Origin of the sequence: Halomonas citrativorans (assembly GCF_014898005.1) — a bacterium.
In the GTDB taxonomy this organism is placed as follows: Bacteria; Pseudomonadota; Gammaproteobacteria; order Pseudomonadales; family Halomonadaceae; genus Vreelandella; species Vreelandella citrativorans.
In genome coordinates this window covers 57,142-114,008 of the sequence record NZ_JABUYX010000002.1, presented here as the reverse complement: position 1 = coordinate 114,008, position 56,867 = coordinate 57,142, and the positions used below count along the sequence as shown (strand labels likewise).

Annotated in this window: 58 protein-coding genes (2 of these 58 only partly in view); 18 read left to right on the top strand and 40 right to left on the bottom strand. The window is 55.2% G+C overall.

Annotated elements, in window-relative coordinates; genetic code table 11:
- Positions 1–131, bottom strand: partial view of a hypothetical protein gene (locus INT20_RS03645; protein ID WP_172118479.1) — the 5' portion only. The gene continues 25 nt to the left of window position 1, outside the view; 131 of the gene's 156 nt are visible here — the first part of the coding sequence; its start codon is at positions 129–131; the stop codon falls past the left edge of the window.
- Positions 132–156: 25 nt separating this feature from the next.
- On the opposite strand from INT20_RS03645, the gene INT20_RS03640 reads away from it, so the two are divergent.
- Positions 157–519, top strand: coding sequence for a hypothetical protein (locus INT20_RS03640; RefSeq protein WP_193056450.1), 363 nt, complete (start codon positions 157–159; stop codon positions 517–519).
- Between the two features lie 13 nt (positions 520–532).
- Here the strand turns inward: INT20_RS03640 and INT20_RS03635 are convergent, their stop codons facing one another.
- From INT20_RS03635 to rho, 3 genes are read right to left on the bottom strand one after another with little or no spacing between them, the layout of a single operon-like run.
- Positions 533–1,270 (bottom strand): NAD(P)H-flavin reductase, encoded by a 738-nt coding sequence (locus tag INT20_RS03635; RefSeq protein WP_193056449.1) that lies wholly within the window; start codon positions 1,268–1,270, stop codon positions 533–535.
- Between the two features lie 55 nt (positions 1,271–1,325).
- The gene (gene ubiD / locus INT20_RS03630) at positions 1,326–2,822 is read right to left on the bottom strand and encodes a 4-hydroxy-3-polyprenylbenzoate decarboxylase (RefSeq protein ID WP_193056448.1); all 1,497 of its coding nucleotides are present in this window, start codon (positions 2,820–2,822) and stop codon (positions 1,326–1,328) included.
- Between the two features lie 48 nt (positions 2,823–2,870).
- Positions 2,871–4,130: a transcription termination factor Rho gene (gene rho / locus INT20_RS03625; protein WP_172118483.1), complete on the bottom strand. Its 1,260-nt coding sequence runs from the start codon at positions 4,128–4,130 to the stop codon at positions 2,871–2,873.
- Between the two features lie 701 nt (positions 4,131–4,831).
- Between rho and ppx the strand changes: the two genes are divergently transcribed.
- Positions 4,832–6,376, top strand: coding sequence for an exopolyphosphatase (ppx, locus tag INT20_RS03620; RefSeq protein WP_193056447.1), 1,545 nt, complete (start codon positions 4,832–4,834; stop codon positions 6,374–6,376).
- 20 nt (positions 6,377–6,396) lie between these two features.
- Here the strand turns inward: ppx and tilS are convergent, their stop codons facing one another.
- From tilS to rpsB, 18 genes are all read right to left on the bottom strand, one after another.
- On the bottom strand, positions 6,397–7,680 hold the full coding sequence (gene tilS / locus INT20_RS03615; protein ID WP_193056446.1) for a tRNA lysidine(34) synthetase TilS: 1,284 nt from the start codon (positions 7,678–7,680) through the stop codon (positions 6,397–6,399).
- Positions 7,661–8,614, bottom strand: a complete 954-nt coding sequence (accA, locus tag INT20_RS03610) for an acetyl-CoA carboxylase carboxyl transferase subunit alpha (RefSeq protein WP_193056445.1) — start codon at positions 8,612–8,614, stop codon at positions 7,661–7,663. The genes tilS and accA overlap by 20 nt, the downstream gene beginning before the upstream one ends.
- 134 nt (positions 8,615–8,748) lie before the next feature.
- On the bottom strand, positions 8,749–12,255 hold the full coding sequence (gene dnaE / locus INT20_RS03605; RefSeq protein WP_193056444.1) for a DNA polymerase III subunit alpha: 3,507 nt from the start codon (positions 12,253–12,255) through the stop codon (positions 8,749–8,751).
- Positions 12,256–12,320: 65 nt separating this feature from the next.
- Positions 12,321–12,938: a ribonuclease HII gene (rnhB, locus tag INT20_RS03600; RefSeq protein ID WP_193056443.1), complete on the bottom strand. Its 618-nt coding sequence runs from the start codon at positions 12,936–12,938 to the stop codon at positions 12,321–12,323.
- On the bottom strand, positions 12,928–14,100 hold the full coding sequence (gene lpxB, locus INT20_RS03595; RefSeq protein WP_193056442.1) for a lipid-A-disaccharide synthase: 1,173 nt from the start codon (positions 14,098–14,100) through the stop codon (positions 12,928–12,930). The genes rnhB and lpxB overlap by 11 nt, the downstream gene beginning before the upstream one ends.
- A 16-nt stretch (positions 14,101–14,116) precedes the next feature.
- Positions 14,117–14,884, bottom strand: coding sequence for an acyl-ACP--UDP-N-acetylglucosamine O-acyltransferase (lpxA, locus tag INT20_RS03590; RefSeq protein ID WP_193055211.1), 768 nt, complete (start codon positions 14,882–14,884; stop codon positions 14,117–14,119).
- Positions 14,881–15,324, bottom strand: coding sequence for a 3-hydroxyacyl-ACP dehydratase FabZ (gene fabZ, locus INT20_RS03585; protein WP_087109982.1), 444 nt, complete (start codon positions 15,322–15,324; stop codon positions 14,881–14,883). The genes lpxA and fabZ overlap by 4 nt, the downstream gene beginning before the upstream one ends.
- Positions 15,325–15,457: 133 nt before the next feature.
- A complete protein-coding gene (gene lpxD, locus INT20_RS03580) occupies positions 15,458–16,495 on the bottom strand; it encodes a UDP-3-O-(3-hydroxymyristoyl)glucosamine N-acyltransferase (protein ID WP_193056441.1) in 1,038 nt (345 codons plus the stop codon).
- 58 nt (positions 16,496–16,553) lie between these two features.
- Complete coding sequence (locus tag INT20_RS03575) at positions 16,554–17,060, bottom strand: OmpH family outer membrane protein (RefSeq protein ID WP_087109986.1); 507 nt, start codon at positions 17,058–17,060, stop codon at positions 16,554–16,556.
- Between the two features lie 59 nt (positions 17,061–17,119).
- Positions 17,120–19,471 (bottom strand): outer membrane protein assembly factor BamA, encoded by a 2,352-nt coding sequence (bamA, locus tag INT20_RS03570; RefSeq protein WP_407647871.1) that lies wholly within the window; start codon positions 19,469–19,471, stop codon positions 17,120–17,122.
- Between the two features lie 100 nt (positions 19,472–19,571).
- Complete coding sequence (rseP, locus tag INT20_RS03565; RefSeq protein WP_193056440.1) at positions 19,572–20,930, bottom strand: RIP metalloprotease RseP; 1,359 nt, start codon at positions 20,928–20,930, stop codon at positions 19,572–19,574.
- Between the two features lie 97 nt (positions 20,931–21,027).
- Entirely contained in the window at positions 21,028–22,224 is a 1,197-nt protein-coding gene (gene ispC / locus INT20_RS03560) for a 1-deoxy-D-xylulose-5-phosphate reductoisomerase (protein ID WP_193056439.1), read from the bottom strand.
- Positions 22,221–23,042: a phosphatidate cytidylyltransferase gene (locus INT20_RS03555; RefSeq protein WP_193056438.1), complete on the bottom strand. Its 822-nt coding sequence runs from the start codon at positions 23,040–23,042 to the stop codon at positions 22,221–22,223. Before INT20_RS03555 ends, ispC begins: the two co-directional genes overlap by 4 nt.
- On the bottom strand, positions 23,035–23,826 hold the full coding sequence (uppS, locus tag INT20_RS03550) for a polyprenyl diphosphate synthase (RefSeq protein ID WP_193056437.1): 792 nt from the start codon (positions 23,824–23,826) through the stop codon (positions 23,035–23,037). The genes INT20_RS03555 and uppS overlap by 8 nt, the downstream gene beginning before the upstream one ends.
- A gap of 86 nt (positions 23,827–23,912) precedes the next feature.
- Positions 23,913–24,470 (bottom strand): ribosome recycling factor, encoded by a 558-nt coding sequence (frr, locus tag INT20_RS03545; protein WP_193056436.1) that lies wholly within the window; start codon positions 24,468–24,470, stop codon positions 23,913–23,915.
- Positions 24,471–24,474: 4 nt separating this feature from the next.
- A complete protein-coding gene (gene pyrH / locus INT20_RS03540; RefSeq protein WP_193056435.1) occupies positions 24,475–25,248 on the bottom strand; it encodes a UMP kinase in 774 nt (257 codons plus the stop codon).
- A 121-nt stretch (positions 25,249–25,369) separates the two neighbouring features.
- Positions 25,370–26,239 (bottom strand): translation elongation factor Ts, encoded by an 870-nt coding sequence (gene tsf, locus INT20_RS03535; RefSeq protein ID WP_193055205.1) that lies wholly within the window; start codon positions 26,237–26,239, stop codon positions 25,370–25,372.
- 217 nt (positions 26,240–26,456) lie between these two features.
- Positions 26,457–27,206, bottom strand: coding sequence for a 30S ribosomal protein S2 (rpsB, locus tag INT20_RS03530; RefSeq protein ID WP_193055204.1), 750 nt, complete (start codon positions 27,204–27,206; stop codon positions 26,457–26,459).
- Between the two features lie 368 nt (positions 27,207–27,574).
- On the opposite strand from rpsB, the gene map reads away from it, so the two are divergent.
- From map to INT20_RS03495, 7 genes are all read left to right on the top strand, one after another.
- Positions 27,575–28,366 carry a type I methionyl aminopeptidase gene (gene map, locus INT20_RS03525; protein WP_172118499.1) on the top strand — a complete coding sequence of 264 codons (792 nt, stop codon included), beginning with the start codon at positions 27,575–27,577 and terminating at the stop codon, positions 28,364–28,366.
- Entirely contained in the window at positions 28,366–31,041 is a 2,676-nt protein-coding gene (locus tag INT20_RS03520; protein ID WP_193055203.1) for a [protein-PII] uridylyltransferase, read from the top strand. Before map ends, INT20_RS03520 begins: the two co-directional genes overlap by 1 nt.
- Positions 31,042–31,173: 132 nt before the next feature.
- Complete coding sequence (gene dapC / locus INT20_RS03515; RefSeq protein ID WP_193055202.1) at positions 31,174–32,370, top strand: succinyldiaminopimelate transaminase; 1,197 nt, start codon at positions 31,174–31,176, stop codon at positions 32,368–32,370.
- A 39-nt stretch (positions 32,371–32,409) separates the two neighbouring features.
- A complete protein-coding gene (locus INT20_RS03510; RefSeq protein ID WP_193055201.1) occupies positions 32,410–32,757 on the top strand; it encodes a Spx/MgsR family RNA polymerase-binding regulatory protein in 348 nt (115 codons plus the stop codon).
- Positions 32,758–32,866: 109 nt separating this feature from the next.
- Positions 32,867–33,892 carry a 2,3,4,5-tetrahydropyridine-2,6-dicarboxylate N-succinyltransferase gene (gene dapD, locus INT20_RS03505; protein ID WP_172118502.1) on the top strand — a complete coding sequence of 342 codons (1,026 nt, stop codon included), beginning with the start codon at positions 32,867–32,869 and terminating at the stop codon, positions 33,890–33,892.
- Positions 33,879–35,051 (top strand): succinyl-diaminopimelate desuccinylase, encoded by a 1,173-nt coding sequence (gene dapE / locus INT20_RS03500; protein ID WP_193055200.1) that lies wholly within the window; start codon positions 33,879–33,881, stop codon positions 35,049–35,051. The genes dapD and dapE overlap by 14 nt, the downstream gene beginning before the upstream one ends.
- Positions 35,048–35,437 (top strand): hypothetical protein, encoded by a 390-nt coding sequence (locus INT20_RS03495; protein ID WP_087110018.1) that lies wholly within the window; start codon positions 35,048–35,050, stop codon positions 35,435–35,437. Before dapE ends, INT20_RS03495 begins: the two co-directional genes overlap by 4 nt.
- A gap of 131 nt (positions 35,438–35,568) precedes the next feature.
- Here the strand turns inward: INT20_RS03495 and INT20_RS18035 are convergent, their stop codons facing one another.
- Entirely contained in the window at positions 35,569–36,123 is a 555-nt protein-coding gene (locus INT20_RS18035; RefSeq protein ID WP_226912032.1) for a cold-shock protein, read from the bottom strand.
- 110 nt (positions 36,124–36,233) lie between these two features.
- On the opposite strand from INT20_RS18035, the gene INT20_RS03485 reads away from it, so the two are divergent.
- Complete coding sequence (locus INT20_RS03485) at positions 36,234–36,482, top strand: SlyX family protein (protein ID WP_193055199.1); 249 nt, start codon at positions 36,234–36,236, stop codon at positions 36,480–36,482.
- A 67-nt stretch (positions 36,483–36,549) separates the two neighbouring features.
- Here INT20_RS03485 and ald read toward each other — a convergent pair whose 3' ends face one another.
- The 7 genes from ald to radC all read right to left on the bottom strand — a co-directional run bounded on the left by ald (position 36,550) and on the right by radC (position 41,931).
- The gene (ald, locus tag INT20_RS03480; RefSeq protein ID WP_193055198.1) at positions 36,550–37,668 is read right to left on the bottom strand and encodes an alanine dehydrogenase; all 1,119 of its coding nucleotides are present in this window, start codon (positions 37,666–37,668) and stop codon (positions 36,550–36,552) included.
- Positions 37,669–37,832: 164 nt separating this feature from the next.
- A complete protein-coding gene (locus tag INT20_RS03475) occupies positions 37,833–38,267 on the bottom strand; it encodes an acyl-CoA thioesterase (protein ID WP_193055197.1) in 435 nt (144 codons plus the stop codon).
- A 66-nt stretch (positions 38,268–38,333) separates the two neighbouring features.
- Entirely contained in the window at positions 38,334–39,524 is a 1,191-nt protein-coding gene (locus INT20_RS03470) for a class I SAM-dependent rRNA methyltransferase (protein WP_172118506.1), read from the bottom strand.
- A 49-nt stretch (positions 39,525–39,573) separates the two neighbouring features.
- Positions 39,574–40,401 carry a bifunctional DNA-formamidopyrimidine glycosylase/DNA-(apurinic or apyrimidinic site) lyase gene (gene mutM / locus INT20_RS03465; RefSeq protein ID WP_172118507.1) on the bottom strand — a complete coding sequence of 276 codons (828 nt, stop codon included), beginning with the start codon at positions 40,399–40,401 and terminating at the stop codon, positions 39,574–39,576.
- 180 nt (positions 40,402–40,581) lie between these two features.
- Entirely contained in the window at positions 40,582–40,737 is a 156-nt protein-coding gene (rpmG, locus tag INT20_RS03460) for a 50S ribosomal protein L33 (RefSeq protein WP_009098622.1), read from the bottom strand.
- A 26-nt stretch (positions 40,738–40,763) separates the two neighbouring features.
- On the bottom strand, positions 40,764–41,000 hold the full coding sequence (rpmB, locus tag INT20_RS03455) for a 50S ribosomal protein L28 (protein ID WP_172118508.1): 237 nt from the start codon (positions 40,998–41,000) through the stop codon (positions 40,764–40,766).
- Positions 41,001–41,256: 256 nt separating this feature from the next.
- Positions 41,257–41,931, bottom strand: a complete 675-nt coding sequence (radC, locus tag INT20_RS03450; protein WP_172118509.1) for a RadC family protein — start codon at positions 41,929–41,931, stop codon at positions 41,257–41,259.
- A 141-nt stretch (positions 41,932–42,072) separates the two neighbouring features.
- Between radC and coaBC the strand changes: the two genes are divergently transcribed.
- The 6 genes from coaBC (at position 42,073) to INT20_RS03420 (ending at position 47,313) form a co-directional block, all read left to right on the top strand.
- The gene (coaBC, locus tag INT20_RS03445) at positions 42,073–43,329 is read left to right on the top strand and encodes a bifunctional phosphopantothenoylcysteine decarboxylase/phosphopantothenate--cysteine ligase CoaBC (RefSeq protein WP_193055196.1); all 1,257 of its coding nucleotides are present in this window, start codon (positions 42,073–42,075) and stop codon (positions 43,327–43,329) included.
- Positions 43,330–43,400: 71 nt separating this feature from the next.
- On the top strand, positions 43,401–43,859 hold the full coding sequence (gene dut, locus INT20_RS03440) for a dUTP diphosphatase (RefSeq protein WP_087110037.1): 459 nt from the start codon (positions 43,401–43,403) through the stop codon (positions 43,857–43,859).
- A gap of 72 nt (positions 43,860–43,931) precedes the next feature.
- The gene (locus INT20_RS03435) at positions 43,932–45,317 is read left to right on the top strand and encodes a phosphomannomutase/phosphoglucomutase (RefSeq protein WP_193055195.1); all 1,386 of its coding nucleotides are present in this window, start codon (positions 43,932–43,934) and stop codon (positions 45,315–45,317) included.
- Between the two features lie 89 nt (positions 45,318–45,406).
- On the top strand, positions 45,407–46,306 hold the full coding sequence (argB, locus tag INT20_RS03430) for an acetylglutamate kinase (protein WP_193055420.1): 900 nt from the start codon (positions 45,407–45,409) through the stop codon (positions 46,304–46,306).
- Positions 46,307–46,327: 21 nt separating this feature from the next.
- A complete protein-coding gene (gene slmA / locus INT20_RS03425; RefSeq protein ID WP_087110043.1) occupies positions 46,328–46,936 on the top strand; it encodes a nucleoid occlusion factor SlmA in 609 nt (202 codons plus the stop codon).
- A 77-nt stretch (positions 46,937–47,013) separates the two neighbouring features.
- Positions 47,014–47,313 carry a hypothetical protein gene (locus tag INT20_RS03420; RefSeq protein WP_193055194.1) on the top strand — a complete coding sequence of 100 codons (300 nt, stop codon included), beginning with the start codon at positions 47,014–47,016 and terminating at the stop codon, positions 47,311–47,313.
- Positions 47,314–47,407: 94 nt separating this feature from the next.
- Here INT20_RS03420 and rpoH read toward each other — a convergent pair whose 3' ends face one another.
- The 4 genes from rpoH to ftsY all read right to left on the bottom strand — a co-directional run bounded on the left by rpoH (position 47,408) and on the right by ftsY (position 51,817).
- Positions 47,408–48,274: an RNA polymerase sigma factor RpoH gene (gene rpoH / locus INT20_RS03415; RefSeq protein WP_087110047.1), complete on the bottom strand. Its 867-nt coding sequence runs from the start codon at positions 48,272–48,274 to the stop codon at positions 47,408–47,410.
- A gap of 233 nt (positions 48,275–48,507) precedes the next feature.
- Positions 48,508–49,554, bottom strand: a complete 1,047-nt coding sequence (ftsX, locus tag INT20_RS03410; protein ID WP_193055193.1) for a permease-like cell division protein FtsX — start codon at positions 49,552–49,554, stop codon at positions 48,508–48,510.
- Complete coding sequence (gene ftsE, locus INT20_RS03405) at positions 49,551–50,219, bottom strand: cell division ATP-binding protein FtsE (protein WP_087110053.1); 669 nt, start codon at positions 50,217–50,219, stop codon at positions 49,551–49,553. The genes ftsX and ftsE overlap by 4 nt, the downstream gene beginning before the upstream one ends.
- Positions 50,216–51,817 carry a signal recognition particle-docking protein FtsY gene (gene ftsY / locus INT20_RS03400; RefSeq protein ID WP_193055192.1) on the bottom strand — a complete coding sequence of 534 codons (1,602 nt, stop codon included), beginning with the start codon at positions 51,815–51,817 and terminating at the stop codon, positions 50,216–50,218. Before ftsY ends, ftsE begins: the two co-directional genes overlap by 4 nt.
- 90 nt (positions 51,818–51,907) lie before the next feature.
- On the opposite strand from ftsY, the gene rsmD reads away from it, so the two are divergent.
- Together rsmD and zapB are read left to right on the top strand one after the other, a co-directional pair.
- Positions 51,908–52,516, top strand: coding sequence for a 16S rRNA (guanine(966)-N(2))-methyltransferase RsmD (rsmD, locus tag INT20_RS03395; protein ID WP_172118517.1), 609 nt, complete (start codon positions 51,908–51,910; stop codon positions 52,514–52,516).
- Positions 52,517–52,609: 93 nt separating this feature from the next.
- Positions 52,610–52,792 carry a cell division protein ZapB gene (gene zapB / locus INT20_RS03390; protein WP_172118518.1) on the top strand — a complete coding sequence of 61 codons (183 nt, stop codon included), beginning with the start codon at positions 52,610–52,612 and terminating at the stop codon, positions 52,790–52,792.
- On the opposite strand, the gene INT20_RS03385 is transcribed toward zapB, so the two are convergent.
- The 6 genes from INT20_RS03385 to lysS all read right to left on the bottom strand — a co-directional run.
- Positions 52,785–53,231 (bottom strand): GNAT family N-acetyltransferase, encoded by a 447-nt coding sequence (locus INT20_RS03385; protein WP_193055191.1) that lies wholly within the window; start codon positions 53,229–53,231, stop codon positions 52,785–52,787. The two genes, zapB and INT20_RS03385, sit on opposite strands and share 8 nt — an antisense overlap.
- On the bottom strand, positions 53,221–54,060 hold the full coding sequence (locus INT20_RS03380; RefSeq protein ID WP_193055190.1) for a hypothetical protein: 840 nt from the start codon (positions 54,058–54,060) through the stop codon (positions 53,221–53,223). The genes INT20_RS03385 and INT20_RS03380 overlap by 11 nt, the downstream gene beginning before the upstream one ends.
- Positions 54,057–54,365 (bottom strand): BolA family protein, encoded by a 309-nt coding sequence (locus INT20_RS03375; RefSeq protein ID WP_172118521.1) that lies wholly within the window; start codon positions 54,363–54,365, stop codon positions 54,057–54,059. The genes INT20_RS03380 and INT20_RS03375 overlap by 4 nt, the downstream gene beginning before the upstream one ends.
- A 43-nt stretch (positions 54,366–54,408) precedes the next feature.
- Positions 54,409–55,809 carry an MFS transporter gene (locus INT20_RS03370; protein ID WP_193055189.1) on the bottom strand — a complete coding sequence of 467 codons (1,401 nt, stop codon included), beginning with the start codon at positions 55,807–55,809 and terminating at the stop codon, positions 54,409–54,411.
- Between the two features lie 143 nt (positions 55,810–55,952).
- Entirely contained in the window at positions 55,953–56,339 is a 387-nt protein-coding gene (locus tag INT20_RS03365) for a hypothetical protein (protein WP_172118523.1), read from the bottom strand.
- A 90-nt stretch (positions 56,340–56,429) separates the two neighbouring features.
- A protein-coding gene (gene lysS, locus INT20_RS03360; RefSeq protein WP_193055188.1) for a lysine--tRNA ligase crosses the window boundary here: on the bottom strand, positions 56,430–56,867 show its final stretch. 1,074 nt of this gene lie beyond the right edge of the window; only the last 438 of its 1,512 coding nucleotides appear in the window; its start codon lies beyond the right edge, outside the window — the gene reads right to left on this strand; it ends in the stop codon at positions 56,430–56,432.

Here is a 56,867-nt window from a genome sequence, read left to right as displayed (position 1 = left end):
CGTTGATTGGCGTTACCACCCAAACGGGCACGGTCGGAGGTGGCAGCTTGCACCGACCGCGCGTCGCTAAATCGCCAGCCATAGCCCACATAGCCGGTAGCGATAGTGACGTTATAAGCGCGATACATCATGGTGAAGCTCCTTAATGAAATTCCTATGGCAAAAGCCGTTAAACGCAAAAAGCCCCGGCGGGGTTACCAACCGGGGCTTGAAGATTCGGCAGGCAACCTGGAAGGTGTGCCTGGTAGCGCGACGTTAACCGTCGGCCGCGGGCACACCGTGGCTAAACCAATATCCAAAATAGGCCACAACGCTCATGCACACACTAACCGCCATAAAAGGCAGGCGGTTAGCAGTGTGGAAAGGCGCTTGTGTGTGCATATTTTTCCTGATGATTGGCAAGCCCAAGGGCCGCGAAAAATCGTTTTAAAAAAGGTACATCTTTATCCTGCCCTTAAGCTTGGCAAATGGCAACTGTTGATTAACAAACAGCGCCATAGCCAAAAAGTGACAGACTAACGCTGTGGGTCAATCACCCACGCGGCGCATAAGCAAATACGTCGGAAAAAACCCGCTCACTCACCACGCCTTTGGTTTCCAACACATCCAGGCAGGCGTATACCATGCCGGGCGAGCCGGAGAGATACACGTCATAATCGCTGAACGTCAGCGCCGCTTTCTCCAGTACAAGATCAACCCGGCCCTGATGGTGATGAATACGCTCGCCGCTTGCCAAAGGCTCAGTTAGCGGAAATTCGGTGACCGCTTTAAACGTTACATTGGGATAGCGCTGCGCCCACTCAGTCGCCAGGCTTTCAGCGTAAAGGTCGCGATGCTCACGGGCAGCCCACCAGAGTGAGATTGGCCGCTCAGGCTGGTCACGCAGGGTGGCCTCAACAATCGCTTTCATTTGTGAAAACCCTGTACCAGCAGCAATCAGCAGCAGCGGACGCTCGCTTCGCGCGTCAACCACACATTCACCGCCGGGCAAGCGCAGCGTTAGCTGATTGGCCACCTGGAGCAGATTTCGAAGTCGTACTGAATTATCGCGCTCAGGCCAGTGCTGAATATGCAGTTCAATGACGCCATCGCCCTGCTCGGCACTGGCAATTGAAAAAGGCACCCACGTGTTGTCATCCAATTTAAGTTCTAGATACTGCCCAGGCGCATGCTGCATTGATTCTGCACGCCCTTTTAGCGTCACGCCAAATACGTCAGGATTTAAATCCTCAACAGCCGTTACCTGGCAGGTTAACGTCCTTGCGCTCATGAAAACCTCTATATGAAAAATCGATCAACGTGCGCCGCTAAACTTAACTGCCTTCTTAACCGCCATGCCGCGGTGCTGGCAGAGGGATACCGATTCCCAGCTCTTCCCACCGCTCGTCAACGCGATTTTTGACTGTCTCGTCCATCACGATGGGCGTGCCCCACTCGCGGTCTGTTTCGCCTGGCCATTTGTTGGTCGCATCGAGCCCCATTTTGGAACCCAAGCCAGAGACAGGCGAGGCGAAATCCAGATAATCGATAGGCGTATTCTCAACCATCACGGTATCTCGCGCCGGATCCATACGCGTGGTAATCGCCCAGATCACGTCTTCCCAGTTGCGCGCATCAACGTCGTCATCCAGTACAATCACGAACTTGGTGTACATGAACTGACGTAAAAAGCTCCATACCCCCATCATCACGCGCTTGGCGTGGCCTGGGTACTGCTTTTTCATGGTGACAACCGCCATGCGATACGAACAGCCTTCAGGCGGCAGGTAAAAGTCGACAATTTCAGGAAACTGCTTGCAGAGTATCGGCACAAACACTTCGTTAAGCGCCAACCCGAGAACGGCAGGCTCATCCGGCGGCCGCCCGGTATAGGTGGAGTGATAAATGGCATCACGGCGCATGGTCATGCGCGTTACCGTAAAGACCGGGAAGTGATCCACCTCGTTGTAATAGCCGGTGTGATCACCGTACGGGCCTTCAGGTGCCATATCATCAGGATAGATAACCCCTTCCAGAATAATCTCACTGGAGGCAGGCACCTCAAGGTCATAATGGCCGCACTTAACAAGCTCGGTACGCGAGCCGCGCAGAAGCCCGGCAAACGCATATTCGGAGAGTGAGTCAGGGACGGGGGTCACGGCCGCCAGGATCGTGGCCGGATCAGCACCCAACGCTACGGCAACCGGGAAAGGCTCGCCAGGGTGCGCTTGCTGAAACTCCTGGAAATCCAGTGCCCCGCCACGGTGGGAGAGCCAGCGCATGATCAGGCGGTTCTTGCCAATCTTCTGCTGCCGGTAAATCCCCAGATTCTGACGCTTTTTATGCGGGCCACGGGTAATGACCAACGGCCAAGTGACTAAAGGCGCCGCATCGCCCGGCCAGCAGTGCTGGATAGGCAGGCGATCAAGATCAACCTCGTCACCTTCAAAAACGACTTCCTGCACTGGCGCCCGCTTAACAGTTTTAGGCCCCATGCTAAGCACTTGCTTGAAGATAGGCAGCTTATCCCAGGCGTCTTTCAACCCCTTGGGCGGATCAGGCTCTTTTAAAAAGGCCAACAGCTTACCCACTTCGCGCAGCGCTTCGACCGACTCCTGCCCCATTCCTAGCGCCACGCGCTTTGGTGTACCGAAAAGATTGCCCAGCAGCGGCATATCATGGCCCTTCACATTCTCAAACAAGAGTGCCGGGCCACCGGCACGCAGCGTGCGGTCGCAAATCTCGGTGATTTCCAGGTAAGGATCGACTTCGGCTTGGATACGCTTGAGCTCACCGCGCGCTTCCAGCGCCGCGATGAAGTCGCGCAAGTCGTTATACTTCAAGACACACTCCCCGCTAGGCTTGCGCCGCTATAGTGATTCGCATCAATCCTAGCGGCGTTTCATCGCTTCAAAGAACTCAAGATTCGTCTTGGTATCCTTCAGACGATCAATCAGGAATTCCGTGGCAGCCGTGTCTTCCATCGGGTTGAGCAGCTTGCGCAAAATCCACATGCGCTGCATCTCTTCCTCAGACGCCAGCAGATCTTCACGCCGCGTGCCGCTGCGACGAATGTTGATTGCCGGGAAGACGCGCCTTTCCGCCAGCTTGCGATCAAGGTGCGCTTCCATATTACCGGTACCCTTGAACTCTTCGAAGATGACTTCATCCATCTTCGAACCGGTATCCACCAGAGCCGTGGCGATAATGGTCAAGCTGCCGCCCTCTTCGATATTACGCGCCGCACCGAAGAAACGCTTAGGCTTCTCAAGCGCATGCGCATCGACACCACCGGTAAGCACTTTACCGGAGCTCGGCACGACGGTGTTGTAGGCACGCGCTAAGCGGGTAATCGAGTCCAGCAGGATAACCACGTCTTTTTTGTGCTCAACCAAACGCTTGGCTTTTTCGATGACCATTTCAGCGACCTGAACATGGCGCGCCGGCGGTTCATCAAAGGTGGAAGCCACCACTTCACCGCGTACGGTACGCGACATTTCGGTTACTTCCTCCGGGCGCTCATCGATCAGCAGTACGATCAGATGGCACTCAGGGTTGTTGCGCGTAATCGAGGTGGCGATGTTCTGCAGCATCAGTGTCTTACCCGCTTTAGGCGGAGACACCAGTAGGCCACGCTGACCTTTACCAATCGGCGCAGTCAGGTCGATGATACGGGCCGTTAGATCTTCGGTAGAACCGTTACCGATTTCCATCCGCAAACGGTCATTCGGGAATAGCGGCGTTAAGTTCTCGAAGAGAATCTTGTGCTTGGCATTTTCCGGACGGTCAAAGTTGATCTGGCTAACCTTGAGCAGAGCAAAGTAGCGCTCGCCTTCTTTGGGCGGGCGAATTTTGCCGGAAATGGAGTCGCCTTTACGCAGGTTAAAACGGCGAATCTGCGAGGGCGATACGTAGATATCGTCCGGTCCGGCAAGATAGGAGCTGTCGGCGCTGCGCAGGAAGCCAAAGCCATCCTGAAGAATTTCCAGTACACCGTCGCCGTAAATGTCCTCACCGCTTTTAGCGTGTCGTTTGAGGATGGCGAAAATGATGTCCTGCTTGCGCGAACGGGCCAGGTTATCGATACCCATTTCGCGGGCGATATCGAGCAGCTCGGGAACGGTTTTTTGCTTGAGTTCAGTGAGATTCATCGGCGTGTTAGAAAGTTGCTCTGGAAGCTAGGCGCAAGGCGCCAGAATAAGACAGGAGGCGTAGCACGTACTGATATGGCTAGGCGCCGTGTGATGCGTTCAGGTCCCGATAAAGCACGTACTCGATGGTAAGCCGCTGGGCATGTGAAAACTCATGGCATTGGTGCAATGAGGCAATGAGTTATTGCTCAGTTCGAGGGTACATGCAGTTGTTTGTTCTGATTGGCATAAGGAAAGAACCAATCAGCGGGTCATCTGACGACTTGGAAATATGGCTGATGCTATCTGGATAAGCAGTATCTTGTTAACATGCTGGATAAGCGTTAGTTAGTCAATATACGTAGCACAATCATCGCGTGCTTAGCCAAGGTAAGTACAGCATTAAATAAATACGACGTTCAATAAGTCCCGATAATACCAAGAAAGCCTAGTACCAGGAAAGCTTAACTAGGAAAGCCTAGCACCAGAAAGGCTTGGCAACCAAGACAACTGAATCGACACGCTATCAACGATCTCTTGTCAGCAGAGCTATTACTAGTAATTTTTTGGGTAATTTCTAGCAATCAGCCTTGTAGCAGGCAAGGTCGAGTCAGACCTGTCGTTCGATGGTAGTCAAGGCCCGCGATAAACGCAAGTCTTTGCCAATTGACAATAGCCCAAGCGCACCGCAACCTTGGCAAAGCCAATACGAAGGATAGCTCATGCCCAAGGACATTTCACCCCCCGTTAGCGCTCCTGTTAGCGACCTGGAAAACGCAGCACCACAGCGGCTAGCCGCCATTGACCTCGGCTCCAACAGTTTTCATCTTCTGGTAGCCAACTATCAAAATGAGCGTCTTCAAGTCGTTGCACGATTGGGTGAAAAAGTCCAACTGGCGGCTGGCCTGGATGAAGAGGGCAAGCTTAACGAAGCAGCCATTCAGCGCGCCCTGGACTGCCTGGGCCGCTTCGCGCCGTTTTTAAGTGATATTGAGAGCGCAAACCTGCGCATCGTGGGCACCAACGCCCTGCGTGACGCCCATAATAGCCAGGCGTTTATTGAACGGGCTGAAACACAACTTGGTCACCCCATCGAAATTATTGCGGGCCGTGAAGAGGCCCGGCTTATCTATCTAGGGGCGGCTCATGCCTTGGCCGAAAACGGGCGCCGCTTGATTGTCGATATTGGTGGCGGCTCAACCGAATTTATCATTGGTGAAGAGTTTGAACCCAAGGCGCTGGAAAGCCTGCGCATGGGCTGTGTGACCTTTACCAGCCGCTACTTTCCTGACGGCGAGATGAGTGAAAAGCGCATGCGCCGCGCCGAACTGGCCGCGTTATCAGAACTTGCCCATATCCAACGCCCCTACCTGCGCCTTGGCTGGGAAGACCCAGTAGGCTCCAGTGGCACTATTAAAGCAGTGGCTAGCGTTCTTCTCGCCTATGGTGACACACCCACTGAAGGTGTGATTACGCGCAGCGGGCTCAAAAAACTGCGTGAGCGCCTGCTCAAGTGCAAACAGCTGTGCAAAGTCGAGCTCGACGGGCTAAAGCCTGACCGCGCACGAGTTTTCCCTGCTGGGGTGGCCATTTTAAGCGCTATCTTCGAGGCATTTGACCTGAACCAAATGCGTTTTGCCGACGGCGCCCTACGCGAGGGTGTGCTCTATGATATGGCTGGACGCAATAGCGCAGAAGACACGCGCTCCAAAAGCCTTGACGTACTCCAGCGCATTTACGACGTGGATACCCGACAAGCCGATAACGTGGCCGAGACCGCACTATGTCTGTTTAAGCAGGTGCAAGGCGCCTGGTCGCTCACCCATGAGCACCGTTACTACCTTCAGTGGGCCAGCCATGTACACGAAATTGGCTTGGCTATTTCCCATAGCCAGTTTCATCGCCATGGCGCTTACCTGCTGGAAAACTCTGACCTGGCGGGCTTTTCACGCCCGGAGCAGCATCAGTTGGCCTTTCTAGTGCGTGCCCATCGGCGTAAATTCCCGCTCAAGGAGTGGCAGGCGCTCCCTAAGGCGCAGCACGCGCACAGCATACGGCTTGCCCTACTGCTACGCCTGGCGGTGCTGATTAACCACTCACGCCCCGAAAACGCCCCACCCTTACCAAATATTAGTGTTGATGCTGACAGCTTAACGCTGGCACTGCCCGCCAGCGATGAGCCAACGCTACTCAGCACCGATATTGAGCAGGAACAGGCGTATATGGACGCCGCAGGCTTCACGCTAAACGTCATACAGGAAGACTAAGAGACAGACGGGCACACCGCCTACGAGACAAACCTTACGTTAGCCGCTTTCCAGAGCACTCTGGCTGGCGGCCGAACCACGCCAAGGCAAGTGTCTTCCTCCATGACCATCACCAGCCGCTCGCGCTCCCATGGGGGAATTTGGGCCTCCTGAAACAGCCTTTTAACGTCTCGGCGCCCTCGCTCGGCAAGCGAAATCACTTCTCCCCCCTGGCGCCAGCGCAATGTTAGCGGCGTATCGGACTTCAACGAGAGTTCCAGCGCACCTAACGGTGTTGCCTGCCCAGCCCTGCCATCCCAGGCACACTGCCAGGCCGGTAGCGGCTCAAGCGGCGCCATTAGATAAAGCCGCTGTTGCCACACCCGAGCCTCCGCTCCTGGCCACGTGACGTGCACACTCGCGTCCGGTGCGGCCGTTAATTGATCAAGTAGCGTCTCCAGACGACGCTGAGGCGGGGTCGGCAATAATCGCTGCTGGCACCAGGAGCGTATCAGCAATCGCTGGCGAGGCCGTGAGCGCGTGGCCAACGCGAGGGCATCAATACACTCCAAGTCGGCGCTGTTAGCATCTGTGCGAAGCGCCTCCAACTCCGCTTGGGCATACTCACTAAGCAGCGCATCCGCTTCCCCGGCATGCTTAGCGCTATGGGAAAACGCGCCAGCCATGTCGGGCCAGCGCGCTTTGAGAAGAGGCAACACGTCATGACGCAGGCGGTTGCGATCAAGCGTGACATCACTATTAGTGGGGTCTTCGCGCCATTCAAGGCCGATTTGGCAGGCTCGCCCCTCCAGGCAGCGCCGGGCAATCGAGAGCCAGGGCCGAACGAAGGTAAGGCCGTGTGCATGACGGCAGTGTGGCATTCCCGCTAACCCACGAATACCGCTTCCCCGCAGTGCCGCCAGCAGAAAGGTTTCCGCTTGATCATCCTGATGCTGGGCCAGCCAAACGGTGTCTCCCGTGGGAACATGCTCATGAAACGCAGCATAGCGCGCCTGACGCGCTGCCGCTTCAATACCGCCAGCAGCGTCGACCGTTACGCGCACCACACTAAGCGGCACGCCAAGCTGCTTGCAAAGCACTTGGCAGTGCTGCTCAAAGTCATCGGCGGCGGCTTGCAAGCCATGATGAATATGGATGGCGTGCAGCGGGTGATTGGCCTGGCGGCAAACAGAAGCTGCCAGCGTCAGCAGCAATGCGGAATCAAGCCCCCCGGAGAGCGCGACCCAAATAGAGCGCCCCGGTGGGGTTTCCACCAGGGCGTCGTTTAACAGGCGTTCAAGCTGATTAGGCAGTTGGGGCGCCATAGCTCATTAAGCGCTTATAACGGCGCTCCAGCAGGGCATCGGTATCCAGTGCCTGAAGGCGCTCAAGGCCCTCGGTGACGGTCTCTTTCACACGCTCCGCCGTCGTCATCGGATGACGATGCGCACCGCCTAGCGGCTCTTTAATCAGCCCATCTACAAAGCCAAGCTCTTTTAAGCGCTCTGCGGTGATCCCCATTGCCTGGGCCGCATCAGAGGCTCTTTCGGCACTTTTCCAGAGAATAGACGCACAGCCTTCTGGTGAAATAACCGAGTAGGTGGAGTACTGAAGCATGTACAGCTCATCGCATACGCCGATCGCCAATGCCCCACCGGAGCCGCCTTCGCCAACAACCGTTGATATAATCGGTGTTTTCAGGCGCGACATGACCGCCAGGTTGTAGGCAATCGCTTCACTCTGGCCACGCTCTTCCGCGTCAATGCCTGGGTAAGCACCGGGGGTATCAATAAAGGTTAAAATCGGCATTTTGAAGCGTTCGGCCATTTCCATCAGACGACACGCTTTACGATAACCTTCCGGGCGAGGCATACCGAAGTTACGGCGCACCTTCTCTTTAACATCGCGCCCTTTCTGGTGGCCGATCACCATTACCGGCTTATCATTCAAGCGCGCAACGCCGCCTACCAAGGCAGCGTCATCAGCGAAGTTACGGTCACCATGTAGCTCGTCAAAGTCGCTAAACATGTGCTCAAGATAGTCGAGCGTATAAGGGCGCTGAGGATGACGCGATAGCTGAGAGACCTGCCAGGGCGTCAAGTCCTTGAAGATCGATTCGGTCAGCTTACGACTTTTCTCCTCCAGCCGGGATATCTCATCGGAGAGATTAACGCTGTCGGAGCTAACCAAACGTAGCTCCTCAATTTTTGCCTGAAGCTCGGCAATGGGCTGTTCAAAATCGAGATAATTGGGATTCATCGGCTCTGCCTGTAAGCTGCCTATAAAAAGGCCTTGTCGAAACGAGTATCTAATAGACGTATTATCGCATCCTGACCCTGCCACGCAAGGCAGGGTCTGCTCAACGACACTACCCAACCGTCTTACGGTCAGGTTTAGCGGTAACGTAGCTGAACCCCCGCTTGCCCTTCCACATCGCGCAACGCAAGCAGCAAGTCATCACTGGGCGCGACTTTCCATTCACCGGCAAGCTCCAGCCAGCCGACGGCTTGGGCATGGCGATACTGCAACCGCACCGGCAAACCGCCATTATCCCGGTAGGGCGCTAAACTATCGCGCAGACTCTCGACCAAGCGGCCATTGATACGCTCGGCGTCCAGTGCAAGCTCAACGGCATCGCCATAGCGAATACGGGCAGTGACCATAGGCGTTACATCTTTTCCACGCAGTCTCAGCCCGCCAGAGAAATCGTCGCTGGAAACTTCGCCTTCAACAATCAATACCTGATCAGCTTCTATCTGACCACGTAACTGGTCGAATAGCTCACCAAACAACGACGCTTCAATACGCCCGGTGCGATCATCCAGGGTGATAAACGCCATGGTATCGCCACGTTTGGACTTCATGGTACGCATCGCAACCACCAGCCCGGCCACCCGCTGAGGTTCGCGGGAGGGTTTTAAATCGCTAATACGCGTTGATACAAAGCGTTTTAATTCACGCTCATATTCATCAATCGGATGCCCGGTAAGATAAAGCCCGAGGGTATCTTTTTCACCTGAAAGGCGCTCGCGGTCGGTCCATTCTCGCGCACCGAGGTACTCAGTATAGACGTCGAGCGCTTCGTCTTCGGCATCAGCAAAAGCCTCGCCGAACATATCCAGCATGCCCAAGCTCTGGTTGGTGTGGTTCTGGGCGGCGGCCTTCAGGGCATCTTCCATAGAGGCCGCCAGCACGGCCCGGTTAGGACCAAGATTATCCAGCGCCCCTGAGCGAATCAGCGCTTCCAGGGTGCGTTTGTTCATACGCTTAGGGTCAAGCCGACGACAGAAATCGAACAGGTCGGTGAACGGCCCACCCGTCTGGCGCGCCTCGACAATTGCCCCGATGGGCCCCTCGCCCACCCCGCGAATCGCCCCCAGGCCGTAAACCACGCGCCCTTCGGTATCCACGGTAAATTTGTAGCCGCCTACGTTAACGTCCGGCGGAGTAACGGTCAGTTTGAGGTTGCGGCACTCCTCGATTAGCGGCACTACCTTATCCAGGTTGTCCATCTCGGTGGACATAACCGCGGCCATAAATGGCCCTGGATAATGGGCCTTCAGCCACGCGGTCTGGTAAGACACCAGCGCGTAGGCGGCAGAGTGCGACTTGTTAAACCCGTAACCGGCGAACTTTTCCACCAGGTCGAAGATATTACCGGCAAGATCCTTATCGATACCATTGGCCGCGCAGCCTTCCATAAAGCCTGAGCGCTGCTTGGCCATCTCTTCAGGCTTTTTCTTACCCATCGCTCGGCGCAGCATATCGGCCTGGCCCAGCGAATAGCCCGCCATTACCTGAGCGATCTGCATGACCTGCTCTTGGTAAAGGATAATACCGTAGGTAGGCGACAGCACCGGTTTTAACAGCTCGTGCTGGTAATCCGGGTGTGGATAAGATACTTCGGCACGGCCATGCTTACGGTTGATAAAGTCATCGACCATGCCTGACTGCAGCGGGCCGGGGCGGAACAGTGCCACCAGAGCGATCATGTCGTCCAGCGAGTCCGGTAGCAGGCGCTTGATCAGCTCCTTCATGCCGCGGGATTCAAGCTGGAAAACGGCGGTAGTTTCAGCACGCTTGAGCATTTCAAACGTTTTGCCATCATTCAACGGAATCGCATCGATGTTCAGCGGTTCCTGGCCGTTCACGCCGCGAACCTTATCGACCATCTCAAGCGCCCAGTCGATAATGGTCAGCGTACGCAACCCCAAAAAGTCGAACTTGACCAGCCCGGCGTCTTCGATATCGTTTTTATCGAACTGAACCACCAGCCCATTGCCGCTTTCATCGCATAATAAAGGCGAGAAATCGGTCAGCTTGGTGGGCGCGATGACCACGCCGCCCGCGTGCTTGCCGGTGCCCCGGGTCGTGCCCTCAAGCTTGAGGGCCATTTCCCAGATCTCTTCCGCTTCTTCGTCGTTAGCAATGAACTCTTTAAGCGCAGGCTCCTGCTCGATCGCCTTGCCAAGCGTCATGCCCACTTCAAACGGGATCAGCTTGGAGAGTTTGTCACCCAGTGAGTACGGTCGCCCCTGAGCACGTGCCACATCGCGTACCACGGCTTTGGCCGCCATGGTGCCGAAGGTAACAATCTGCGATACCGCGTCACGCCCGTAGCGCTCGGCCACGTACTCGATCACCTTGTCGCGTTTTTCCATGCAGAAATCGACGTCAAAGTCGGGCATGGAAACACGTTCAGGGTTCAAAAAGCGCTCAAACAGCAGGTCGTAGCCGATGGGGTCAAGGTCGGTGATCTTTTGCGCGTAGGCAACCAGAGAGCCCGCACCGGAACCTCGCCCGGGCCCGACCGGTACGTTGTTATCCTTGGCCCACTGGATAAAGTCCATGACGATCAGAAAGTAGCCGGGGAAGCCCATCTGAATAATAACGTTGAGTTCAAACTCCAGCCGGTCGCGGTAACGCTGGTCAATTTCCTTGTATTCGTCACTATCGCGCGGGTAGCGCTCGACAGGAAACAGGAAGTTCAGACGATCCGTCAGGCCGTCGTGGGAGACCTTGCGGAAAAACTCATCCAGGGTCATTCCCTCGGGGATTTCGAACTCAGGCAAAAATATCTCACCCAGACGTACATCCACGCTGCAGCGCTCGGCAATCATCACGCTGTTTTCCAGCGCCTCGGGGATATCCGAGAACAGTGCTGCCATCTCGTCCGGGCTTTTTAAATACTGCTCTTCAGTGTAGCGGCGTTCACGGCGCGGGTCGTCCAGCGCCTTGCCTTCACCAATGGCGACACGCGTTTCATGCGCCCAGAAATCCTCCCGCTCAAGAAAGCGTACGTCATTGGTAGCCACCACTGGCGTGCCGGTATCGATGGCAAGCTTGACGCTGGCATGCACGCACGCCTCTTCAAGCGGACGCCCGGTACGAATCAGCTCCAGATAGAAACGATCCGGAAAGGCAACCTGCCACTCTTCAAGCAACTGGCGCGCTTCACGTTCATGATCGGAAAGCAGGTGACGGCCAATTTCGCCCTCCCGCGCGCCGGAAAGCGCAATCAGGCCTTCACTTTGTTCAAGCACCCAGCGCTTATCCAAAATAGCCCGCCCCTGACGCTGGCCGTGGGTCCAGCCCTTGGAGATCAGCTCGGTCAGGTTGCGGTAGCCGACATCGTTCATCGCCAGCAGCGTTATACGGTAAGGATGTGACTCATCGTGGGGATTAAAGAGCCATAAGTCGCTGCCAATAATGGGCTTGAGTGCGGCCCCTTGAGCGGCCTTGTAAAACTTCACCAGGCCGAACAGATTTGTTTCGTCGGTTAGCGCCAATGCCGGCATACCGCGATCAAAGGTAGTACTGACCAACGACTTAAGTTTTACCAAGCCGTCGACCAGGGAGTATTCACTGTGCAAACGTAGATGAACAAACGGTACCGTCATGACACTCTCGGTAGAATCTCGGTAAAAAGAAATGAAATAACGTTAATTTAACGTAGCGACAGCACTTAAATGAGGGCTAATTGGCGCTGAACGGGGGCGAAGCTTCGGCGGTGCTCTTCAAGCGGCCCGTGAGCGGATAGCGCCTCAAGATGCTCTTTCGTTGGGTAGCCTTTGTGACGTGCAAAGCCGTACTCAGGATAGCGCATATCCAGCGTAACCATCTGGGCATCGCGCGCGACCTTGGCAAGAATCGACGCCGCAGCAATGGCGGGATGGCGCGCATCGCCTTTGACCACGGCTTGCCCCGGCAAACTATGTCCCGGCAAACGGTTACCGTCCACCAGCAAGTACTCGGCCGCAGGGGCTAAACCATCAATCGCACGACGCATTGCCAAGTGCGTGGCGTGGTAAATATTGAACTGATCAACTTCGGCAGCGCTTGCCTCAGCGACCACAAAGGCTAACGCCTGTTCGCGTATCAGCACGTCTAACGCTTCACGCTTACGGGCGGTGAGCTTTTTAGAGTCAGTCAGACCGTCAATAGGGCGTGCAGGGTCCAGGATCACCGCTGCGGCCACGACGCTACCGATTAACGGCCCACGCCCAACCTCGTCGACCCCCGCCAAGCGCTCGCCCACATAAGCAATCTCAAGCAGCGGAAAATCGCCTGGTTTAGCGGGCATTGTACTGCTCCAGTGACTGGCCTAAGGCGATAGCGGTGATTGCCTCAGCGGCGCGTCGACTGGCGTTGCGCTGCAAGTCGGCGTGCATCGTTGCAAAGCGTGCCTCTAACGCCAATCGTGCTTCGTGATCGCTAAGCAACTCATAAAGCTGGTCTGCGATAGCTTCAGGTGTCGCCGCGTCCTGAATAAGCTCAGGTACCACGCTTTGCTGCGCGATCAGATTGGGTAGCGATATCCACTGGGTTTTCACCATACGCTTGGCGAGCCAATGCGTGGCCGGTGCCATCTTGTACGCAACCAGCATCGCCCGGTGACACAGCATGGCTTCAAGCGCGGCGGTCCCGGATGCCAGGAGCACGACATCGCTGGCGACCATTGCCTCTCGCGCTTGGCCATTTAACAGCTGCACACGCTCGGCAAGCGTTGGATAGTGAGACAAGAGCGCCTGAATTTCGTCATGACGCAGTGCTGAGGCAGCCGGAATCAAAACCCTTAGCGTGGCATGGCGCTGGCACAGCAGCTCAGCAGCGGCTAAAAACGTATGGCCCAGGAAACGTATTTCGCTGCTGCGCGAGCCTGGCAACAAAGCAAGCACCGGCGCATCTTCATCAAGACCTAGTGCCTGTCGCGTTGCGATGCGGTCATTTTCAAGCGGCAGCTCATCGGCAAGCGGATGACCCACGAACACAACAGGAACACTGTGGTGCCGGTAAAAATCGGCCTCAAAGGGCAGCAGAGTGAGCATTCCATCAACGGATTTGGCAATGCCTTTCACACGCCCCTGCCGCCACGCCCAAACAGAAGGGCTGACGTAGTGGGCCGTTTTGATTCCGGCATTACGCAGTTGCTTTTCCAGGCCGAGCGTAAAATCAGGCGCGTCGATACCCACCATGATATCCGGCTGCCAGGCGAGCGCTTCGCGACGCAGCGTGCGGCGCACACCTACCAGCTCAGGCAGGTGTTTGATGACCTCAACCAGCCCCATCACAGAAAGCGTTTCCAACGGAAAGCGGCTTTGCATCCCCTCAGCGATCATGCGAGGCCCGCCAATCCCACGAAACTCAACCTCTGGATGGCGCGACTTAAGCGCACGCATCAGACCAGCCCCAAGGATATCCCCCGAAAGCTCGCCAGCCACCAGATAAACACGCTGCAAGGTCATAAGCGAATGGACATGGTTAGCGCGTAATGCCGCGGGTCGAACGTTCGATAGAGTCAGCGAACTCCGTCACTTCCTCTATATCAAAGCGCGCACGCATCTCTTCAAGCGCTTGCTCGACGGTAAGCCCCTGGCGATAGACCATCTTATAAGCAACGCTCAGTGCATTAATTGCCTCACGGCTAAAGCCGCGGCGTTTTAAGCCGACCAGATTCAGACCACGCGCTTCTGCCGGGTTGCCGTTAATCATGACATAGGCAGGCGTGTCTTTAGTGATAATAGAGCCACCACCCGCCATGGCATGCTCACCAAAGTGACAAAATTGGTGCACGGCAGACAGGCCACCCAGGATAGCGTAATCACCCAGCGTTACGTGCCCGGCAAGCGTTACCTGGTTGGCAAGGATACAGTCATTGCCAATGACACAGTCATGGCCCACGTGTACGTAGGCCATAAACAGGTTGCGGGAACCAATCGTCGTTTCACCACGGTCTTGTACCGTACCACGGTGAAGCGTCACGCCTTCACGGATAACGTTATCGTCGCCCATGACCAGACGAGTAGGTTCACCAGCGTACTTTTTGTCCTGACAATCCTCACCTACCGAGGCGAACTGAAAAATACGCGTGCGCTTCCCCAACACAGTGGGTCCTTTGACCACGACGTGCGGGCCGATTATGGAGCCTTCGCCGATCGTGACGTTAGGCCCAATAACACTAAAAGGGCCAACCTCAACGTCATCTGCGAGCGTTGCCGTTGGGTCAACCAGTGCAGTAGGATGTATCAAGCAACCTTCCTCTCAGCACAAATAATTTCTGCTTCACAGGCAAGCTCTCCGTCAACCGTGGCGCGACACGCAAATTTCCAAATGCCTCGCTTGCCACGAATTACGTTAGCCTCCAGTTGAAGCTGGTCACCAGGCATAACCGGGCGCTTGAAACGTACATTGTCGCTACCCACCAGGTAGTACACGTAGCCATCCGCAGGCAGCTTGTTAACTGTTTTAAAGCCTAAAATACCGCAAACCTGGGCCAGTGCTTCGACTACCAGCACACCCGGCATAATCGGATGATGTGGAAAGTGGCCGTTGAAAAATGGCTCGTTAATACTAACGTTTTTGAACGCAACGATGGATTCGCCCACAGTTAATGCGGTCACTCGATCCACCAATAAAAACGGATAGCGGTGGGGCAAGTATTCGCGAATTTCGTTAATATCCATAACCATCGTAACGACCTCAAAATGAAAAACGCCTGATAGGCATCAGGCAAATACCAGCACTTCGTCTGGTTAAAGGGCAAGGAATTATACCCTGCCGCCCTCTCGTCTCAAGCTACTTACTTAGTAAACAATATGGCTTTTAGGCGTCACGCGTCGTTTTTTCCAGCCGAGACAACCGCTTGGCTATATCATCCAACTGCTTAAACCGCACCGCATTTTTACGCCACTGCGAATTACTCATTGCCCCCGTACCTGACGAGTAGACGCCGGGAGTATGAATCGAATTGGTCACAAGGCTCATTCCGGTGACCTGAACGCCATCACAAATCGTTAGGTGGCCTGATAATCCAACCCCCCCACCCAACATGCAGTGCTTGCCTACTTTGGTGGACCCTGCAATACCGACACAGCCCGCCAAAGCGCTATGGGCACCAATAGTGACGTTATGAGCGATTTGTACCTGACTATCGATTTTAACGTCATCGCCAATCAGGGTATCGCCTAGCGCACCACGGTCAATGCTTGAACAACTGCCAACTTCGACATTATCACCCAGCACAACGCCACCTAACTGGGCAATTTTGTGCCAACCTTCACCGTCGTGGGCAAACCCAAAACCGTCTCCACCAATCACACAGCCACTTTGTAAAATGACCCGCTTGCCAATAATCACGCCATGACACACGGTCACATTGGCATGCAGCCGAGTATTTTCGCCGATAACGCTATCAGCCCCAACGACACTCCCAGCGCCCACCACAACGTGGTCACCCAGTGTTACGCCCGCTTCTACTACGGCGTGAGCCTGGATCGAGACGCCTTCACCCAGCGTTACGCTGTCGGCAACGACCGCGGTGGGATGGATACCGGCCTTATCACGTGCAGGCAATGGGTCAAATAGCTGAGAGAGTTTGGCATACCCCAGGTAGGGGTTTTCCATCTCAAGCTTTGGCACCGGGCAACTCTTGCCATGCTCAGGGTGAAGCAGCACGGCCGCCGCCTGAGTGGTGGCCAAATCCTTGAGGTAAGCGCGATTTGTTAAAAAGGCCACTTGATCAGATGCGGCCTCTTTAAGTGTTGCTAAACCACGAATGGGTAGCGCGGCATCACCTTCAAAGGTGACCCCTAAATGGCAAGCAATGTCCGCAAGTGTAAGATGGTGAGATGCGTGCGTCATGGGAGCCCAATAAAGCAATAGTGCAGCACAGCTACACCAACAGTCATTAAAAAATTAATTACATCGAATCAAATATTTGCGTAACTTCATCAGTCACATTAGGCAAATCAACCGAGGAATGAAGCACTCCTTGAGGCTCAACCAATACATCAATATTGTGACGGTTCAGCACTTGCTCCACCGCTTGCTCAAGCTTGAGTTCCGCACCTTCCAGAAACTGCTGCTCTGAACGCTGCTGAGCCTCCATAACATCACGACGTAACTGCTCAAAACGCGAACCTTTCTGCTGCAGCTCAGCGATCAGTGTTTCACGCTGCGACTGAGACATCGTTTCGCCTTCGCGCTGCAAGCGTTCTTGCAACTGCTGTAACTCATTTCCCAAGCTTTGGGCTTCACTCTGCTGACTGCCAATCTGGTTTTCCAACTGATTTAGCGAGGTTTGAGCCGACTGGGTATTCATCAGCGCAGCTCGCCAATCCAGCACGGCAACCTCTGCAGCTTCTGCTGCATGAACCGGTAAAACAATCGCACCAAATAAGCACACGGCCGCTGTCAGTTTACGCATCGAGTCACTTCCTTATCATCAAGCGGGGGCGCTACCAAGGGCGCGCCCCTTTAGCAAAGTTAGAATGTTTGTCCCAGCGAGAACTGGAAGAACTGTGTGTCATCACCGCTTTTGTCTTTAAGCGGCTCCGCGATGCTAAAGGTCAGCGGACCAACCGGTGTTAACCAGGAAAGGCCAACGCCCACACTATAGCGCAAATCGCCCAGGTCGACGCCAGAACTACACTGCTGACGACCCACATCAGCTTCTAATACCTTGTAGCAGGAGCTCAAGAACGTATTACCGGCATCCAGGAACAGCGAAGGCTGCACAGAACGCTGGTTTTCTACAAAAGGCATGGGGAAGATAACTTCGGCACTACCTTCCACCAACACATTACCGCCCATTGTGCGATCACGCCCCCCTTCAACACCCGGCGTGGTAGGTTGCCCCAATGTATTGGATGTAAAACCACGTACCGATCCTAAACCACCTGCGTAAAAATTCTCATAGAAGGGAAAAGGATCGTTTGAATCAAACGTATTGGCATAGCCAAGGTTACCGCTAAACTTAAGCGCCCAACTCTCATCGTTATTGAGCGGATATAGCTGCTGAGCCCGAGCGCGCAGCTTATAGTACTCTGCATCGCCACCTGGCACGCCAGTTTCAAGCGACAGGCGCTGATAATTACCGGCTGTCGGCATCACGCCTCGGTTAAGGTTGTTACGCGTCCAGCTCGCCGTGAGTTTAAGGCTTTGAGCGCGCTCCCCTTCGTCATCCACATAGCGATGAATTTCTGACGCCGTATCGTTGTAAGTTTTAATTTTAAGCTCTTCAATGCTCGCCCCGAAGTTGAGGCGAGACAGCTCACTTACCGGATAGCCGAAGTTGATACCCGCGCCGTACGCATCGGTCGAGTAGGTAGAGATATCCGAGTCGGCGTAGTCCGTTTCACGGTAAAATATGTTGTAGCCGCGAGAAATACCGTCAAGTGTCCAGTAAGGATCCGTGAAGGCAAAGTTGACGCTGGTGAAGGTGTCGCTGCGCTGCGCGCCAACATTGACCCGGTTACCCGTACCCAGGAAGTTGTTTTGTGCCAGTCCAACCCCGTAGATTACCCCGGCGCTTTGCGAAAAGCCCACGCTGGCAGACACCGAGCCTGAGGGCTGCTCTTCCACACTGTAGGTGACGTCCAACTGATCAGGCTGACCTGGTACCGGCTGGGTATCCACTTCTACCTGGCTAAAGAAGCCAAGCCGTTCAAGGCGCTGGCGCGACTGAGCAATTGAGTCGGTCGATGCGGGGGCGCCTTCCATTTGAATCATTTCCCGACGCAGCACTTCGTCCTGGGTGGTGGTATTACCATAAAACTCAATACGTCGAACATAAGTGCGCTGGCCAGGTTCAACCGCGATGACCAAGTCAACCGTTTCACCGTTATCCGCCATTTCAGGAATACCCTGAATATCGGCGAAAGCAAAACCTTCAGCGCCCAAACGCTGGCGTAGCGCTTCGGTCGATGCGTTCACTTGACCACGAGAGAAAATGTCTCCGCTATGGATCTCCATGAGTTGGCGTGCTTCGCTTTCGCTGATTTGCATATCACCTACAAAGCGGACATCACCTACTCGATATTGGTTACCCTCATCAACATTAAGCGTAACAAATATTTCGGACTTTTCAGGCCCAATAGAGACTTGCGTGGAGGTAACATCAAAATTTACATAGCCACGATCAAGATAGAAGGTGCGAAGGCGCTCGATATCGCCCGATAACGCTTCACGCGAGTACTCATCACTTGAAAACCAGCCAAAGAAGCGCCCCGGCTTGTCGTTCAGCTCAAAAACATCGCGCAGCGTTTCATCGTCAAAATCCTGATTACCGACAATATTGATTTGACGGATCTTGGCGACTTCGCCTTCATTAATATTGATATTGACCTGTACACGCCCTTCATCAACCTGTTCAACCTCGGTCGTAATGCGAGCACTGTAGCGTCCCTGGGCCTGGTAAACACCTTCAAGCTCACGCTGAATCTCTTCAAGGGTCGAGAGTTGCAACACTTGTCCTTCCGACAACCCTGACTGACGTAAGCCGTTACGCAGGTCCTCTTCTGAAATCTGCTTATTGCCAGTGAGGTTCAAGCGCGCGATGGTCGGTCGTTCAACTACCTGAATAACCAATACATCGCCTTCGCGAGCTAGCGAAACATCTTCAAATAAACCAGTGGCAAACAAATCGCGTGCGGCTGACGCTAGCTGCTGCTCGCTAACCCGATCATTCGTACTGACAGGAAACGCATTAAAGACCGATGCAGCGGATACCCGCTGTAGTCCTTCCACTCGAATGTCCGAAACATCAAAGGATTGTGCCTGGGCGCCGCTAGCGCCTACCAGCAAGAGTGCTGCCATTCCAAGGGTCTTGATTTTCATGCTGTCAGTTCGCTCGCGTTGGTCTGCCTATCACGTTAGATAAGCACCATATACATTTGTGCAGGCAGATGACAAGGCATCCTGCGCGCTACACGCGTCATTACCAAAGGCGCATCAGATCAAAATACAGAGCCATCACCATCAGACCGCCAACCATGGCAAGCCCAATGCGTAATCCAATGGCTTGGGTTTGTTCAGAGACCGGCCGCCCACGTACGATTTCCAAAAAATAGTAAAGCAGGTGTCCACCATCGAGCACCGGAATAGGCAATAAATTAAGCACGCCAAGGCTGATGGACAAATAGGCTAAAAAGCCTACAAAGGCTTCCATTCCGGCACGGGCCGAATCACCCGAAATTTGCGCAATCGTAATAGGACCGGAAAGATTGGAAGGTGAAATCAAACCTACCAACATTTTACGAATCGCATCAACGGTTAATAAAATCATATCACCGGTACGCGATAGCGCTTGTCCAACCGCTTCGATAGGCCCATAACGAATTTCGCGCTGTAGCGACTCAGGCCACGTTACCGACTCAACGCCTGCACCAATGTACCCAACCTCACCGCCACTCTCCAGCAGATTGCTGCCCGGCGTTAGTGTTAGTGTGCCCTGCTCGCCATTTCGCTCATAGGCTACGCTAAGCGTTTCACCCGCACTACGGCGGATCATCGTGACAAACTGCATCCAATCTTCCACCGGCGTGCCGTCAATCGCAATAATATGATCGCCTGCTTGCAACCCCGCATTGGCGGCAGCTTCGCCATCGACCACCTGGCCTAATACTGCAGGGAATTCTGGCTGCCAAGGCGTCATACCCAAGGATTGCAGTGGCTGGGGCGGGTCCTGGCGGGCCAAGTAGTTATCGACCTCCAGCGCGTAAGCTCGTTCACTGCTACTGCCCTCAGGCAACACATTGATGGTTAGCGAGCCACTAAAACCAATCATCGAGATAAGCTTTAGGTTGACCTCCTCCCAGGAGCGTACGGCGTCATTTTGAATAGCGATAATTTCGTCGCCGTGGGCAAGGCCTGCTTCAGCTGCCGGTGAATCAGGCAGCACATCTCCCACCATGGGAGCGACCACGGTCGTCCCGGATACAAAGAGCGCCCAGTAGGCAACAATAGCCAACAGGAAGTTTGCCAAAGGTCCAGCGGCAACAATGGCGATACGCTGCCATACCGTTTTGCGATTGAAGGCCTGGTCAAGCTGATCTTCCGGTACCGGCGCTTCACGCTCGTCCAGCATTTTGACATAGCCGCCCAGCGGAATGGCCGCTATCGCGTACTCCGTCCCCTGGCGGTCCACGGTGGACCAGAGCGGTTTGCCAAAGCCCACCGAAAAACGTAACACCTTGACGCCACAGCGGCGCGCCACCCAAAAGTGGCCAAACTCGTGAAAGGTGATTAACAAACCCAGCACGACGATGATCGCTAAAATGTTTTGTAACAGGCCCACAATAAACTCCCTGGCACCTTGCACATCAGCCGATGCTTAAGTGACCTACTTGCTTCTCAATATTCGGTACGACACTGTATATTCGGTACGGCACTGCCTAGCCTGCTTGTAACATGACCCTTTGTGCTGCCTGCTGACGCGCCCAGTGGTCTGCGGCCAAGATATTTTCAATCGTATCGGCGCTGCCTGCATAGGGCTGCGATACAACTTCTTCAACCACGTTGGCTATTTCACCAAAGCTGAGCCTTTCCGCCAGGAAGGCCTCAACGGCGACTTCATTGGCTGCATTGAGAATCGCCGGCGCGGCACCGCCCTTCTGCATGGCTTCACGGGCCAAGCGTAGGCAGGGAAAGCGCGCTTCATCCGGTGCTTCAAAATCCAGCTGCGCAATCTGAAAAAGATCCAGGGCTTCTACACCGGCCTCAATACGCTCGGGCCATGCCAGTCCATAGGCAATGGGTATACGCATATCCGGGTTGCCCAGCTGGGCGATGACAGAGCCATCAATGTAAGCTGCCATGGAGTGAATCACACTCTGCGGATGCACTACCACCTGAATTTGCTCGGGCGTTGCATCAAACAGCCAGCACGCTTCAATTAATTCAAGGCCTTTGTTCATCATGGTGGCGCTATCAACCGAAATCTTGCGCCCCATCGACCAGTTAGGATGGGCGCAGGCCTGGTCGGGCGTCGCATTGGCAACCTTGTCCGCACTCCAGGTGCGAAAAGGCCCGCCAGACGCTGTTAGCAGCAACTGCCGAACGCCATGACGCTCAAGCCCGCCGCGATGTTTTACCGGCAGACACTGATAGATGGCATTATGCTCAGAATCGATAGGCAACAGCGTGGCGCCAGAGCGCTCAACCGCCTGCATGAACAGCGCACCGCTCATCACCAGCGCTTCTTTATTAGCAAGTAGTACGCGCTTGCCCGCTGCTGCAGCGGCCAGCGCAGGCAGCAGCCCCGCTGCCCCAACGATGGCGGCCATAACGGCATCGACGCACGCCTCACGGGCAACCTGGCAGAGTGCTTCACGACCCGCCAGCACGACGGTCGGTTGGTCAGCGTCATCAAGCGCTTGGCGAAGCCATTGCGCATCGTCACTATGATCGAGTACCGCGATACGGGGATGATGGGCCAAGCACTGTTCCAGAAGCACTTCCCGGGAGGTATGTGCCGTCAACGCATACACCCGATAACGCTCGGGATGACGGGCGATGACATCCAGGGTGCTCACCCCGATAGAGCCGGTTGAGCCCAACACGGTAATCCACTGGCAGGACGATTGACTCATAAGACAGGCACCTGCCCTTGAAGAACGGGCAAATAGAGCAGCGCAAAGAGCGGAATCGCCGCCGTCAAGCTATCAATCCGGTCCAGCACACCGCCATGGCCCGGCAGCAGCTGGCTTGAGTCCTTGATGTCTCGGTAGCGTTTGAGCATGCTTTCCAGCAGATCACCCAGCACTGAAATAAGCGTGACAATAATGGTGACTACCACCAAGCCAACAGCTACACCCGAGGTTAACGACTGCCAAAAGGCGAAGCCAAGCGCCAGTAGCGTGGTGGCAACCAGCCCGCCAATAACGCCTTCCCAGGACTTACCGGGGCTGACCCTTGGGGCAAGCTTGCGCTTACCAAAACGACGCCCGGCAAAATAGGCGCCGATATCCGCCGCCCACACCAGCAGTAATACAAATAACAGCCATACGCCGCCGCTATCGCGCAGAATATTAAAGCCGACCCAGCAGGGCAGCAGCACCCATAGCCCCATCGCCAAGCGGCGTGGCGTTGACTGCCACTGCTGCCCTTTTTCCGGGTAATGGGTCACCCAGTAAAGATTAGCCAGCCAGCCAAGGGCGGCGCACCATAAAGGCCATACTGCAAATACGGCATCGGTGAGCCACATCAATAGCATCAGCACCGCAAGCCCGGCGACCAGCTGAACACGCTGACGCTGCCGGATAACGCCTGCCAGGTTCGTCCACTCCCAGGCCCCAAGCAACACCATCAAAGCGGTAAAAAGCGCAAACGCGCCACCTTGCAATCCAAACAGACCCGCCAGCACCAAGGGCGCCAGCCAGGCTACGGTTATAATCCGCTGTCTAAGCACCTTGCGCCTCTATTTGTTCGTCGGTCATGCCAAAACGTCGACGCCGCTGACAAAAGTCGTACAGCGCGCTGTCCAGCGCATCGGCACCGAAATCGGGCCAGAGTAAGGGCGAGAAATGCAGTTCAGCATACGCTAACTGCCACAGCATAAAATTCGACAATCGCTGTTCGCCACTTGTTCGGATACACAGGTCAACAGGAGGCACATGGTCTGCTTCCATTGCCCTGTCAAAGCAGGCTTCATCGATATCGCCAGGCTGTAACTCACCGGCGGATACCTGCTCAGCCAAATGTCGCGCTGCACGTGCGATGTCCCACTGCCCGCCGTAATTGGCAGCGATCACCAGGTGCATGCCGGTATTATCCGCGGTCAGCGCTTCTGCACGCTGTATATACCTCTGAATGGCGTGAGAGAAGCCACGCCGCTCACCAATAATCGTTAGCCGAATATTGCGCTCATTAAGCTTTTTTACTTCGCGCTTGAGCGCCATCAAAAAGAGCTCCATCAACGCATTCACTTCAGCCGCTGGACGCTTCCAGTTCTCGCTTGAAAAGGCAAACAGGCTCAGCGTATTTACCTGACGCTCGGCTGCGCGCTGAATGACCGCTCTGACGGCTTCGACGCCTGCACGATGACCACGTACGCCAGAGAGGCCGCGGGCCTTTGCCCAGCGATTATTGCCATCCATTATGATCGCGACATGCGACGGCAGTGCTTCACCCAGGCACTTGGGTGGCGTGCTTGCGTCGTCCGGCGGTTCTTGAGGAAACTGCGGTGACGTCATGAGGTCTCGCACAAAAGCTCAGTCATAGTAAAGCCATAGGCCTAGCGGGCAGCCTGGCTACCCGCAGCTAAATAAAAGGCAGGTGCTTATACCTGCATCAAGTCCTGCTCTTTCGCGGCAAGCGCTTTATCGATTTCGGCAATATATTTGTCGGTCAATTTTTGGATTTCATCTTCCCCCTGACGCTGATCGTCTTCGGTAATCTCTTTGTCCTTTAGCAAGGATTTGAAATCACCGTTGGCATCGCGACGCACGTTACGCACAGCCACGCGAGCATTTTCAGCTTCGCTACGTGCCTGCTTGATATAGCCCTTACGCGTCTCTTCGGTCAACATCGGCATCGGCACACGGATAACGTTGCCTGCACTTGACGGGTTCAGACCCAGATCAGCGGTCATGATGGCCTTTTCAACCTTAGGCGCCATACCCTGCTCCCAGGGAGATACCGCTAGCGTACGCGCATCTTCAACGTTCACCGAGGCTACCTGGTTAAGCGGCACTTGGCTGCCGTAATAATCAACGGTAACGGCATCCAGAATACTCGGATGAGCACGCCCGGTACGGATTTTGTTGAAGTTGCCATGCAGCGCATCAACACTTTTTTTCATACGAGACTCTGCGTCTTTCTTAATATCGTTGATCACGTTATTACCCTCTATCTATCAGCGTGCCTTCCTTGCCCCCTACTACCAAATTCAGCAGGGCACCAGGCTTATTCATATCAAATACCCGCACCGGCATATCATGGTCACGTACCAGGCAGATGGCGGTCAAATCCATAACGCCTAGCTTTTGATCCAGAGCGTCATCGTAGGAGAGCTGATCATATTTTACGGCATCAGCATATTTTAGGGGGTCCTTGTTATACACCCCGTCCACTTTGGTCGCTTTAATGACCACATCCACATCCACTTCAATACCGCGTAAACAAGCAGCCGAGTCGGTTGTGAAAAATGGATTACCGGTTCCTGCCGAAAACAGTACCACGTCTCCTGACGTTAAATAACGGATGGCAGTGCGGCGGTCATAATGCTCTACCACACCACTCATGGGAATCGCCGACATTACCCGCGAACGAATATTTGAACGCTCCAGTGCATCGCGCATGGCCAACGCGTTCATGACCGTTGCCAGCATTCCCATGTGGTCGCCTGTGACCCGATCCATTCCGGCTTCGCTGAGCGCTGCACCTCGAAACAGGTTGCCGCCTCCAATCACGATCCCGACCTGCACACCAATACCCACCAGCTGGCCGATTTCCAGCGCCATACGGTCTAACACTTTAGGGTCAATACCAAAATCGTGCTCTCCCATTAGCGCCTCGCCTGAAAGTTTCAGCAAAATACGCTTGTATTTTGACTTCGACTTTTCAAGCTTATGGGGCACAACAAGCGGGGTAGGCTCTTGAACATCTCGTGACATGGCATCTCTCCTGAAGCAGACTTGGACACAGGTGGGCGAAGCAACCCCCTATTTAGCAGGGGCCGGATACACGAAGGCGTGCGCTTACGCGCACGCCATCTTCTGACTAGAACGTCTGACCTTAACGACGGCCAGCCTGTTCCATAACTTCTTTAGCGAAGTCGACTTCTTCTTTCTCAATACCTTCACCCACTTCAAAGCGCGTGAAGCTAACCACTTCGCCACCGGCTGATTTAACAAACTCAGCAACGGATTGGTTCGGATCTTTAACAAACGGCTGCTCGGTCAGGCTGTTCTCTGCCAGGTATTTCTTCAGGCGGCCTTGAACCATTTTCTCAGCAATCTGCTCAGGCTTGCCTGCCATATCCGGCTGACCCAGGATGATGGCTTTCTCTTGATCCAGCTGCTCTTGCGGCATATCGGCCGGGTGAGCAACGGCTGGGTTAATAGCTGCCACGTGCATAGCAACGTCTTTCGCTGCTTCTGCAGTACCGCCATTAAGTACGGTCAAAACGCCAATGCGGCCACCGTGAACGTAGGCACCGACCAAGCCGCCGTCAACGGCGTTGACAACTACCGCGCGACGTACGCCGATGTTCTCACCGATTTTCTGAACCAGCTGCTCGCGGGCAGCTTCAAGGTCGCCCGCCATAACGGCAGCAACATCTTCGCTTTTCGCGGCAAAGAAAGCGGCGGCGATTTTGTCAGCGAACGCAATGAAGTTGTCATCACGCGCAACAAAGTCAGTCTCGGAGTTGATTTCAACCATTACGCCGTAGCTACCGTCTTCTGCTACACGGGTAACAACAACACCCTCTGCAGCAACACGATCGGCTTTCTTCGCGGCTTTTAAGCCTGAATTTTTACGCAGGTTTTCGATCGCGACTTCAATATCACCGTCGGTTTCGGTGAGTGCTTTTTTACACTCCATCATGCCGAGACCAGTACGTTCGCGCAGTTCCTTGACCTGAGAGGCGCTGATAGCTGCCATGAGAATTCACCTCGGAAATGGTTCTATGAGAGTTAAACGCCCTACAGAGTATAGCCACGATAAATGACTATCATATATCACTTTGAAGGTCGCTTGCCGGTGCTTGGTGTCCGGCGTAATCGGCCCACCCGGATGTTCATCCAAAGCGGGAAAAAGGGGGCATAGGCCCCCTCTTCAACACGATGCGGCTTAACTACCCGCCGCAACCGCTACTATCTTACTCAGCAGCAGCGTCAGTGTCGGCTGAAGCCGCTTCTTCGGTCACTTCAACGAACTCGTCCGGACGACCTTCTTTCGCACGACCACACGCGTCAGCAATCGCTTTCACGTAGATCTGAATAGCGCGAATGGAGTCATCGTTACCCGGGATAACGTAATCAACGCCATCAGGGTTAGAGTTGGTATCAACCACGCCAATAACCGGGATACCCAGCTTGTTGGCTTCGTTGATCGCGATGCGCTCGTGGTCAACGTCGATAACGAACAGTGCGTCCGGCAGGCCGCCCATGTTCTTGATACCACCGATAGAACGCTCAAGCTTATCTTGCTCACGCGTTGCCATCAGGACTTCTTTCTTGGTCAGCTTGTCGAACGTGCCGTCTTCGCGCATGGTTTCAAGTTCGCGCAGACGCTTGATAGACTGACGAATAGTCTTGAAGTTAGTCAGCATACCGCCCAACCAGCGATGGTTGACGAACGGCTGACTAACGCGATTCGCTTCTTCTTTGATGATCTTGCTAGCGCTACGCTTGGTGCCAACAAACAAAATTTTGTTGTTGGATGCCGACATCTTCTCAACCACATCAACGGCTTCGTTCAGCGCCGGAAGAGTGTGCTCAAGGTTGATGATGTGAATCTTGTTGCGTGCGCCGAAGATGAATTTGTTCATCTTCGGATTCCAGTACTTAGTCTGGTGACCGAAGTGAGCACCTGCTTTGAGCAGGTCACGCATATTAACGTGAGACATGGTAAAACTCCTGAAACTCGGGTTAGGCCTCCACGCACCCCATGGATCCGACCATTGACCACGTATAAAACGTTATCAGCGGCACCCGGGACCATGTGTCGGTGCATGTGTGTTTTCAAGGCTTGCTATTAAGCAGCGTCTTCAAAGTGAACCCGCTGCGGGTTGTTCGCCTTGCCATGATCGCCGACTCACCACAAAGAAGCGAGCGAGCGATTGCAGGAAAGCGCGCGGCTTTATACCATAGATCATTACCAAGATGAAGTCACAGCCCGTGTTACGATGTTTATTTGTCACTTAATACTGTCGCTTTAACGCTGTCATTTAATGCTGTTACTTACTACCTCAGCCTGAACCCATATCGAGAATTCATGAACGTTCCTATCAAGACACCTTCAGAAATCGAGAAAATGCGCGAAGCCGGGCGCCAAGCCGCCAGCGTGCTGGAAATGATTGCTCCTTACATACAAGAAGGCGTAAGCACCGGCGATATTGATAAGCGTTGTCACGACTATATTGTTAACGAACTGGGCTCGGTTCCCGCTCCGCTCAACTATCACGGTTATACCCACGCCACGTGCATCTCGCTCAACCATGTGGTGTGTCATGGCTTTCCGGATTTTAATAAAAAGCTCAAGAAAGGTGACATCCTGAACCTGGACATTACCGTTAAAACCCCTGATGGCTATCACGGTGACTCCAGTGCCATGTTTATCATCGGCGAAACCATACAGGGCGAGCGCTTGTGCCGGATTACCCAGGAGTGCTTGTATAAAAGCATCGCGCTGGTAAAGCCAGGCGTACGCCTTTCAGAGCTTGCGCGAGTGATTCAAAAGCACGCCGAAGGGCATGGCTACTCGGTCGTTCGCGATTTCTGCGGCCACGGTATTGGGGCAGGCTTTCATGAAGATCCCCAATTCCTGCATTACGATGGTTACGCACCAGACGCTGATATCGCCTTAGAGGCTGGCATGTGCTTTACCATCGAACCCATGATCAACGTGGGTGGCTACAAAACCAAAGTCTTGCGCGATGGCTGGACCGCCGTTACCAAGGACAAGAGCCTTTCAGCGCAATGGGAGCACACCTTGCTGGTCACCGAGACCGGGGTTGAAGTACTGACCGCGCGTAGCGATGAAGACTTTAGTTTTTTAGATAACTAATGCTCCTCCACCACCACCGGTTCGAGCCGGATACGTCGCTTTACGACCTTGAGGCTTTTCGTACAGAGCTATCCGGCTCGCGCTCACCCATAGCGCCGTTTAAAACGGCGCTTCGTGAGCTCCAGGCCAAGCTGGATGACCGGTTTCGTGCGGGCGCCGATATACGCGACCTGGTGCGGGGGCGGGCCTGGTACTTGGATCAACTGCTCGCCATTGCCTGGGCGCAGCACGCCTGGCCAGATGACGGCGTCGCACTGATTGCTGTTGGCGGCTATGGCCGAGGGGAGCTACACCCCCATTCGGATATCGACCTTCTGCTGCTGCTTGAAGATGACGACGACACCGCTTACCGCGAACCACTCACTGCCTTTATCACTTTTTTATGGGATATCGGCCTGGAAATCGGCCACAGCGTACGCTCATTAAACGACTGCGAGCGTGAAGCCAAGGCGGATGTCACCGTCATCACCAACCTGCTTGAGTCCCGCCTGATTGCAGGCCCTGCATCACTGCGCGAAAAAATGCGCGAGCGCTTAAGCGCCGAGCACATTTGGCCGGCCGACCGTTTTTTTGAAGCCAAATGGCAAGAGCAGATTGCTCGCCACTACCGTTACAACAATTCCGAATACCACCTTGAGCCGAACCTGAAGAGCTCACCTGGCGGCCTACGCGATATTCAGATGATTGGCTGGGTCGCTAAGCGCCACTTCGGTACAGAACAGTACACCGACATTGTCGCCAACGGTTTTATGAACGATGCCGAATTGCGTATCTTAAGCCAGGGCCAGGCGTTTTTGTGGCAGGTGCGTTATGCGCTGCATATGTTGACCGACCGCGCCGAAGACCGCCTGCTGTTTGATCATCAACGCACGATTGCTGAGCTGTTTGGCTTTAAAGATACGCCCGAGCGGTTAGCCGTTGAGCAGTTCATGAAGCGCTACTATCGCCACGTAACGGCGCTGGCCGGGCTTAACGACATGCTGCTTCAGCACTTCGACGAAGTGATTTTGCGCGGCAAAGAGGCGCTGGAAACCATCCAGCTCAACGAGCGCTTTGAAACCAAGGGCGGCTATATTCAAGCACGCTCGCGCACGCTGTTTCGCGAGCAGCCTGAAGCCATGCTGGAGCTATTTCTGCTCATGGCCAGGCACCCGGAAATCGAAGGCGTACGGGCGGACACCATTCGCTTGATTCGCGACCACCGCCATCAGATTGATGATCACTACCGCGATGATCCTCACCATCAGCGGCTGTTTATGGAAATACTGCGCGCCCCCGGCAACGTACCGCGCCAGCTACGGCGCATGAACCGCTACGGCATACTGGGCAAGTACCTGCCCGAATTTGGCCGAGCCGTAGGATTGATGCAGCATGACCTGTTCCACATCTACACCGTGGATGCGCATACGCTGCGTCTGCTGAAGTTTTTACACGGCTTTCGCAAAGCCGATGCCAAAGACGACTTTCCCGTGGCGGCTGCGCTCATCCACCAGCTTCCCAGGCTGGACATTTTGTGGATAGCGGGCCTGTTTCACGATATCGGCAAGGGTCGCGGGGGCGACCATTCGGAAATCGGCGCCAAAGACGTTACGCATTTTTGTCAGCACCACCATGTTTCAGCCCACGATACAAAGCTTGCCAGCTGGCTGGTCGAGCACCATTTACTCATGTCGATGACCGCTCAGAAGCGCGACATTAGCGACCCTGACGTGATCCGCGACTTTGCACTGATCGTGCGTAACGAAATGCGTCTGGATTACCTGTATGTGCTCACCGTGGCCGATATTAACGCCACCAACCCCACGCTTTGGAACGGCTGGCGGGCATCGCTTTTGCGCCAGCTATATGCTGAAACCAAGCGCGCCTTACGCCGCGGGCTAAAAAACCCACCGGACCGTGATGACTGGGTACGGGAAACACGCTCTGAAGCACGCTCGCTACTCCAGAACATGGGGCTTGGGCGCGCGCAGATTGATGCATTGTGGGAACCGCTTGGGGAAGACTATTTCCTCCAGTACGCGCCCAGCGAGATTGCCTGGCAAACCCAAGGCATCCTGGCGCATAACGCCTCCCCCTTGCCGCTGGTATTAATCAGCGCACCGACGCTTGATATGGCAGAGGGCGGCACTAAAGTGTTTATCCACACACGCTCGGTGGATGACCTGTTTGCCGCCACCGCCGCCGCCATGGAGCAGCTCGGGCTCTCCATTCATGATGCCCGCATTGCTACCTCGCGCAATAACTGGACGCTAAACACCTTTATTGTGCTGGATAGCCACGGTCAACCGATTCGCGACACGGCGCGTATTGAAGAGATGCGTCAGCACTTAATCGAAGAGCTGGATGACCCAGACGACTACCCAGAAATTGTGACCCGCCATACGCCGCGTCAGTTAAAGCACTTCAAGGTACCCACCGAAGTGCTGATTGAGCAAGACCCGGCTAACGAGCGCACACTCCTTGAGCTAACGGCCCCTGACCGACCAGGGCTACTGGCCCGCGTAGGGCGTATTTTTATGGAGCAGGGCATCGCCCTCTCCGCGGCTAAAATCGCCACGCTGGGCGAGCGTGTTGAGGACGTTTTCTTTATCACCACGAAAGCAGGCGAACCCTTAACCGACCCAATACGCCAGCAAGAGCTGCGCGAGCGATTAATTGAGGTGCTGGGCGTGTAAACACGTAAAGACGCCGTGCCCCGTGGTTAAATTTGAGCCCAACCCCGAGGCTTGCTTATAATCGGCGCTTAGCCTGCCGTTTAATACGCCTGCAGGGCATGCTCTCAATAGAACGCTCTCAACGGATACGCCATGAATTCTGATCTCGCCGCCCTACACCCTTATCCGTTTGAGAAACTGGCCGGCCTCAAAGCTGACCTTACGCCGCCTGCCCATTTGGCGCATATTCCCTTAACCATCGGCGAGCCGCAGCACGCGCCCTACCCAGCAGCGCTTGATGCGCTGGTAAAGCATCAGCTTGATATGGCACGTTATCCGGCCACCAACGGCCTGCCAAGCTTGCGTGAAGCACTCGCTGAGTGGGCGACCAAGCGCTTTAAGCTTGTGGGTCTTGATGCCGAGCGCCAGGTACTGCCGGTTAATGGCACGCGTGAAGCCATTTTTGCGTTTGTACAGGCCGCACTGGACCGTACTCGGCCTGCCAGAGTGATAGTGCCCAACCCGTTTTACCAGATTTATGAAGGTGCGACGCTGCTGGCTGGCGGTCAACCGGTGTATTTAAACGGCACGGCCGAGAACGGCTTTCGGCCAGATTTTGCCAGTGTCAGCCCCGATACCTGGCGTGATGTGCAAATCGTATTTATCTGCTCACCAGGCAACCCGACCGGCGCGGTTACGTCAATGGATGAGTTTAAACAGCTGATTGCGCTGGCCGACGAGCACGATTTCATCATTGCTTCTGATGAGTGCTATTCCGAGCTTTACCTGGATGAAAACGCGCCCCCGCCGGGGCTATTACAAGCTTGCGCTGAGCTGGGTCGTAACGATTACCGGCGCTGCGTCGTCTTCCACTCGCTCTCCAAGCGCTCCAATCTGCCGGGCTTGCGCTCAGGCTTTGTGGCAGGCGATGCGGACATTCTTACGCCGTTCAAGCGCTACCGTACCTATCATGGCTGCGCCATGTCGCTGCCGGTTCAACATGCCTCAATAGCAGCCTGGCAGGATGAAGCGCACGTACGCGCCAATCGTGATGCGTACCGTGAAAAATTCAGCGCCGTGGTGGAGGTACTGGCCCCAGTGATGGACTTCCCAACGCCAGAGGCAAGCTTTTACCTGTGGCCCGCGGTACCAGGGGGGGATGATATCGGCTTCACCCAGCGGCTTTACACCGAGCAACACGTGAGCGTGCTGCCCGGCAGCTTGATGGGCCGCCCTGATGCTCAGGGCATTAACCCAGGCACGGGGCGGCTGCGCCTAGCCCTGGTGGCGGAGCTTGCCCCCACCCTGGAAGCAGCGCAGCGTATCCGCCAGCTTATTGAGCGCGGTTAATTCACCTTTTACGGCACCAACAGCTCGAAAGGAGATACCATGTTTACACTCTATGTCATTGATACCTGTGATACGTGTCGTAAGGCGCGCAAAGCGCTGGAAGCGAACGGCGTGCCTTTTAAAACCCATGATTTGCGTAAAGATGGTCTTTCGGCGAGCCTGCTTGAGCATCTTTTAGAGCGGGCACCGCTGTTGGAAGTCGTCAATAAGCGCAGCAAGACATGGCGCGACCTTCCCCAGGAAGACAAAGACAGCCTGGATGCCAACTCTGCGCGCCAGCTGTTGCTCCAACACCCAACACTGCTTAAACGACCACTGCTGGATACCGGCAGTGACGCCTTAAAAATAGGCTATCGCGACGGCGATTACGATAAAATCAGTGGCTGATCCAACTCCACTATTTTGCTTATTTTTGAATCAACACTTTGTTATACCGCCGCTTTTACGTTAGCTAATGACCCGGTTAACAATGTTATCAACAACAGGATGAACTTTTATGCTGAGCTTTGCGCTTGGAATTGGCACGCAAAACACTCAAGGCGATTGGCTGGAAATTTACTACCCGGCACCGCTCTTTAGCCCGCAGGAAAGCCTGATAAATGCGGCCAAACAAGCGCTTGATGCGCCGCAGGGCAATGTCGCCGTTAGCTTTTTGCCAGAAGACTGCACCCGCTTAGCCAAGGCGCTTGAGGCAGCCGGGCATCCTGAACAGGCTGAGCTTGCTGAGGCGCTGGCCACCAGCCAGCGCCCATTAGTGGCCATGTTCCTGGAAACGGATCAGGCCCCGCAAACGGCGCCAGAGGTCTATCTTAAGCTGCACCTGCTATCGCATCGCTTGGTCAAGCCGCATGGCCTTGACCTGACCGGCATGTTTGGCCTGCTGCGCAATATTGCCTGGACCAACGAAGGCGCCATCGATATCGAAGAGCTACCAGCGCGTCGCCTGAAAGCCCGCCTCGCCGGCCGTGCGCTGTCCGTCGACTGTGTCGATAAATTCCCCAAAATGACCGATTACGTTGTGCCGGCCGGTGTACGCATTGCCGACACGGCGCGGGTACGCCTGGGCGCTCATTTGGGTGAAGGCACCACGGTAATGCATGAAGGTTTTGTTAACTTCAATGCAGGCACCGAAGGCCCCGGCATGATTGAAGGCCGTATTTCAGCCGGCGTGATGGTCGGCAAAGGGTCTGACCTGGGCGGTGGTTGCTCCACCATGGGCACGCTGTCAGGCGGTGGCAATATTGTTATCAAGGTCGGCGAAGGCTGCTTGATCGGCGCCAATGCCGGTATCGGCATTCCGTTGGGCGACCGCTGCACGGTGGAGTCCGGTTTGTATATCACCGCAGGCACCAAAGTGGCCTTGCTGGACGACCAGGGTAACGAAGTGAAAACTCTGGCGGCGCGTGAACTGGCGGGCCAAAACGACCTGCTGCTACGCCGCAACTCTAAAAATGGCCGCGTCGAGTGCCTGACCAATAAAAGCGCCATCGCGCTAAATGAGGCGCTGCATGCCCATAACTGAGCCTGACACGCTGTCGCCCACGCTACAGCTTGCCTTTGAGCTGCTCAGCCGCCCGTCAGTGACGCCGGATGATGAAGGCTGCCAGGACGTAATGATCGAGCGCTTAACGGCGCTCGGTTTTCATATTGAGCGTATGCCGTTTGGCGATGTACAGAACTTCTGGGCAGTGCGGGGCCACCACGGCCCGGTGATTGCCCTTGCGGGTCATACCGATGTCGTGCCCAGCGGGCCACCAAACGGCTGGGAATTCCCGCCTTTTGCTCCCTGTATTGACGATCACGGCATGCTTTGTGCCCGTGGCGCCGCCGATATGAAGGGCAGCCTGGCCGCTATGCTAACCGCTGTGGAGCGTTTCGTGGCTCGCTACCCCGACCACGATGGGCGTATTGCGTTTTTAATCACCTCCGATGAGGAAGGCCCTGCGGTGGATGGCACTCGCGCCGTGGTCGAGCAGCTGCGCGAACGCAATGAGCGGCTTGATTACTGTATCGTCGGTGAACCCTCCTCTACCGAACACCTTGGCGACGTGATCAAGAATGGCCGCCGCGGCTCGCTGGGCGGCGTTTTACGTATTCAGGGGATTCAGGGGCACGTGGCCTACCCTCACCTGGCGCGCAATCCCATTCATCAGGCGATGCCCGCGCTGGATGCGCTCGTCAATGAGCACTGGGACGCAGGCAATGATTTTTTCCCGGCCACCAGCTTTCAGATTTCCAACCTGCGAGCGGGCACTGGGGCGACTAACGTCATCCCCGGCGAAGTAGAAGCAGTATTCAACTTCCGCTTCTCGACAGAAGTGACGCATGAGCAGCTTAAGGCGCGTACCGAGGCGATTCTTGACCAGTACGGCCTGGCGTATCAGCTGGACTGGACACTGAACGGCGAGCCGTTCCTAACCGCAGAAGGCGAGCTTGTTAACGCAGCCGTACGCGGTGTTGAAGCCGTGACCGGCAAGCGCCCGGCGCTATCCACCAGCGGCGGTACTTCTGATGGGCGTTTTATTGCCACATTGGGTGCTCAAGTGGTGGAGCTTGGCCCGCTTAACGACACTATCCACAAAGTGAATGAGCGCGTACGCGCTAGCGACCTGGATGATTTGAGCCGAATCTATGAGGCAACGCTTCAGGCCCTACTCACGCTTGATGAGGTCAACGTATGATGGAGCGCTACCCGGACATTGAAGTGTATGTCGCCAGCATTTCACTGGAAGCGCTTAACGCATGGCTTGCCAGTGCGCTTGCTGCACCGCCATTAAGCCCTGCCGGCAAAGGCAAGTGGAAAACCCATGGTCAACACCAGGGGAAAGAGGTGCCCATACTACTGGTCGAAAAAGCAGCTGACCGCTTTGCAAGCTTATGGTTTGACAGTAGCCATACGCCTTGGATGACCGACCAGGAGTGCGCGCAACACGCCGCAGAGGCGCTGCAAACGGAAGTGCGCTGCTCGCTTGGCGGCTGGCATCCAGGCGATGATCCTGACCGCTTCTGGCAGGTGCTACCCGGTGGAAAAGAAGGCGCTATTGAGTGGCCCGACTCAGGCCGCTAACGCTGCCTGAAAGAAGACGGCATAAAGGCGGTTTTTTTTAAGACTATTTTTGAAGACTGTTCTTGAAATGCAATCGACCCCGCCGGGGCGGGGTCGATTATGTTCACATTGATACTACGCTTGTGGACATGCTACTCAATAATACTCACATCATCGGCCTGTAAACCACGGTCATTCTTAATGACGTGGTAACGTACAATTTGGCCTTCTGCCAGCATACGCGGGCCGCGACCCCGAATAGCACGAAAGTGAACAAACACATCTTCGCCATTATCACGAGTAATAAAGCCATAGCCTTTATTGGTATTAAACCACTTTACTTCACCCTCTTCCCGACCGTCGTTGGGGTCGATGACGTCTTCCTCGTCATCGTCCCGTTCGTCGGCAGGCTGGGGCTGACGCGGCGCAGCTTTAACACGCGTGTCGCCTGAGCTTTCTACTTTCGGTTTAACGACTAGCGGAGGAGCCAGAGCAGCCGACGCTAACGTACCTATAAATAAAACGATGAAGCTGCCCAAGGCAACGGCAATGTAAACACCACTGATACCGCTAATGGCTAACTCTGCCTGCCATAAATCGGCCAGAGGCGCGTTGGTTAAATGAACAATCCCCGCCAGCAAAAGCGGCGTGGGGGCGGCTAGTAATACACTGATTAAGAAACAGCGAAACACAACTTTTGGATTCATAGATGATAAAAGCTCTCTTGTTGTATGGGTAACGAACGAAAGACAATACCCGAACCATCAGGCCCATTCCTAACAGTACCGGACATATTACACAAGGTTGCCATGTTACCATGACACAAGACTTTTCTCCTGCTGAGCTAAATCAACTTTTCGAAAATCTTGAAAGCCGCCTGGCTTACCAGGAACACTGGCTGGACACGCTTGACCAAGCGGTCGCCCAACAGGAAAAGCGGCTTGCCAAGCTAGAACAGCTTAGCGCATTAATGCGTGAACGACTGCGTGAACAGCATCAAGCGTTCCAGGCAGGCGACCATCAGGGGGAAAGCCGCCCTGAAGACGAGGTGCCGCCTCATTACTAACGATGACAAACATTAAAAACCCACTGTCGCGCCCTGCGGGTTAGCGCACCTGATCGGTCATTCGTACTTATCGTGATGCCGCGCTTGCTGGGGCGATACACGCCAAACCAAAGGCATCGGCAACGGCTTGGTAGGTCACCTGCCCTGCATGCACATTAAGCCCTGGCAGAAAGTGGGGATCGTCGTTTAGCGCCTGCTGCCAGCCTTTATCGGCCAGCGCCAGCACGAAGGGCAGCGTGGCATTGGTGAGGCCGAGGGTTGACGTGCGTGACACGCCGCCCGGCATATTGGCTACACAGTAATGAACAATGCCCTCCACGATATACGTGGGCTTGGCGTGAGTGGTGGGCTTACTGGTTTCAAAGCAGCCGCCCTGATCAATCGCTACATCCACCAGCACACTGCCTGGCTTCATATCGCTCAGCATAGCGTGGGTAATCAACTTGGGCGCCGCCGCACCCGGGATTAACACGGCGCCAATAATCATATCAGACTCGCGCACGACGTTATCCAACGCATCGGCGGTGGAATAAACCGTTTTGATACGCCCCTGGTAGCGGCTATCCAGAACGTCTAGCCGCGCCAGTGAGTTATCCAGAATAGTGACATCCGCGCCCAACCCCAGCGCCATTCTCGCGGCATTTTCACCTACGACGCCACCGCCTATTACGGTGACGGTTGCCGGTGCAACCCCCGGCACGCCGGGCAATAGAACGCCAGCGCCCCCCTGGGCTTTTTCCAGGCCATGCGCCCCTGCTTGAACGGCCATACGCCCAGCCACAGTACTCATTGGCGCAAGCAGCGGCAGCCCTCCATTGGCATCCGTAATCGTTTCATAAGCGATACAGGTAGCCCCGCTCTCCATCAAGCCCCGCGTTAGGGCTTCTTCCGCTGCAAGGTGCAGATAGGTAAACAGCGTATGCTGGGAAGTGAGACGCGCAACCTCTTCCACCTGCGGCTCTTTTACTTTAAGAATCAGCTCAGCATTCTTCCACAAGGCGTCGACATCACTTTCGATCTGCGCACCCGCAGCCTCATAGTCGCTATCGCTAAAACCAGCGCCCTCTCCTGCGCCTGCCTGCACACTAACGGTGTGGCCACGCTGGGCAAACTCACGCACGCCGGTGGGCGTTAGGGCGACACGATATTCATGGTTTTTGATCTCTTTGGGGACGGCAATCTGCATAGCGATCTCTCTTTTTGTGCGTAAGATTAAACAACGGCCTTAGCATTACAGCACAGCTCAAGCGACCCACCACTTCCTTAAGCACAAAACAAAAAAACGCCGGTTAAGGCGTTTTACAGGAGTAAAAATCCAGCGCTTGAGGGCTTTATACCGAAAATTTAACGTCACTCTGTTATTAAGGCCCCGCCGTAGATTCTCTGATACTCCTCTGGCAGGCGCTTGGGGCGCCCGCTTGAAAGCGCAATACACGCAAACCGGGTGCGCGCCTGGAAGAGCATTTTGGCATCTCGCACCCGCTGAAGCTCGAAACGTCGGGTAAGGCTAAAGCGCCCATCACAGGCGACGACCCACGTCGCCAATTGAAGCTCATCACCCGCAAAGGCAGGAGCAAGATAGTCCAGCTCATGGCGATGTATGGCCAGGGCGCGGTCCAGTTCGCGGTAGCGCTCGATGGAAAGCCCCAAGGCTTCGGAGTGGGCCCAGCTAACCTGCTCAACCCAGCGCAGGTATTCGCTGTTATTCACGTGCTGATAATCATCTATCGCCGCTTCGCTAACATGAATATCGATCACAAAGGGATCGGGTAACGCCCACTCCATTGCTCTGCTCCTTGTGCCACTACCGTGCTAATCCAGCTTGCCCACCCCGCCTAATGACTCAATGGATTAATCGCGAAACACGCGCACGCCCAACGCTTTAAGATAAGCGGTTTCTGGAATGGCCGGGTGAATGGGGTGATCTGGCCCTTGATGGCCCTGGAAGATCACCTGCCCATGGCGATCCTGATGACGTACCGCGCCTCGCACGACATCTACCAAGCGATCTTCCCCTAGGTGCATGGAGCACGACGCTGAAAGCAACAGGCCATCGCGGCCCAGCAAACGCATCGCTTCGCGATTCAAGCGCGCATAGGCCCGCTCGCCATTAGGAATATCCTTACGCTTCTTGATAAACGCCGGCGGATCCAGAACCACCACGTCGAACTGTTCGCCGTCGGCCTTCAGTGCTGCCAAAGCTTCAAAGGCATCGCCTTCGCCAATGGCGACCTGCTCTTGCACACCGTTAAGCTCAGCATTTCGCGCCACTTGCTCAAGCGCGGGGCCTGAAGCATCGATACACAGCACCTCAGAGGCGCCATTGGCCGCCGCCTGGACACCCCAGCCACCCACATAGCTAAAGACATCCAGCACGCGCTTGCCAGCCACCTGACGGTTCAGCCAGGCGCGGTTCTCGCGGTGATCAAAGAACCAACCGGTTTTCTGACCATTAAGCACCGGCACGGCAAAGCGTGTACCGTTCTCTTCGATCAATACTTCGTCGGGCAGTGTGCCTTTCACTACGTCGACGTGAGCTTCCAGCCCTTCCTGACGACGCCCGCCGGTATCGTTACGGAACACGATGACGTCAGGCTTAACCACTTTCTCAAGCGCATCGACAATCTCATCGGCCAGCGCCTGCATGCCGGCGGTATTTAGCTGAACAACCAATACATCGCCAAAACGGTCAATCACCAGACCTGGCAGCAGGTCACCCTCACCGTGAATCAGGCGGTAAAAAGGCTTGGCATATAAACGCTGACGCAGTGACAGCGCTTGATTGAAACGGTGTACAAACAGCGAACGGTCCAGACGCATGTCCGGATCACGGGACATCACGCGGCCCGCAATCAGCGAGTGCGGATTGATATACGCCACGCCCAGGACTTTACCGTTAGAGGCCTCGACCAACGCGGTTTCGCCAGCAGTGAAATTCTTAAGCGGCGTTTCTTTAATATCCACTTCGTTGGAGTAGATCCACAGATGGCCTGCTTTTAAGCGGCGATCGGCGTTTTTATTTAAGCGCAGGCGTTGAGTCACAACAGTCTCCAAAAGCGTAGACAACAGATAACAAAAGGGTAATCAGCTATCAATGCTGACAGCCAGGGCAAAACACACTGGCGCGCTGGCCAAGCGTAATACGCCGAAGCTCCCTACCGCAGCGTAAGCAGGGTTGCCCCTGGCGCCCATAAACATTTAACCGCTGAGCAAAATAACCAGGCTCACCCTGGCCGCTCACAAAATCGCGCAGCGTGGTACCACCTTGAGTGATAGCCGCCGCCAATACTTCTTTCACAGCCGCCGCCAACTGCTCATAGCGGGCAAGAGAAATACGCCCGGCTGCACGACGTGGGTCAATACCGGCCATGAACAGCGCTTCAGTGGCGTAAATATTCCCCGCGCCCACCACGACCCGGTTATCCATTAAAAAGGGTTTTACCGCCACGCGCTTGTTACGCGAAAGCGCATATAGCCACTGGCCATTAAAGGCCTCATCAAACGGCTCAGGCCCAAGGTGGACAAGGCGCCGGTCTGCCGTCCCATCGCCTAACTGCCAATCCACAAAACCAAAGCGACGTGGGTCATGATAGCGCAACACATAGCCGTCTGCGGTGACCACATCGACATGATCATGCTTTTTGGGGATATCCCCCACTTGGGCAATGCGCAAACTGCCCGACATTCCCAGGTGCCACAGCAACGTTGCATCGTTTGGCGACTGCTTCACGGGGATTTGCAGGTATTTGGCACGCCGCGTCAGGGTGCCGATGCGCGCACCGACCAAACGCTCAGCCAAATCGTCAGGCACCGGAACACGCAAGCGCGGCTGGCGAACACGCACCTCGGTAATTTCCTGGCCTTCCAGATAGGGAGCAATACCGCGCTTGGTAGTTTCGACTTCGGGCAGTTCGGGCATGAAGAGAACCTGATTAACGATAGGGATATCGACAGGATAGGCACTTACAAGGCAGGCAATGCGGAGCCACTATTAAGTCGCCTGCATCTGCAAACCCCATGTATGCAAAAACCCGGCACGGGCCGGGTTTTTCAACAGGCGCTCGCCTGCAGTGGAAGCCGATCATCATCGCTTACGCGATTACTTGATCTTGGCTTCCTTGTAGATAACGTGCTTACGGACAACCGGGTCGTATTTCTTGAATTCGAACTTATCCGGCGTGTTCCGCTTGTTCTTATCAGTGGTGTAGAAGTGGCCTGTACCGGCACTGGACACCAGCTTGATCTTATCGCGCATGGTTTTACTCTCCCAAAAATGCTGTCTTAGATGGCGTCGCCGCGCTTACGGATATCAGCCAGAACCGTCTCGATACCTTTCTTGTCAATGATGCGCATGCCCTTGGAGGAAACGCGCAGCTTGACGAAGCGGTTTTCGGCTTCAACCCAAAAACGATGGGAGTGCAGGTTCGGCAAGAAACGACGACGTGTCTTACGCTGGGAGTGTGAAACGTTATTACCAGTTACCGGACGCTTGCCGGTAACCTGACATACTTTGGACATGAGAGCCTCCAACCGCTTGGCCAGGATATAAGCCTGAGTGTTCAAAACTGTCGGGCAAACCGGAAGAGAGGGAGTCGACGCCGTTAACCGTCTAGCTGTACCCAAATCCGTTATTCAACCCAAGTTTAAAGGTGGCACTTTATACCAGAGCACCGGACCACCGGCAAGTAAAACCGTCTAAAAAGGCGTAAAAAAGCCACTTTTTAGGTATTTTACCTAGACAGCTGACATTAAATGCCTGCCCTCTATCTACTGCCTATAGCCAGCCGCGCTCAGCAAAAGAGACCACGTCTCCATCTCCCACCACGAAATGATCCAAGACACGTACGTCAAAGAGGCCAAGGGCCTCTTTTAAGCGTTCGGTGATACGACGGTCAGCATCGCTTGGCTCAGCCACACCGGAGGGGTGATTGTGGGCCAGGATAACGGCGCCAGCGCTAAGTTCTAATGCGCGCTTGGCAACTTCGCGGGGGTAAACGGAGGCGCTGTCTAGGGTACCGCGAAACAGGGATTCATAGCGAATAATTCGGTGCTGCGTGTCTAAAAAAATTACCGCGAACTCCTCATGCCCCAAATGGCGCAGTTGAGAGCTCAGGTAATGACGCACCAGTTCAGGCGATGTCAGCGCGTTGCCACGTGCCAATTGGCTGGCTAAATGGCGTTTTGAAATCTCAAGCGTGGCCTGCAGTTGGGCAAATTTGGCACTCCCCAAACCGTGCGCCGCGCAAAAGCTTGCCTGGTCCGCTTCCAGCAGCGGACGCAGGCCGCCAAATGCGGTGAGCAGATCACGCGCCAAATCAACCGCTGAGCGCCCCTGCACGCCCACGCGCAAGAAAATCGCCAGCAACTCTGCATCAGAAAGCGTCTGCGCGCCCATGGTTAATAGCTTTTCTCGCGGCCGCTCACCCTCCGGCCAATGATTTATCCCCATCCCCCTACCTCCTCACCCCAAAGACATGTACGCAAAAAGCTCAGTAAACCTGGCTTACGCATTATTTGTAGCAACATGCCAAATTAGCAAGACGAATGGTATGGTAAGCCTCTTTAAGAACGCGCATGTGGGCCCTTTACCATGGTTTCTGTTTCTGCCTCTGTTACTCCAACGACGCTCTCAACGCTTGCAGGTAAACGCATTCTGTTGGGCATTAGTGCAGGCATAGCGGCTTACAAAAGCGCGCTGATCGTGCGGCTGCTTAAACAAGCCGGTTGTGAAGTGCGTGTGGTAATGACCAGTGGTGCTCAGGCGTTTATTACGCCACTGACACTACAGGCGTTATCCGGCGAGCCGGTGCGCTCGTCTCTGCTTGACCCGGAAGCGGAAGCCGGGATGGGGCATATTGAGCTCGCCCGCTGGGCGGATACTATCCTGATCGCTCCCGCAACGGCGGACCTGATGGCTCGACTGGTCCACGGCATGGCGGATGATTTACTCACCACGCTGTGCCTGGCCAGTGAAGCCCCCAGGCTGATCGCCCCGGCCATGAACCAGGCCATGTGGCGCCACCCGGCGACGCAACGCAATGTAGCGCAACTGCACGCTGATGGCTGGCAACTTATCGGCCCCGCGGCGGGCGACCAGGCATGTGGCGATGTAGGTCCAGGACGTATGAGCGAGCCTGATGCTATCTTTGAGGTTGTTGCACGCCTCTTTTCAGGTGCCCCCCAGGCGGGCAACGCCCCTCATGTAGTCATTACCGCAGGCCCTACCCGTGAAGCGCTTGATCCCGTGCGTTACCTATCCAATCACAGCTCAGGTAAAATGGGCTACGCCTTGGCGGCGGCTGCGGTGGCGCAGGGCGCTACGGTTACTCTGATTAGCGGGCCTGTGGCTCTACCAACGCCCAACGGCGTTACGCGTATTGACGTTGAATCGGCCGAGCAAATGCATCAAGAAGCCATGCACCGGGCGCCTGAGGCGGCGTTATTTATTGGCTGCGCGGCAGTGGCTGATTATCGCTCGGCATCGCCTGCCGAGCACAAGCTTAAAAAGCAGGAAGATAGCGATACGTTCACGCTTACACTGATCAAAAATCCTGACATCATTGCCGATGTGGCCGCGCTGCCTACCGAACAACGCCCCTTGGTCGTAGGGTTTGCCGCAGAGACACAGCAACTGGAGCATTACGCCCACGATAAGCTTAACCGCAAGGGGCTTGATATGATTGTCGCCAATGACGTCTCTCAATCGGGCCTGGGCTTTGGCAGCAATGAGAATACCGCGCTGCTGCTCTGGCGAACAGCGCAAGGCACCGAGCAGCGTTTGGAATCCCCTCAGCCAAAAACTCAGCTTGCGCAGGTCATTGTTCGTCAGGCGCTAGCGCTGCTCTAGTCTTTAGCATCTGTTTTTAAAGCTGTTTTTAATATCCTTTTTACTATCGTTTTTAAATGTTGGAGTTCTACATGACCACCCGTCCCCGCCTGCAGTGCAAAGTGCTTGATGAGCGCTTACACGACCACATGCCGCACTACGCCACTGATGGCTCTGCGGGCATGGACCTGCGGGCGCTGCTCGACGAACCGCTAACGCTCAATCCTGGCGAATGCCAACTCGTACGAACGGGTCTTGCCATCTATATTGAAGACCCAAGCCTTGCTGGCATGATTCTTCCCCGCTCGGGCCTGGGCCATAAACACGGCATTGTATTGGGCAATCTGGTAGGTCTGATCGATTCAGACTACCAGGGTGAGCTGATGATTTCGGTGTGGAACCGCGGCCAAAGCGCTTTTACACTGTCGCCTTTTGAGCGGCTAGCCCAGTATGTTCTCGTGCCGGTAGTGCAAGCAGAACTCTCTATTGTTGATGCCTTTACCGACTCCACCCGAGGCGGCGGCGGATTTGGCAGCACTGGCCGTCATTAATACGGGTCGGCATTAATACTGTCCGTCATTAACAAGGCTCGGGCGAACGTTACGCACTGACAGGAGTAGCCAATGGATGTACCTGCTTCGATTTTTCGTGCCTATGATATCCGCGGCATTGTCGATAACACGCTGAGCGAATCCACCGCAGAGTGGATTGGCCGTGCGATTGGTTCAGAAGCGGCCGCCCGGGGTGAGCAGAGTGTCATCGTTGCCAGAGACGGCCGCTTATCCGGCGAGCGCCTGCAAGCCGCCCTGATTCGAGGCTTAACAGCCGCTGGGCGCGATGTTATTGATATCGGCATGGTGCCCACGCCTGTTCTCTACTTTGCCACCCACGTGATGCCTGAGAGCTGCTCAGGGGTCATGGTGACCGGCAGCCATAACCCGCCCGACTACAATGGCTTCAAAATTGTCCTGGCAGGTGAGACGTTATCAGGCGACGCTATTGCCGCGCTGTATGAACGCATTCACACCCATGACCTCACCAGCGGCCAGGGCAGCATTCATCAATACGACATCCGGCACGCGTACCTTACCCGTATTTTGGAAGATGTTAGCGTTAAGCGCCCTATCAAAGCTGTTGTAGACTGTGGTAACGGCGTCGCCGGTGAGCTAGGACCCGAGCTAATCAAGCAGCTGGGGGTTGAAACAACGGTCTTGTTTGGTGAGATTGACGGCCATTTTCCTAACCACCACCCTGACCCCGGCAAGCCTGAAAACCTGCAAGACCTGATCAAGAGTGTTCAGACAACCGGCGCGGATATCGGGCTTGCCTTTGACGGTGATGGCGACCGAGTTGCCGTTGTTACACCGCGCGGCCGCATCATCTACGCTGACCACCTCCTGATGGCCTTTGCGACCGACATGCTTTCGCGCAACCCAAGCGCCAGGGTGGTCTATGATATTAAATGTACGGGCAACCTTGCCCGAGTCATTAGCGAAGCGGGCGGCGAGCCAGAAATGTGGCGTACCGGCCATTCGCTGATTAAAGCGCGCATGAAGGCAACTAACGCTCTGCTGGGCGGGGAAATGAGCGGCCATATTTTCTTCAAAGAACGCTGGTATGGTTTTGATGACGGCCTTTATTCCGCCGCGCGCCTGCTGGAAATTCTGGCGCTTTATAACGAAGATGCAGACGCCTTTTTTGACCGCTTTCCTCAAGATCCAAGCACGCCAGAAATTAATATAATCGTTAGTGATGACGAAAAATTTGGCCTGATCGAGGCACTTGCCCGTGAAGGTGACTTCGGCGAAGGTATTAAAACCACGTTGGATGGCATTCGCGTTGATTACCCCGATGGCTGGGGCCTATGTCGCGCATCCAACACGACACCTGCCTTGGTGATGCGCTTTGAAGGGAAAAATGCCGTGGCACTAATGCGTATACGGGAATGTTTTGTCAACGCGTTAGCTCGTGTGGCACCGGCACTCAAAATTCCCGAGATGCCAGCTTAACCGCGCACTCGTGATATGCAGCACGATAACAATATTCATTAGCCACGTATCATCTGGATAAAAGAAAACAGCAAGCAAGGGACAACATGATGAATTCAGCCAGTCGCGACCCGCAGGTCGTTGTGGAGGTGCTTTCCGAAGCACTCCCCTATATTCAGCAGTTCTCCGGCAAAACCGTTGTGGTCAAGTACGGCGGCAATGCGATGACTGAAGACACGCTCATCAACTCTTTCGCACGTGATATCGTGCTAATGAAAGAAGTTGGCATTAATCCCGTAGTGGTTCATGGCGGCGGTCCGCAAATTGGCAGCCTGCTTGAAAAGCTTAATATCGAATCGCGCTTTGTGAACGGGATGCGCGTGACCGATTCCCAGACCATGGACGTGGTTGAAATGGTACTGGGCGGACTGGTGAACAAAAGCATCGTCAACCTGATTAACCAAAGCGGTGGCAAGGCAATAGGCCTAACGGGGAAGGATGGCGCACAAATTCGTGCTCGCCAGCTAAAGGTCGAGCACCAAAGCCCCGAAATGACCGTTCCGGAAATTATCGATATTGGGCATGTGGGCGAAGTCGAGTCCATTTCAACAGACCTGATCGAAATGCTCGCTGCCCGCGACTTTATTCCAGTGATCGCGCCCATCGGCGTTGACGATGAAGGCCATAGTTACAACATTAACGCCGACCTGGTGGCGGGTAAATTAGCCGAGGCATTAAACGCTGAAAAGCTAATGCTACTGACCAACGTCGCCGGCCTCATGGATGCGGAAGGCAAGGTATTAACCGGGCTAAGCACGCTTCAAGTGGATGCCCTGATTGCCGACGGCACCATTTATGGCGGCATGCTGCCCAAAATACGCTGTGCGCTTGATGCCGTTAAAAATGGTGTTAACAGTGCGCATATTATCGACGGTCGTGTTCCCCATGCAGTGTTGTTGGAGATTTTCACCAACGCTGGCGTAGGTACGCTTATTACCGACGCGAGCTAACTGCAACGGAGGGCTAACGTCATGAGTGACGACCGTAAACCTCGCCGTCGCGAGCAGATCCTTCAAGCACTCGCGTTAATGCTGGAAGAAGATAGTGGAAAGCGTATTACCACGGCCGCCCTTGCACGCCAGGTCGGCGTTTCCGAGGCAGCACTGTACCGCCACTTTCCCAGCAAAGCGCGAATGTTTGAGGGCTTAATCGACTTTATTGAAGAAAGCATTTTTGCGCGCATTACGCGTATTTTAGAAGAGGTACCCGACGCCATCCCCCGCTGCGGCACTATTCTGGCACTACTACTGGGCTTTGCCGAAAAGAACCCAGGACTTGCCCGAGTGATGGGCGGCGATGTATTGACCGGCGAAACAGCCCGCCTGCGCCAGCGCGTTCATCAGCTATTTGAGCGTTTGGAACTACAACTCAAGCAGATTATTCGTGAGGCCGAACTGCGCGAAGGGCGCCGCGCCAGCATTCCGGCCTCAGCGGCCGCTAACCTGCTCGCCGCCCAAGCGGAAGGACGCATTTCTCAATACGTGCGCAGCGACTTTAAACGCCTGCCCACTGAGTACTGGGAAGATCAGTGGACGCTTCTATCAAGGCAGTTACTGCTCGAAGCGCCACAACCCGCCTAAGAGTATCAAGTTGGTCAACAGGGACGTTGGCTCATTCTTTGTTAACATGCTCTCTCCCCTGCCACAGGAAGGCACTTTTGAATATTACCCACCTTGAGCACACGATTATCGCGCTGATCTTTCAAGGCTTGCTATGGCCGTTTGTTGGCCGCTGGGTGGCGGGTTATTTGGTGGTGGCCGTCTTTTTAGGCCGCGAGATAGCCCAGCATGAATATGTGGGTGGCGGGCCCAACGAGGTGTGGTACTTCTATGGTTTATTCAATCACTGGACGTTGGACTCGTTTTTGGACGTTGCAGCGCCCGCAGCAGCCTGCTGCTTTATCGCGTTAATACTGCCTGGTGGCGGGCTGTGGAAATATGTCAGAGCACGGCGTTAAAAAACCACTTCATACGCATAAAACAGCCATAAAAAAACCGGCGCTCTAATTGATAGAGGCCGGTTTTTGGCGATGAACAGCTAACTACGTAGACTTACGCCGCGATAGCATCGCCCATCTTTTGGCGCAGCTTTTTCATCGCGTTTTTCTCAAGCTGGCGAATACGTTCAGCGCTAACGCCGTACACATCGGCCAAATCATGCAGGGTCGCTTTATTATCGGTCAGCCAGCGGCGCTGCAAAATATCCCGCGAACGCTCATCCAGGCCTTTTAAAGCAAGCTGCAGACGGCGCGTTGAGTCTTCCTCAAAATCACTGTCTTCAAGCTTGGTCGCCGGGTCAGCAGAGGCGTCATCCAAAAAGTAAGCGGGCGCCTGATACGTGCTCTCTTCGTCATCGCTCGGTGAAGCATCATAGCCTGCATCATAAGCGGAAAGGCGGCCTTCCATATCCCGCACGACTTCCGGCTTAACGTCGAGGTCTTTAGCGATGGCATCTACTTCATCGTTGTTCAACCAGGCAAGGCGCTTCTTGGCGCTGCGCAGGTTAAAGAACAGCTTACGCTGAGCTTTCGTCGTGGCGATTTTAACAATCCGCCAGTTACGCAGTACAAATTCGTGTATCTCAGCCTTGATCCAATGAACCGCAAACGATACCAGGCGTACCCCCTGGTTAGGATCAAAACGCTTTACGGCTTTCATCAAGCCGACGTTACCTTCCTGAATCAGGTCTGCCTGGGGCAACCCATAGCCTGAATAACTGCGAGCAATATGCACAACAAAGCGCAAGTGCGAGAGAACCAAGCGGCGCGCAGCCTCTAAATCAGCTTCATCATAAAGACGAAAAGCAAGTTCGCGCTCTTCCTCAACGCTCAGCACCGAAATGCCGTTAACTGCTCGAATGTAGCCGCCCAAGTCGTGACCTGGAGAAAGCTGTCCCACCGGTAGAAGACTAGTGCTCATGTGCAGGTGGTCTCCCTTATCATCTATCGTGATTGACGTACGTAGTTGTAATGACGTCGTTGTATTTACGTCCGCACGCCTCAATTAACCATTAAGACCTTGCCTAAGCGGCAAAGTTCACTTGTTTCTGCTGCCTGTTTTGCCGAAATGTGCTATCGGCTTAAGCCAGATTGCGTCGGCGCTAGCCAGAGTAATAAAACATTATTACCGTTCGCAGACAGCGCCACACACGCTTAGCGGGGGCGGATACTGGAAAGATGACGGGTCACTGCCAGCCAAGCGCCCAACCAACCTAATAGTGTACTGCAGGATAGCAAAATTGTAGAGCCTGTGATATCCAGCTGCGGCAACGAAAAGCTTGCACCATAGCTAGCCGCTAACGCGGCGACCGGCAGCGACAGCCAGTGATTCCCCAAGCCCAGCAAACCCAGCGACAATATACCGCCCCCAAGACCATACCACGCCCCGCTGTATAAAAACGGGCGACGTACAAAAGCGTGCGTGGCACCAATCAGCATGACCACCTCGATTTCGCGGCGTCGGCTTTCAACGGCCAAGCGAATCGTATTACCGACCACCAAGAGCACCCCTAATCCAAACAGCAGACCTAGCGCTAACGCAACGCGTCGGCCAAGTGCAGCCAAATGGCGTAAGCGCTCCACCCAGGCCAAATCCACCCGAACCTCATCAACGCCTGTCAGAGAGGCTAACGAAACAGACAGTTGCTCCATGGATGCCAGCTCCACGCTTTGTGGACGCACCACGATGCTCGCGGGAAGCGGATTAGCATCCAGCCCCGCCAGCGCATCATCCAGCCCCAGCGACTCTTGAAACTCGACCATGCCCTGCTCGGCACTGATCAAGCGCGTCTCTAGCACCGCCTGCTCAGCGCTTACCGCCTCATCAATCCGCGCCGCTTGAGCCGGGTCAACGGTGGCTTCTAAGTACACCGTGAGGGTTGCGCTCTCATCCAGCTCGGCATCCAGCAATCGAGCACTATCCAGCGTCAGCCACAGCGCAGCCGGAAGCACGAGGGCAATGGCAATCGCGAGCATTGTCAGCAGGCTGCCGACGGGGTGGCGCAACAGCCGATAAAAGCTGTCCCAACTCATCGCCCGATGGTGGCGCCCCCAGGCACGTAAACGGCTTGAAAAACGCGTTTGCTGCGAATTGGCTCCGCGCCGTTTGGGAGGTGGGGCTTCCTGACGCTGGGTAGATACTTTGCGCCCCGCTTTCGGTGCAGCGCCTTTTGCGCGACGCGGTGTTGCCGATGGTTTCATACTGCGCCCTCATCAGCCACTAAGCGCCCATCACGCAAGCGCAAAATACGGTGGCGCAAGCGAGCAATCAGCGCGAGGTCGTGACTTGCGATCATTACCGTGGTGCCGATGCGATTGAAGTCTTCAAAAAGCGCCATGATATCGGCGGAAAGCTGGGGGTCCAGGTTACCGGTTGGCTCATCGGCCAGGAGAAGCGCGGGCTTATTAACCACCGCTCGGGCAATGCCAACACGCTGCTGCTCACCACCGGAAAGCTCAACGGGCAGGGCCTTCTCACGGTGTAAAAGCCCTACTTTATCGAGCGCGGCGCGCACGCGGCGCGCCGACTCCCGTGGCTCAATGCCTTGAATATCCAGCGGCAGCGAGACGTTATGAAACACGCTTCTATCAAACAGCAGTTGGTGATCCTGAAACACCACCCCAATCTGGCGCCGATAAAAAGGCACCTGGCTTGCATGAAGCTGGGCAATATCGTGCCCCGCCACGATCACACGCCCACGGCTAGGCTTTTCAAGTCGCATAATCAAGCGCAGCAAAGAGCTTTTACCCGCGCCCGAGTGACCGGTCAAAAACACCATTTCACCGCGGGCCACACGAAAGTCCAGATGCGCCAGGGCTTCAAAGCGCCCTCCATAGCGCTTGCCGACATGCTCAAAAGCGATCATGCGCTGGCATCGTCCTCTTGGCGGTCAAACAGTGCGCTAACGAAGTCGTCTGCCTCGAAGGGGCGTAAATCGTCCAGCCCTTCGCCTACGCCGATAAAGCGGATGGGCGTCTCAAGCTGTTTGGCCAAGGCAAAAATAATTCCCCCTTTGGCCGTACCGTCCAGCTTGGTTAGCGTAATCCCCGTGATGGGCACAGCTTCGTGGAATGTGCTCGCCTGCGCAATCGCGTTTTGCCCCGTACCTGCATCCAGCACCAGCATCACTTCATGCGGCGCTGTGGTATCGAGCTTTTGCATCACACGATGGACTTTCTTTAACTCTTCCATCAGATGGCTTTTGTTGTGCAAGCGACCTGCCGTATCGGCAATAAGGATATCCACGCCGCGCGCTTTGGCGGCGGCGACAGCATCATAAATGACCGAAGCGCTATCGGCGCCAGTATGTTGAGCGATGACCGGTACGCTATTGCGCTCTCCCCACACCTTAAGCTGCTCAACCGCCGCCGCCCGGAAGGTATCCCCTGCGGCCAACATGACGCTTTTTCCCTCGCGCTGAAAACGCTGGGTCAGCTTGCCAATCGTCGTGGTTTTACCCACGCCGTTCACCCCTACTACCAAAATCACAAAGGGGCCGTCCGTTTGCTTATTCATATCCAGCGGCGTTGCCACCTGCCCAAGCATGGCAGCCAGCTCTTCCTGAAGCGCACGATAAAGCGCCTCAGGGTTATTCAACTCTTTACGCGAGACGCGTGCTTCAAGGCGTCCAATAATCTCGCTGGTCGCTTCAATCCCCACATCCGCCATCAGCAGCTGGGTTTCCAGATCCTCTAAAAGCTCATCATCAATCTGCTTTTTTCCCAAAAACAGATCGGCGATGCCGTCGGTTAAGTTAGCGCGCGTTTTGCCCAAGCCTGACTTAATTCGCGCAAACCAGCCCTTCTTCTCGCCACTAGTGGCCACCGGCTTTTCTTGAAGTGCAGGCTTCTGCTCGGGCTGGCCCTCCGGCTGAACGTCAAGCTCAGCCGGTTCCGGGTCGACTTCAGGCTCAGGAACCGGGCTAATGTCGGGCTCACGCGCTGGCTTAATTTCGGGTTCCGGCGATTCCGGCTTCACCTCGGGAGGCGCAGGTGCGGGCTCAACCTCCGGCTCAGACGGTTCTGGCTTAACGTCAGGTGGCGCTGGCGCGGGCTCAACCTCAGGTTCAGGCGGTTCTGGCTTAACTTCAGGTGGCGCAGGTGCGGGCTCAACCTCAGGCTCAGACGGTTCTGGCTTAACGTCAGGTGGCGCTGGCGCGGGCTCAACCTCAGGTTCAGGCGGTTCTGGCTTAACTTCAGGTGGCGCTGGCGCAGGCTCAACCTCAGGCTCAGACGTCTCTGGCTTAGTCTCAGAAGGCGCTGGCGCGGGTTCGACCTCAGGCTCAGGCGGCTCTGGCTTAACCTCGGGCTCAGGCTCTGTCACCGGCGCGCCATTTTCAACGTCGGCTAGCGGTTCCTGCGGCGGCTCGTCAAGCTGCGCATCATCATTGAGTTCCTGCGGGCGTTGCTCTTGCGGCTCCTGTTGGGAGTCGTGCTTTTTCTTACGTTTGAAAAAACCAAACATGGGAGTCATCCGACTTAAAAGGTGAACATTGTGACCATCCTACCACCGCCAACCAAGACTTTGGATAAGTAGCCCGCTACAATCCCCGATATGACACGACAACGCTCCTCTCGCCCATCCGCTTCCAAAGGCACGCCCACCCGGCAGCCTGGCAAGCTTCGTATTATCGGTGGTGATTTTCGCCGCCGCCAGCTACCTGTGCTTGACCGGCCCGGCTTACGGCCAACGCCAGACAGAGTACGTGAAACGCTGTTTAACTGGCTGGGGCAGCAGCTCTATGGCCAACATGTGCTGGACCTGTTCGCGGGCACCGGCGCACTGGGTATTGAAGCGCTTTCGCGCGGTGCCGCTCACGTTGACTTTATCGAACGTGACAACAGTGTAGCCGCCTATATTACCCAAAACCTGGCCACGCTTGGCGCAACCCGAGGCCAAGTCACTGCATGCGATGCAAACACGTTCTTGAGCCAGCCGCCTAGCCCTTATCACCTGGTATTTCTTGACCCACCCTTTCACCAGGGGCTTGCTACACGTTGCTGTAACGCACTGGAGACTCTTGGCTGGCTCGCGCCCGACGCCATGATTTACCTAGAAACCGAACGCTCATTAGACCCAACGCCTCCTGCTAACTGGCAGCTACACCGCGAAACCCAAGCGGGTGAAAGTACTGCCCGGCTTTATCAACGCCAAACCCCGTAAACAGCGCTTGCCGATGACGCCTACGGGCGTTACGCTCGCTTGATTCAACCTGTTGGCACGCCTGTTGTTTGTTTTCATAACCTGGAGGTTTACATGAGCCTGGAACTGTTCAATCAGCTTGAGCAAAAAGTCACCGATACGGTGGAAGCGTTGGAAATGATGAAGCTGGAAAATGAAGAGCTACGCGACGAAAACACCAAACTCAAGCAAGAGCGCGAAGAGTGGGAACGCCGTTTGAACAGCTTACTCAGCAAGTTTGAAGGGATCGCTAACTAAGCGTACGCGACATTAGCAGTGCGTCTTCACGCCCGGCGGCACCCTGTACTGCCGGGTAGTAGCCTTTACGCTGCCCATCCACCTTAAAATCAAAACGTTGATAAAGGCTAATCGCAGCCTTGTTGCTCGCCCGCACTTCCAGCAGTACACGCTCACTTTGCCACTCAGCCGCTTTTAACATCACTGCCTGCATTAACCCATACCCCAGCCCTAAATGGCGGTGAGCAGGGTCTACACCAATGGCTTGAAGCTCAGCATCAAAGGGTAAGCGCGCGACCAGCGCATAGCCTACCAGGGCATTTTCTTGAAAACAGCCCACTACGCAGGCATCCGTATCGGTTAATGCCACATTAAGCTGGCGCTCACTCGCTCCACTTTGGGCCTGCGCTTCAAGAGTGACTAAGCGTAGGCCGTCGCTTGCCTGAAGCTCAGCGATCATTTTCGGGGTCGTTAAGTGTTTTCCACTGCTGGCCTAATGCGTACAGCTGGGGCCAAAGGTCACGCTTGGCAGCGCCATTTTTAGCAAGATGTTCAAGCGCTACGCCCTGCCATATTGGCAGTTCCAGCGTATCGCTACGCGCTTGCTGAATATTCAAAACGCTAAGGATATCAGCAGCGCTATCGTCTTCGGGTTGCTCCCCCCACCAAAGTACGCGCTCAAGCGCCCAGCCCTGTCGACTCGCACAGCCTGACATAAACGCAGAGAGCCCTTCTCTGGCTTCTTCAAGAGGGTCTTCTGCAAAGGTATTGGCCATTAACGGCCACTTAAACAGCGTGACGCTGGACAACGCATCCGGCGCGATACCAACGGCCTGCCAAATGTTGGCAAGCAGGCGCTGCGCCTGGGGCGTTATCTTGCCAGGGTGCAAGCTCAACCATCGCTGTCCTATACACACGCAGGAAAGCGAAAATTGCAGCGGTTTAGCTGATACCGCAGGCATCGAGCCAGGTACGGCTTCAACGGGTACTGATTCAACGGGCATTGGTTCAGTAGGCAGCTTATCCGCTGGCGCTTGGCCGAGCAAAGCACGCACTGAAGAAGGCGCTGGCGCAGGCGAGTTAACGCTCGGCGCCTTGGGCTCGCTACGCGGGGTTGGCGCATCGTCAAGCAACGCCTGGAGACGCTCACGCGGGGGCGCTCTTTCCGGCGGCGTCTCATCCCACTCGCAAGCTTCGGTCGGCAGCGCATTGGGCAGTTGATAGCGCGATGCCCAGGCGGTAATGCCCATGGCATCCAGGTAGTGGCGCCGGGTAACCTCTGGCGTCACTGGCCGCCGCCACGACAGTTGGGTGAATCAGGACGTTCTCCACCTCTCGCCTGCCATTCAACCGGCGTATAAAGATGCAGAGCTAGCGCGTGCACCGGGCCGGAAAGCTCATCGGCCAACAGTGCGTAGATTTTCTGGTGACGCTTCACCGGCATCAGGCCATCGAAAATGTCACTAACCAGCGTTACCTTGAAGTGGGTTTCGGAGTTGGCGGGCACGCTGTGCATGTGGCTTTCGTTCTCCACGCGCACTACTTCAGGCACTAGCGCCGCTAACTTCTGTTCAATCTGTGCTTGCACCGTCATTAATGCTCTCCTCGATATTCAACATTTTTATTGTACGCGCTTACTAGCCACCAGACGATGCCCGGCGTTCAACCAGTGCACGCCGGGCAAGCGACACTCTTGAAAGGCTTGCCAAAAGCGCCAGAAACGACGTCGCCGCTCCCAGCCAGAGGGTTATCTGAACCTCAAACCCAAGCGCTAATGCCGCCCCGACTATCGCCACCCCTAACGACTGACCTACCGTGCGAATAGTGCTCATCACGCCCGACACACTGGCACTGCGCTCCGCCGGAAGGCTGCCCATCATTTCGCGGTTATTGGGTGGCTGGAACAGACCAAAACCGATACCGCACAGCGCCGTACGCCATAGGCTTTCCATGACGCCCATGGTTTCATCCACCAGCGCCAACGCGACCAGACCGATAATGATCAACCCCAGGCCGGTGCTTGAAAGCACGCTTGGATTGATTCGATCCGCCAAACGACCCGCCAACGGCCCTACCAGCATGATCCCAAGCGGCCACGGGGTAAACAGCCAAGCGGTCTCCAGGGGCGAAAGCCCCATTTGCTCCTGATAATAAAACGACAGCGCGACAAAGGTCAGCCCCTGACCAATAAACGCAAGGCCTGAGGCGGATACCGCAAGCGTAAAGCGCTTTTCAGCAAACATACTCAGCGGTAGCAAGGGATAAAGCGCGCGACGTTGGCGCATAATAAATCCGGCAGCACTTGCTATGGTAAGCAGTATCCAGGCGCCCACCAGGCCAAACGGTGCTGCGTGCCCCACCGCGTCCATGGCCAGAAAGAAACTCGCCAGCATCAGCATGGACAACAGCGCCCCCAGAACATCAAAACTTCCTTGCCGGGGCTTATCCCGAGGCAGTGCGCGCTTGGCAAACCATAACGAGCACAGCCCCAGGGGCAGATTAAGCGCAAACAACCACGGCCAGTCCGCAAAGGATAAAATGACGCCGCTCAGCGTTGGCCCTGCGGCATATCCCCCCGCGACAACAAGCGCACTTAACCCTAACGCACTACCCAATAGGCGAGAGGGAAATATCGCCCGGTAAAGCGAAGGGCCAATAGAGAGCGTGGCAGCGGCGCCCAGCCCCTGCAAGGCACGAAACACCAGCAGCGTTTCTAAATTACGCGACAGTGCCGCCCCTAATGCGCCCACCATAAACGTGCCAAGCCCAAACAGATAAATACGCCGCCGCGTTACCAGCTCGCTGACCCCGGCAAACACCAGCAAGAAGGCGGCACACACCACCTGAAACATGTTGGTGATCCACACCGAGCGTGCAGCAGAGGCGTTTAAGTCTGCGGCAATGGTCGGCAGCGCCAAATTAATCATGGTGGTGTCCATCACCGCCATTAGCGTGCCGGTAATCAGAGCCAATACCGCCAAGGCACGCTCCGGCCCGGGCAGGCCGTCGTCTCCAGGACGGGTTTGAAACAGTCGCATGAGTGGGGTATTCCTAAAACGAAACGGCTAACACGTTAAAACCGGCCTAAGCCGGTTTTAACGTGCCTGAGCACAACTGCCCAAGAGCAGAAGTGCGTCATGAGTTACGTCATGATGAGATAGCGCCTAACTAGTGCCGAACGTTAATCCTGGTCGCTGTCGAGCAGTAACGCATCATCAACGTCAGAAATTTCAAGCGCTGTCTCATCATCCAGATCGATGGCGAGATAACTGTGCTCAACGCTAAGAAATGACTTGAACAGCGCCCAATCAAGCGGCTCTGGCCATTGGCGCTCATCCTCTTCCCAAGCGCGCAACTCGGTTTCGAGGATTTCTACATAGCGGTCGTGCACGAAGGTTTCGAGCGCTTCCGGGGTATCCATTTCAGGAATCAGGTAAATGGTACTTTCACGTTCGACGTCGTCCAGTGTCAGGTCGTCGTCTCCCATGGTGGGTTCCAGCGCATTGATCCAGTCCACAAAGGGCTGGGTCGGCCTGACGCTCAGAGCGGAGCGGTTTAGCAGTTTCATGGGATTCTCCTCGCCGTCGAAACGTTGACCATTATGGGCGCTAAATCGCGCCCTTACCAACTTTTAGTCTACCTCATTCCATCCAGCGTGCTACTCAGCCTCAGGGCGCATTGCTGGGAACAGCAATACATCACGTATGGACGCACTGTCGGTAAACAGCATGACCAAACGATCAATCCCGATACCCTCACCGGCGGTAGGCGGCATGCCGTACTCCAGTGCACGCACGTAGTCAGCATCGTAGTACATCGCTTCCAGGTCGCCTGCATCTTTCTCGGCGGCTTGTGCGCGGAAGCGCTCGGCCTGGTCCTCGGCATCGTTTAGCTCCGAGAAGCCGTTGGCAATTTCACGCCCGCCCACAAAGAACTCGAAGCGGTCAGTGACAAACGGATTAGCATCGTTGCGGCGCGCCAGCGGGCTGACTTCAGCCGGGTATTCGGTAATAAACGTCGGCTGGTCGAGCTTATGCTCGGCCACTTCTTCGAAAATTTCCGTTTGGACTTTCCCCAGGCCCCAGCTGTCTTTGAC

What these genes read in the sequence shown, in the direction of transcription:
- INT20_RS03435 (WP_193055195.1), top strand. Translation starts at nt 43,932, where the DNA reads ATGGATGTACCTGCTTCGATTTTTCGTGCCTATGATATCCGCGGCATT.
- lpxD (WP_193056441.1), bottom strand. Translation starts at nt 16,495, where the DNA reads ATGACGCACGCATCTCACCATCTTACACTTGCGGACATTGCTTGCCAT.
- map (WP_172118499.1), top strand. Translation starts at nt 27,575, where the DNA reads ATGAACGTTCCTATCAAGACACCTTCAGAAATCGAGAAAATGCGCGAA.
- rpsB (WP_193055204.1), bottom strand. Translation starts at nt 27,206, where the DNA reads ATGTCTCACGTTAATATGCGTGACCTGCTCAAAGCAGGTGCTCACTTC.
- radC (WP_172118509.1), bottom strand. Translation starts at nt 41,931, where the DNA reads ATGGGGATAAATCATTGGCCGGAGGGTGAGCGGCCGCGAGAAAAGCTA.
- dapC (WP_193055202.1), top strand. Translation starts at nt 31,174, where the DNA reads ATGAATTCTGATCTCGCCGCCCTACACCCTTATCCGTTTGAGAAACTG.
- INT20_RS03370 (WP_193055189.1), bottom strand. Translation starts at nt 55,809, where the DNA reads ATGCGACTGTTTCAAACCCGTCCTGGAGACGACGGCCTGCCCGGGCCG.
- ald (WP_193055198.1), bottom strand. Translation starts at nt 37,668, where the DNA reads ATGCAGATTGCCGTCCCCAAAGAGATCAAAAACCATGAATATCGTGTC.
- INT20_RS03575 (WP_087109986.1), bottom strand. Translation starts at nt 17,060, where the DNA reads ATGCGTAAACTGACAGCGGCCGTGTGCTTATTTGGTGCGATTGTTTTA.
- rpmB (WP_172118508.1), bottom strand. Translation starts at nt 41,000, where the DNA reads ATGTCCAAAGTATGTCAGGTTACCGGCAAGCGTCCGGTAACTGGTAAT.
- INT20_RS03485 (WP_193055199.1), top strand. Translation starts at nt 36,234, where the DNA reads ATGACACAAGACTTTTCTCCTGCTGAGCTAAATCAACTTTTCGAAAAT.
- tilS (WP_193056446.1), bottom strand. Translation starts at nt 7,680, where the DNA reads ATGGCGCCCCAACTGCCTAATCAGCTTGAACGCCTGTTAAACGACGCC.
- uppS (WP_193056437.1), bottom strand. Translation starts at nt 23,826, where the DNA reads ATGACGTCACCGCAGTTTCCTCAAGAACCGCCGGACGACGCAAGCACG.
- lpxB (WP_193056442.1), bottom strand. Translation starts at nt 14,100, where the DNA reads ATGACCTTGCAGCGTGTTTATCTGGTGGCTGGCGAGCTTTCGGGGGAT.
- ispC (WP_193056439.1), bottom strand. Translation starts at nt 22,224, where the DNA reads ATGAGTCAATCGTCCTGCCAGTGGATTACCGTGTTGGGCTCAACCGGC.
- INT20_RS03520 (WP_193055203.1), top strand. Translation starts at nt 28,366, where the DNA reads ATGCTCCTCCACCACCACCGGTTCGAGCCGGATACGTCGCTTTACGAC.
- INT20_RS03365 (WP_172118523.1), bottom strand. Translation starts at nt 56,339, where the DNA reads ATGAAACTGCTAAACCGCTCCGCTCTGAGCGTCAGGCCGACCCAGCCC.
- rpoH (WP_087110047.1), bottom strand. Translation starts at nt 48,274, where the DNA reads ATGAGCACTAGTCTTCTACCGGTGGGACAGCTTTCTCCAGGTCACGAC.
- INT20_RS18035 (WP_226912032.1), bottom strand. Translation starts at nt 36,123, where the DNA reads ATGAATCCAAAAGTTGTGTTTCGCTGTTTCTTAATCAGTGTATTACTA.
- rho (WP_172118483.1), bottom strand. Translation starts at nt 4,130, where the DNA reads ATGAATCTCACTGAACTCAAGCAAAAAACCGTTCCCGAGCTGCTCGAT.
- dapE (WP_193055200.1), top strand. Translation starts at nt 33,879, where the DNA reads ATGCCCATAACTGAGCCTGACACGCTGTCGCCCACGCTACAGCTTGCC.
- dnaE (WP_193056444.1), bottom strand. Translation starts at nt 12,255, where the DNA reads ATGACGGTACCGTTTGTTCATCTACGTTTGCACAGTGAATACTCCCTG.
- INT20_RS03495 (WP_087110018.1), top strand. Translation starts at nt 35,048, where the DNA reads ATGATGGAGCGCTACCCGGACATTGAAGTGTATGTCGCCAGCATTTCA.
- ftsX (WP_193055193.1), bottom strand. Translation starts at nt 49,554, where the DNA reads ATGAAACCATCGGCAACACCGCGTCGCGCAAAAGGCGCTGCACCGAAA.
- pyrH (WP_193056435.1), bottom strand. Translation starts at nt 25,248, where the DNA reads ATGTCACGAGATGTTCAAGAGCCTACCCCGCTTGTTGTGCCCCATAAG.
- INT20_RS03375 (WP_172118521.1), bottom strand. Translation starts at nt 54,365, where the DNA reads ATGACGGTGCAAGCACAGATTGAACAGAAGTTAGCGGCGCTAGTGCCT.
- INT20_RS03385 (WP_193055191.1), bottom strand. Translation starts at nt 53,231, where the DNA reads ATGATCGCTGAGCTTCAGGCAAGCGACGGCCTACGCTTAGTCACTCTT.
- rsmD (WP_172118517.1), top strand. Translation starts at nt 51,908, where the DNA reads ATGACACGACAACGCTCCTCTCGCCCATCCGCTTCCAAAGGCACGCCC.
- rnhB (WP_193056443.1), bottom strand. Translation starts at nt 12,938, where the DNA reads ATGCCCGCTAAACCAGGCGATTTTCCGCTGCTTGAGATTGCTTATGTG.
- coaBC (WP_193055196.1), top strand. Translation starts at nt 42,073, where the DNA reads ATGGTTTCTGTTTCTGCCTCTGTTACTCCAACGACGCTCTCAACGCTT.
- dut (WP_087110037.1), top strand. Translation starts at nt 43,401, where the DNA reads ATGACCACCCGTCCCCGCCTGCAGTGCAAAGTGCTTGATGAGCGCTTA.
- zapB (WP_172118518.1), top strand. Translation starts at nt 52,610, where the DNA reads ATGAGCCTGGAACTGTTCAATCAGCTTGAGCAAAAAGTCACCGATACG.
- INT20_RS03475 (WP_193055197.1), bottom strand. Translation starts at nt 38,267, where the DNA reads ATGGAGTGGGCGTTACCCGATCCCTTTGTGATCGATATTCATGTTAGC.
- dapD (WP_172118502.1), top strand. Translation starts at nt 32,867, where the DNA reads ATGCTGAGCTTTGCGCTTGGAATTGGCACGCAAAACACTCAAGGCGAT.
- slmA (WP_087110043.1), top strand. Translation starts at nt 46,328, where the DNA reads ATGAGTGACGACCGTAAACCTCGCCGTCGCGAGCAGATCCTTCAAGCA.
- tsf (WP_193055205.1), bottom strand. Translation starts at nt 26,239, where the DNA reads ATGGCAGCTATCAGCGCCTCTCAGGTCAAGGAACTGCGCGAACGTACT.
- INT20_RS03510 (WP_193055201.1), top strand. Translation starts at nt 32,410, where the DNA reads ATGTTTACACTCTATGTCATTGATACCTGTGATACGTGTCGTAAGGCG.
- INT20_RS03635 (WP_193056449.1), bottom strand. Translation starts at nt 1,270, where the DNA reads ATGAGCGCAAGGACGTTAACCTGCCAGGTAACGGCTGTTGAGGATTTA.
- accA (WP_193056445.1), bottom strand. Translation starts at nt 8,614, where the DNA reads ATGAATCCCAATTATCTCGATTTTGAACAGCCCATTGCCGAGCTTCAG.
- bamA (WP_407647871.1), bottom strand. Translation starts at nt 19,471, where the DNA reads ATGAAAATCAAGACCCTTGGAATGGCAGCACTCTTGCTGGTAGGCGCT.
- INT20_RS03640 (WP_193056450.1), top strand. Translation starts at nt 157, where the DNA reads ATGGCAAAAGCCGTTAAACGCAAAAAGCCCCGGCGGGGTTACCAACCG.
- ppx (WP_193056447.1), top strand. Translation starts at nt 4,832, where the DNA reads ATGCCCAAGGACATTTCACCCCCCGTTAGCGCTCCTGTTAGCGACCTG.
- argB (WP_193055420.1), top strand. Translation starts at nt 45,407, where the DNA reads ATGAATTCAGCCAGTCGCGACCCGCAGGTCGTTGTGGAGGTGCTTTCC.
- fabZ (WP_087109982.1), bottom strand. Translation starts at nt 15,324, where the DNA reads ATGGTTATGGATATTAACGAAATTCGCGAATACTTGCCCCACCGCTAT.
- ftsY (WP_193055192.1), bottom strand. Translation starts at nt 51,817, where the DNA reads ATGTTTGGTTTTTTCAAACGTAAGAAAAAGCACGACTCCCAACAGGAG.
- rpmG (WP_009098622.1), bottom strand. Translation starts at nt 40,737, where the DNA reads ATGCGCGATAAGATCAAGCTGGTGTCCAGTGCCGGTACAGGCCACTTC.
- mutM (WP_172118507.1), bottom strand. Translation starts at nt 40,401, where the DNA reads ATGCCCGAACTGCCCGAAGTCGAAACTACCAAGCGCGGTATTGCTCCC.
- ftsE (WP_087110053.1), bottom strand. Translation starts at nt 50,219, where the DNA reads ATGATCGCTTTTGAGCATGTCGGCAAGCGCTATGGAGGGCGCTTTGAA.